General features: G+C 56.3%; 34 protein-coding genes (2 of these 34 cut by a window edge). 12 read left to right on the forward strand and 22 right to left on the reverse strand.

The genetic code is table 11. From position 1 onward, the window contains the following. A protein-coding gene (locus DDZ13_RS07590) for a sugar phosphate isomerase/epimerase family protein (protein ID WP_110130837.1) crosses the window boundary here: on the reverse strand, positions 1-327 show its 5' end (the start). The gene continues 519 nt to the left of window position 1, outside the view; the window shows 327 of its 846 coding nt (coding positions 1-327); its start codon is at positions 325-327; its stop codon lies off the left edge, out of view. Positions 328-1,269: 942 nt separating this feature from the next. Between DDZ13_RS07590 and DDZ13_RS07595 the strand changes: the two genes are divergently transcribed. The 3 genes from DDZ13_RS07595 (at position 1,270) to DDZ13_RS07605 (ending at position 9,633) form a co-directional block, all read left to right on the forward strand. After that, positions 1,270-4,239: a glycosyl hydrolase gene (locus DDZ13_RS07595; protein ID WP_110130838.1), complete on the forward strand. Its 2,970-nt coding sequence runs from the start codon at positions 1,270-1,272 to the stop codon at positions 4,237-4,239. 355 nt (positions 4,240-4,594) lie between these two features. Further along, positions 4,595-5,665 (forward strand): methyltransferase, encoded by a 1,071-nt coding sequence (locus DDZ13_RS07600; protein ID WP_110130839.1) that lies wholly within the window; start codon positions 4,595-4,597, stop codon positions 5,663-5,665. A gap of 5 nt (positions 5,666-5,670) precedes the next feature. Further along, positions 5,671-9,633 (forward strand): DUF6288 domain-containing protein, encoded by a 3,963-nt coding sequence (locus tag DDZ13_RS07605; RefSeq protein WP_146209294.1) that lies wholly within the window; start codon positions 5,671-5,673, stop codon positions 9,631-9,633. Between the two features lie 3 nt (positions 9,634-9,636). On the opposite strand, the gene DDZ13_RS07610 is transcribed toward DDZ13_RS07605, so the two are convergent. Both DDZ13_RS07610 and DDZ13_RS07615 read right to left on the reverse strand, forming a co-directional pair. After that, positions 9,637-10,446: a YdjY domain-containing protein gene (locus DDZ13_RS07610; RefSeq protein WP_146209295.1), complete on the reverse strand. Its 810-nt coding sequence runs from the start codon at positions 10,444-10,446 to the stop codon at positions 9,637-9,639. A 24-nt stretch (positions 10,447-10,470) separates the two neighbouring features. Further along, positions 10,471-10,839, reverse strand: coding sequence for a hypothetical protein (locus DDZ13_RS07615; RefSeq protein ID WP_110130842.1), 369 nt, complete (start codon positions 10,837-10,839; stop codon positions 10,471-10,473). Positions 10,840-11,273: 434 nt separating this feature from the next. On the opposite strand from DDZ13_RS07615, the gene DDZ13_RS07620 reads away from it, so the two are divergent. After that, positions 11,274-13,016: an alpha-L-rhamnosidase-related protein gene (locus tag DDZ13_RS07620; RefSeq protein ID WP_110130927.1), complete on the forward strand. Its 1,743-nt coding sequence runs from the start codon at positions 11,274-11,276 to the stop codon at positions 13,014-13,016. A gap of 376 nt (positions 13,017-13,392) precedes the next feature. On the opposite strand, the gene DDZ13_RS07625 is transcribed toward DDZ13_RS07620, so the two are convergent. The 3 genes from DDZ13_RS07625 to DDZ13_RS07635 all read right to left on the reverse strand — a co-directional run bounded on the left by DDZ13_RS07625 (position 13,393) and on the right by DDZ13_RS07635 (position 16,899). After that, on the reverse strand, positions 13,393-14,637 hold the full coding sequence (locus DDZ13_RS07625; protein WP_110130843.1) for a type II toxin-antitoxin system HipA family toxin: 1,245 nt from the start codon (positions 14,635-14,637) through the stop codon (positions 13,393-13,395). After that, complete coding sequence (locus DDZ13_RS07630; RefSeq protein WP_110130844.1) at positions 14,634-14,954, reverse strand: helix-turn-helix domain-containing protein; 321 nt, start codon at positions 14,952-14,954, stop codon at positions 14,634-14,636. Before DDZ13_RS07630 ends, DDZ13_RS07625 begins: the two co-directional genes overlap by 4 nt. Positions 14,955-15,324: 370 nt before the next feature. Next, entirely contained in the window at positions 15,325-16,899 is a 1,575-nt protein-coding gene (locus DDZ13_RS07635) for a sulfatase family protein (protein WP_110130845.1), read from the reverse strand. A gap of 599 nt (positions 16,900-17,498) precedes the next feature. Between DDZ13_RS07635 and DDZ13_RS07640 the strand changes: the two genes are divergently transcribed. Both DDZ13_RS07640 and DDZ13_RS07650 read left to right on the forward strand, forming a co-directional pair. After that, positions 17,499-18,179 (forward strand): PEP-CTERM sorting domain-containing protein, encoded by a 681-nt coding sequence (locus DDZ13_RS07640; RefSeq protein ID WP_110130846.1) that lies wholly within the window; start codon positions 17,499-17,501, stop codon positions 18,177-18,179. 556 nt (positions 18,180-18,735) lie between these two features. Continuing rightward, the gene (locus tag DDZ13_RS07650) at positions 18,736-20,580 is read left to right on the forward strand and encodes a heparinase II/III domain-containing protein (protein WP_110130848.1); all 1,845 of its coding nucleotides are present in this window, start codon (positions 18,736-18,738) and stop codon (positions 20,578-20,580) included. A 620-nt stretch (positions 20,581-21,200) separates the two neighbouring features. Here the strand turns inward: DDZ13_RS07650 and DDZ13_RS07655 are convergent. Both DDZ13_RS07655 and DDZ13_RS07660 read right to left on the reverse strand, forming a co-directional pair. Beyond that, the gene (locus DDZ13_RS07655) at positions 21,201-22,154 is read right to left on the reverse strand and encodes an SMP-30/gluconolactonase/LRE family protein (RefSeq protein ID WP_110130849.1); all 954 of its coding nucleotides are present in this window, start codon (positions 22,152-22,154) and stop codon (positions 21,201-21,203) included. 41 nt (positions 22,155-22,195) lie between these two features. After that, positions 22,196-27,043, reverse strand: a complete 4,848-nt coding sequence (locus tag DDZ13_RS07660) for an Ig-like domain-containing protein (protein ID WP_110130850.1) — start codon at positions 27,041-27,043, stop codon at positions 22,196-22,198. A 735-nt stretch (positions 27,044-27,778) separates the two neighbouring features. Between DDZ13_RS07660 and DDZ13_RS07665 the strand changes: the two genes are divergently transcribed. From DDZ13_RS07665 to DDZ13_RS07675, 3 genes are all read left to right on the forward strand, one after another. Further along, positions 27,779-29,221 carry a sulfatase gene (locus tag DDZ13_RS07665; RefSeq protein ID WP_110130851.1) on the forward strand — a complete coding sequence of 481 codons (1,443 nt, stop codon included), beginning with the start codon at positions 27,779-27,781 and terminating at the stop codon, positions 29,219-29,221. A gap of 30 nt (positions 29,222-29,251) precedes the next feature. Next, positions 29,252-29,488, forward strand: a complete 237-nt coding sequence (locus DDZ13_RS07670) for a hypothetical protein (RefSeq protein ID WP_110130852.1) — start codon at positions 29,252-29,254, stop codon at positions 29,486-29,488. 388 nt (positions 29,489-29,876) lie between these two features. After that, positions 29,877-30,560 carry a galactose-binding domain-containing protein gene (locus tag DDZ13_RS07675; protein ID WP_110130853.1) on the forward strand — a complete coding sequence of 228 codons (684 nt, stop codon included), beginning with the start codon at positions 29,877-29,879 and terminating at the stop codon, positions 30,558-30,560. On the opposite strand, the gene DDZ13_RS15925 is transcribed toward DDZ13_RS07675, so the two are convergent. From DDZ13_RS15925 to DDZ13_RS07705, 6 genes are all read right to left on the reverse strand, one after another. Further along, complete coding sequence (locus DDZ13_RS15925) at positions 30,557-30,871, reverse strand: type II toxin-antitoxin system HicB family antitoxin (protein ID WP_199221083.1); 315 nt, start codon at positions 30,869-30,871, stop codon at positions 30,557-30,559. The two genes, DDZ13_RS07675 and DDZ13_RS15925, sit on opposite strands and share 4 nt — an antisense overlap. Positions 30,872-30,967: 96 nt before the next feature. Continuing rightward, positions 30,968-32,266, reverse strand: coding sequence for a sulfatase family protein (locus DDZ13_RS07685; protein WP_110130854.1), 1,299 nt, complete (start codon positions 32,264-32,266; stop codon positions 30,968-30,970). A gap of 39 nt (positions 32,267-32,305) precedes the next feature. Beyond that, complete coding sequence (locus DDZ13_RS07690; protein ID WP_110130855.1) at positions 32,306-35,692, reverse strand: glycosyl hydrolase; 3,387 nt, start codon at positions 35,690-35,692, stop codon at positions 32,306-32,308. A 23-nt stretch (positions 35,693-35,715) separates the two neighbouring features. After that, the gene (locus DDZ13_RS07695) at positions 35,716-36,819 is read right to left on the reverse strand and encodes a hypothetical protein (RefSeq protein ID WP_146209296.1); all 1,104 of its coding nucleotides are present in this window, start codon (positions 36,817-36,819) and stop codon (positions 35,716-35,718) included. 40 nt (positions 36,820-36,859) lie between these two features. After that, positions 36,860-38,266: an L-fucose/L-arabinose isomerase family protein gene (locus DDZ13_RS07700; protein WP_110130857.1), complete on the reverse strand. Its 1,407-nt coding sequence runs from the start codon at positions 38,264-38,266 to the stop codon at positions 36,860-36,862. Between the two features lie 45 nt (positions 38,267-38,311). Further along, complete coding sequence (locus DDZ13_RS07705) at positions 38,312-39,481, reverse strand: L-rhamnose/proton symporter RhaT (RefSeq protein ID WP_110130858.1); 1,170 nt, start codon at positions 39,479-39,481, stop codon at positions 38,312-38,314. A gap of 184 nt (positions 39,482-39,665) precedes the next feature. Between DDZ13_RS07705 and DDZ13_RS07710 the strand changes: the two genes are divergently transcribed. Then, positions 39,666-40,526, forward strand: coding sequence for an AraC family transcriptional regulator (locus tag DDZ13_RS07710; protein ID WP_110130859.1), 861 nt, complete (start codon positions 39,666-39,668; stop codon positions 40,524-40,526). Positions 40,527-41,027: 501 nt separating this feature from the next. On the opposite strand, the gene DDZ13_RS07715 is transcribed toward DDZ13_RS07710, so the two are convergent. The 5 genes from DDZ13_RS07715 to DDZ13_RS07735 form a co-directional block, all read right to left on the reverse strand. Then, on the reverse strand, positions 41,028-41,819 hold the full coding sequence (locus DDZ13_RS07715) for a PEP-CTERM sorting domain-containing protein (protein WP_110130860.1): 792 nt from the start codon (positions 41,817-41,819) through the stop codon (positions 41,028-41,030). Positions 41,820-42,131: 312 nt separating this feature from the next. Further along, a complete protein-coding gene (locus DDZ13_RS07720; RefSeq protein WP_233246118.1) occupies positions 42,132-42,881 on the reverse strand; it encodes a hypothetical protein in 750 nt (249 codons plus the stop codon). Positions 42,882-43,092: 211 nt separating this feature from the next. Next, entirely contained in the window at positions 43,093-45,291 is a 2,199-nt protein-coding gene (locus DDZ13_RS07725) for a sialate O-acetylesterase (protein WP_110130862.1), read from the reverse strand. A gap of 49 nt (positions 45,292-45,340) precedes the next feature. Continuing rightward, entirely contained in the window at positions 45,341-49,126 is a 3,786-nt protein-coding gene (locus DDZ13_RS07730) for a DUF6288 domain-containing protein (RefSeq protein WP_110130863.1), read from the reverse strand. Positions 49,127-49,455: 329 nt separating this feature from the next. Then, positions 49,456-51,087, reverse strand: a complete 1,632-nt coding sequence (locus DDZ13_RS07735; protein ID WP_158279834.1) for a sialate O-acetylesterase — start codon at positions 51,085-51,087, stop codon at positions 49,456-49,458. 91 nt (positions 51,088-51,178) lie between these two features. Here DDZ13_RS07735 and DDZ13_RS15330 point away from each other — a divergent pair, with 91 nt between their 5' ends. Then, positions 51,179-51,385 (forward strand): hypothetical protein, encoded by a 207-nt coding sequence (locus DDZ13_RS15330; RefSeq protein ID WP_233246119.1) that lies wholly within the window; start codon positions 51,179-51,181, stop codon positions 51,383-51,385. 26 nt (positions 51,386-51,411) lie between these two features. On the opposite strand, the gene DDZ13_RS07740 is transcribed toward DDZ13_RS15330, so the two are convergent. Next, positions 51,412-52,314 carry a sugar phosphate isomerase/epimerase family protein gene (locus DDZ13_RS07740; protein ID WP_110130865.1) on the reverse strand — a complete coding sequence of 301 codons (903 nt, stop codon included), beginning with the start codon at positions 52,312-52,314 and terminating at the stop codon, positions 51,412-51,414. A gap of 538 nt (positions 52,315-52,852) precedes the next feature. Here DDZ13_RS07740 and DDZ13_RS07750 point away from each other — a divergent pair. Then, positions 52,853-53,902, forward strand: coding sequence for a substrate-binding domain-containing protein (locus tag DDZ13_RS07750; RefSeq protein WP_146209298.1), 1,050 nt, complete (start codon positions 52,853-52,855; stop codon positions 53,900-53,902). A gap of 495 nt (positions 53,903-54,397) precedes the next feature. Here DDZ13_RS07750 and DDZ13_RS07755 read toward each other — a convergent pair whose 3' ends face one another. After that, complete coding sequence (locus tag DDZ13_RS07755; protein ID WP_110130868.1) at positions 54,398-55,006, reverse strand: PEP-CTERM sorting domain-containing protein; 609 nt, start codon at positions 55,004-55,006, stop codon at positions 54,398-54,400. Positions 55,007-55,851: 845 nt separating this feature from the next. Further along, positions 55,852-57,671: the 3' end of an Ig-like domain-containing protein gene (locus tag DDZ13_RS07760; RefSeq protein ID WP_110130869.1), read on the reverse strand. 9,016 nt of this gene lie beyond the right edge of the window; 1,820 of the gene's 10,836 nt are visible here — the last part of the coding sequence; the start codon falls outside the window, past its right edge; the stop codon is at positions 55,852-55,854.

The raw sequence follows: 57,671 nt of genomic DNA on the forward strand, positions 1-57,671 counted from the left end.
TTGCTTGACGCCGAGATCACGAGCCAGCCGGATGGCTTTGATAATTTGCGCCGTCCCGTAGGTGTCGGGAGCCGTGGGATCGAGCAGGTTGGCATGGGCGCATACTGCCGTCAGTGTGAGCCCATGTTTTTCCACCATCCGGCGGACCTGGGAAGGGTGCGCATCGAGACTCGCCGCCGCAGTGAAGCCGAACTCGTTTCCCAGCAAAGCACCGTCGTGGCTGTCGGTCAGATCCGCATAGTCGAAGCCGCGATCACGGATGGCCTGAAACTGGGCGTCCAGTGGACTAAAGGGATTAACGAGGGCGAAGCAGCCGATTTTAATCATAATAACGAATTATATCTTTTTGAGGTTTTATTCGAGGCCTATATCGGACACTGAATTTGAGTAAGAAGTTCGCTGAATTGCTAGTGCACAAATTTGGACGACTCCCGGTCGGGCCGCGAAGTCACCCCTCTCAGCTTCCAAGCCGGAAAGAAGAGCTTTTGTATCCATTTCCATAAAAGCATGTCCATGTCTTTCTAAAACTCGACACGTATCTTTCCGGTCATGCCTGAACGCCCACCCCATACATTCAGAAAACCATCGAAACGGGATACCGAAAATCGAAATGACTTACCCAAATCCCTGCTGGCTGAGCGATTGGTCGTGAATGAACTTTCTTTCAGTGGCAAACGCCCAACCGCCAGTCCCCTGCAGATCCGCACACACCTGTACCCTTTGCTTGAACCTGTTTGAAAAGACACGGCGCTACGCGGCGCTTACTCTTGCCGCATATGGAAAGACTGATTTCTTTGATTATTCCAAGGAGTTAAGCGTAGTGCCACCGGAGGTGGACGATCCAACCCTGCTGTTTACGATTCAGCCCACCTTCTGTTTTTTGACATGCCAATTGTACGGGCATACTCCTTCAACTCATTCATAAGGAATGATTCAATATCCTGACGGCTGTTTGCTTTCAAAACGAAGATATCGTCATTTTTGAGAGGAAGCCTGCCGGGAGCTCTTGGATTCGTAAGCTATCAATTCCAAACGCCCACTAGGCGATAATGTCCAGCAAACTCCAAAACGTGATCCGAATGATACAACCTGGGTTATAGCAGGAAAGTTGATTTTGTTTCTCATTCTGGCTTGCTCTGTAATGTGACCGCTACCCCGCATAGCACAGCTCAGATCGAAAATCTGTGCATCCATCAAAACGACACAAAAACAAGTGACCACAACCGAAAGACCCACCTGCGTGGTTTCAACCCCTCTGGAAATAATCCTATGACCAAACCACTTTGCCTTATCTTCCGTTTTCTTGCCATAGCATTCATTTTGCTCGGTGCATCCTGTCGGCTGGCAGACAGGCATTCGGGGGCCCGTCACACCAGCAGCACGCTCAAGCAGGAGAACTTTGAAAATCCCCCTCTGGAGGCGCGGCCCTCGGCTCTCTGGACCTGGATGAACGCGCATGTGGATCGGGACCAACTCACGCATGAACTGGAAGAGATGAAAGACAAAGGGATGCGCGGCGCCATTATATGGGATATGGGCGCGCTCATTGATCCGGAAAAGCTCATCCCGGAGGGCCCCGCCTATCTGGGGCCGGAGTCCCTGGAGAACATCCACCACGCAATCAAGGAAGCCGGTCGCCTCGGGCTGGAGATGGGTATCTCCGGCGCCAGCAGTTGGAACTCGGGAGGGCCGTGGATTGAACCGGAGCTTGGTTGCCAGACACTCGCCTGGACGAGCACCGAGGTAAGCGGGCCGAAAGCGCTTAACCTGAAGCTACCGCTCCCGGAGGAGACGCGGAACCCGACCCGCAGACTTGCGGTGATTGCCATCCCAAGCGGTCAGGGCCCTATCGAGACCGACCAGGCCTACCGACTCGACGGGAATGTGGATGCGGACGGCATACTCGCCTGGGACATGCCGGAAGGAGATTGGGAAATCATCCATTTTGTCAGCACGCACACCGGGCAGGGCTTGATGTGTCCGAGCCCGAACTCCCATGGTCCGATGATTGACCATCTCAGCGCCGAGGCCACTCGCAAGCATATCGGGCATGTTCTGAAGACCATTACTGAAGACGGGGAAGACCTTGGCGCGCTCAAGACCCTTTTTCTCGATAGCTATGAGGTAAAAACGCCGATCGACTGGACACCTGTGTTTTCAACTGCTTTTCAAGAAGCCTACGCTTATGACCCGCTGCCCTGGCTGCCGGTGTTGGCCGGAAAAACCGTGGTCAACGAAGACCTGAGCCAGCGCTTCCGGCACGACTATGGTAAACTGGTCAGCGACCTCGCGATCGAGAACCACTACGCACTGGCGAATGACATCGCCAATGAGCACGGTTTGCAACTGCTGGCTGAAGCCGGCCATGGTGGCTATGCGCGCTTTGATACCCTGAAGGCACTCGGTGCGGTGGATATTCCGATGGGTGAATTCTGGAACCACCGCAAGAACTGGTGCACCAAGGAAGCGGCCAGTGCGGCCAATCTATATGGCAAGAAGTTCGTCAATGCCGAGTCGATGACCGGCTGGCAGCACTGGCAGGACGGCCCGCAGGCCTACAAGCGGCTCACGGATATCGCCTTCTGCGCAGGGCTCAACCAAATTACCTTCCATACCTTTGCCCACCAACCTCCGGGGTCCGGCCTGCCCGGTTATGCCTATCACGCTGGCGAGCATTTTAACGTCAACCTGACTTGGTGGCCCCAAGCTCGCCCGCTGCTCGACGCGCTTTCGCGCAGCTCGTATCTGCTGCAACAGGGCACCTTCGTAGCCGATGTCGTCGCCTACTACGGCGACGGCGCACCCAACCTGGTGCCCGCCCGTCGACTGACGCCGACCATCGAGCCAAGGTGGACGGATGACAAATGCCTGCACTGCGGCACGCCGAAACCGGTCGACCTCTCGACGCTCGGACAGTCACATGACTACGATTATTTAAACCAGGAAATCCTCATCGAGCAAATGGAAGTCCGGGATGGTAAACTCGTTTTACCCAGCGGGATGGAATACCGCTTACTGGTTTTACCGAAATCCCGTTCGATCTCGCTGGCCAGCCTTAAGAAAATCGAGCAACTCGTTCGCGAAGGCGCCACGGTAACAGGCGCCAAGCCACTGCGCTCCAACAGCATGGCACACTACCCGGACTGCGACCTGCAAGTGCGCACCCTTGCCGATAAGCTGTGGGGTGATTGTGATGGCAACCGGGTCAAGAGCCATCGCTACGGCAAAGGACAAATTTTCTGGAATGTTCCGCTCAACGAAGTGCTTGCCCGCATCGGTGTTGTCCCCGACTTCACCGTCGAAGGGATCGACAATTCCGGCCGGAAGATCGACTACATCCACCGCAGTACCGGGAAGCAGGAAATCTACTTCATCTGCAACACAAGCGATGATGCCCTCCGTTTCCAAGCGGGCTTCCGGGTGGGCGAAGGCTACGTGCCGAGCTTCTGGAATGCGGAAGACGGCCGAGTCTCTCCATGTTATGAATACAAACAGAAGGATGGCCGAACCTACCTGCCCCTCGACCTCGCACCGGCGGAATCTGTGTTCGTGGTCTTCACTCAGCAAAAAGCAAAGGAGCACTTTGTCACGATCGACCGGCCCCTTGGTGCTGAACTCAAAGTCCTCAATCTCTCGCATGAAAGCGCCACCGCTCATGTCTGGCAGGCCGGCAGTTATGCCTTCCGGACTTCGCATGGCCGCAACGGCCGTTGGGAAGTAGAAACGGATCCGCAAGTCCAAACCATCGATGGGCCATGGCAGCTACGCTTTCCCCTGAACCGCGGGGCACCCGATGCAGTGAAGCTACCACAGCTTGTCGACTGGACGCGGCATCCGGAGGCGGGAGTGAAATACTTCTCCGGCACAGCCACTTACGAGAAATCCTTCGACTTAGCGCAAACACCCGATGACGGGACCCCGCTCATCCTTGATCTTGGCAAGGTAAAAGAGGTCGCCGTCGTCCGGGTCAACGGCAAAGAAGCCGGAACTCTCTGGAAAGAACCCTACCGGATCGATATCGCCGAGTTGGTCCGCGGCGGGCAGAACAAGCTGGAGGTTAAAGTCACCAACGTGTGGAACAACCGCCTGGTCGGTGACACGAGGAGCGCCGGAAAAAAGAAGATCACGAAGACGAACATCAGCCGCCTCTTTGAGCCGGATTCCCCCCTCCTACCCTCTGGCCTGATGGGGCCGGTGACGCTCTCGGCGCCCGTCTTGGTCGATGCAGTATGGGAGTAGGGTCTTTCATTTTGTTTTCTCTAGAAAGCGATCACTACCCGGAATCAAAAAACTTCCAACTCATGCCGTTTCTTTTCAATCAGGTTGAGTCCCAAAGAAGCGCTTAAGCAAAGGGATTTGCAGGCTTCTACCGGATGCCGGCCGATCATGACACCGGCAGTGCCAAGGGAACGCGGCTTGACAGATAATTGTCGGTGATGGCGTTTTAACCCGCTTAGAACACTATTAACGATTCGCCACCACTTTTTGCAAAACAGGGATATGGGGTTGCCCTTGGTTCCCTTTGCCACCCGGCGTTGAACGAATGGGTTCAGGATAAAAATTAGAAACAAGATGCCACGGGGAAACACGAAGGATGCAGACCACTCTCATGAATGACAATACGGCCATCCAATTCCGCCACCTCAAGCGACTTACCCATGCTGAGTCGGCCACCGCCACGAGTGTGCAGGCCCTCATGGACATGGCAACCGGGTACTGGCAGGCGGCGGCTCTCTCGGCGGCTGTTGAAATCGGGGTCTTTTCCTGCATTTCGGGTTCAACCGCAACTGCGGTGACGATTGCCGAAAGCTGCCAAGCCGACCCGGCCTGCATGGCCGACTTGCTCGATGCCTTAACCGGCCTTGGGATTTTGGACAAGGAAGACGCGACCTACCGCCTGAACGCAAAGTTTGCCCCCTACTTGAACCCCGAAAGCCCGACCTGCATGTTGGGTGCGCTGCAGTACAACAGCAAACTCTACTCGCTCTGGGGCAAGCTGGCGAAATGCGTCAAAAGCGGGACACCAGCGGCCCCGCCAGAGGCCCACCTCGGGGGCAACCCGGAGGCGACACGAGAGTTCGTCATGGCGATGCATGCACGCGCGCTGGGCATCGCTCCCATGATTCTGCCGACGCTGCCCGTCGAACCCGACGCCAGGCTCCTCGATGTGGGAAGCGGACCGGGCACTTTCAGCCGTATGCTTGCCGAGCGTTCCCCGATGCTGAAAGTCACCCAATTTGACCTGCCGCACATCCTTTTCCACGCTGGCCAACTCACCGAGAGCAGCACCGCGCGGGAACAAATCGAATTTGTGGCGGGAGATTACCGGGAGACTTCCCTACCCGACGGTCATGACGCCATCCTTTACTGCGGCGCGCTTCATCAGGAAACGCCCGAAACGGCAAAAAAGTTGTTACGTAAATTCCGCGACGCGCTACCGAGCCGCGGCCGACTTATAATCGTCGATCTCATGACCGAACCGGGCCGGGCCACTCCTGTGTTCGGCGCCTTGTTTTCGTTAAATATGAAGCTCTTTAATCCGGGGGCGCAGGTTTACTCCACCGATCAGGTCGACACCCTGCTCACGGAAGCCGGTTTTGATTCGATCACTCACGAGGCTCTGGAACCGAGCCCCTACTATTGCACGACATGCATCAAATCATGAATACGATGAAAAAAATTCTCGCAGTAAGCGTCGTTTTACTGGCGATGGGTTCGGCGCTTTTCGCCGGCGAACTCCGGTTGAGCCGACACTACACGAGCGATATGGTGTTGCAGCGGGAGAAACCGGTGCTGATCCGCGGCTTTGCCGAAAAAGGAAGCGAGGTCACCATCACCTTTTCGGGACAAACCAAAGAGACCAAAACAAATGAAAAAGGTGAATGGTCCGTCACGCTCGACCCCATGTCCGCTTCGGCCGAAGGCCGTGAGCTCACGTGTCGGATACCAGCCACCGGAGAAAAGGTCGTGCTGGAGAATGTGGTTGTAGGGGACGTGTTCGTCTTTGCCCGGCAGAGAACCATCGATGTCAGCCTCGGACGTGATGAGGCCGGCAAGAAAGCGGCGTCAGATGTCGCTTCCGTAAGAGTGATCAAAATCAAGACTGTCCCGGCTTACGATTTGCAACCGGATCTGGCAAAAGAAGCCACCAGCGGATGGACCCCCCTCAGCAAGGAAGCTGCACTCAGCATGGATGCCGCCGCTTTCTACATGGCAAGGGATCTCGCCGGAACGGCGGACGTGCCCGTTGGGATCATCGACATCAATCTGGGCCGCCACTTCCCCATCGGCTGGATGAGCAGAGAAGCCCTGCTCGAGACCGGCAAAGTCTTCCCCGGTAAGGGGAACCGCGTCAACGGGATGATCGAAATGATGGACAACTACGCCAACCCTGACGAGCAGCAGAAGTACAAGGACTCACAGCGGCTTTATCCCCGCCCCCCTGCCAAAGAGGACGCACGTTTTCCGGCCGCAGGGTATAACGCCGTCCTGCACCCCCTGCGTGGGTTAGCGGTTCGAGCGCTGCTGCTGCAGCTTGGTAACAATTATACCTACTATCCTTACGCCGTGCTTGAACGGGAAGGCGAACACACCAATCGACGCTTTGCCGCTCAAGCCTTCGACGATTGCTACCTGGTCCGTAAATGGTGTCTTTATCTGGCCCCGACGACGACGCCCAGGCTGCCGAACGAGTGGCGTGACGTCTTCGGCGACGCCACCCTCCCCATTGGCTGGATCACCCCGCCGGGATCGGATCTGGATACATTGGGTCGCCACCATAGGGAGATGCGTGAACTCCAACGCCAAGCCGCAGAAAAGGAAGAAGGCGTTGATCTAATTTTGCCGGGGACGGAAAACATCGACCTCAGCGCCCAGCCGGCAGATGACGAGCTTCTCGGCTCACGCTGCCTGGCCTGGCTGGAGGGAGCTGTTTACAAGCCGGACGAGGCGGCTCCCACCGGACCGCTCTTTGAGCGGGTCGAGTTGAAGGGTTCCACCGCACAGGTCTTTTTCAAGAAGGGGACGGCCAAAGGCCTCAAGGCGGATGAAGATGCTTTGGATTACTTTGAAGTCGCCGCGGCCACTGTCAGCGAAAACCCCAATATAGCTACCAACGGCAATCTGATCTATACCCCGGCAAAGGCAACGATCGACGGAAAGACCATACGTCTCTCCTCGGATACGGTCCAAGAGATTGCCTATGTGCGCTACAACTGGAGGGAGAAACCCGACCAGGGCCTGACCGCCGCAAACGGCCTGCCGGCATTTCCTTTCAGTACCGATGGAACCCCCTTCCCCGAGCGCATCGATACCAGCGGTGAAGAGAAACTGCCACCCGAGTTTTTTATGTCCATCGCCGATTGGGATAACGAAGGCCCCGTTATCTATGACGGCAATCTGAGGACCAGCCTGGACGATGGAGACGCGATGGGCCCGACCGGTATTCTGGCAACCATTGCCTACCGGCAGAATCTCTTTGTCAACAACACCTATGCGGGCTCCCCGGCAGAAGGAAAGCTCTTCCACGGGGACTTCATCTATGGCGTAAACGGCAAGCCGTTTGGGAAAAACGTGAAGGCTGACCTGGCCGAAGCGATCGTCCTGGCAGAAACGGAGGAGGCCAACGGGATCCTCAGCCTGAATGTGTTGCGCGATGAAAAAAAGACGACCGTCGATATCCAGCTTGAGGTGCTCGGAAGCTATAGCGAAACGTCCCCTTACAATTGCCCCAAGACGAACCGTATTGTGGCCGAGGCCGAAGCCCGTCTCGCGAGGGCCGGTGGACCAAAGGGCGGGGGTGGAAGAATGGGACATCCCGTTTTCAGTAACGCCGAAGCCATGTTCCTGCTGGCCGCCGGCACACCGGAGTACCAGGGCCTGGTGCGACGCCATGTCTACAAACGGATTGCAACTACCGACCTCAGCAAACCAATAGACCCCAACGGCAGGGATTCTCAGGGCGGACCGTGGGATCTTTCAGCCGATATGCTTCTGATTGCGGAATACTATTTGGCAACTGGTGACAGGAATGTTCTTCCCTACCTCAAGCATAAGTGTGACAGCCTGACTTCCATTCAGATTCGTCATCCCGACGAGGAAGGCCCCTGGCCCGAAGTGCAAAACATCGGCCAGATGGGCGGATGGCGTCATAATTTTTATGGCAGAGCCACCTACGGCACGATGCCGGCGGTCGGTGTCCCTGCAGTGCTCGGCTACCATCTGGCCAAAGAAGCGGGGGTCGAATACAACCCCGTCGGCTACGAGCGAGCCGTCCACTGGTTCCACCACAACGGCGCCCAAATCGGAAGTATTGTCTATGGGTATTTCAAGGAACCCAGAACAAGCCGCAAGCCCATCGACCCGGACAAACTGGCAGCCGGGAAGCTTGATCCCGGCAACGGAGGCGTTGCCGGCGCCGCCATTCTGTATGACCTTCGCGGAAACGAGGAGATCGCCAAGATCAATTCCTATTTCGCAACCCATTCCTACAACAACACCTATTATGCACACGGCGGCCACTTCTGGGCCAACCTCTACACCCCGCTTGGCGCTAAAGTAGACGGCAGGGAATCCTTTCAGTTCTTCATGAAGGGCTATCGCGATTACGCAACCATCAAACGGATGCCCGACTACAGCCGTGAGCAGGGATATAGTCATTACTTGGCCGATGTCGCTCCAAGGGAGCGTCTACGCATTCTCGGCGCACACGAATCTGTCTTTAGTGCTAATCCGCCAGAGGCTTTGCAAGCTGCCCTGGAGGCCTACTACAAACGCGACTACGGTGCTTGCGAGAAGGCCGTGAGTGCACTCCTGGCAACGGGAAGACTGAAGGGGCTGGATCTGAAAAAGGCAGAGCAACTTCGGGACGCGGCCGTTCTGATCCAGGAGAGCATTGCCCTCGACCTGGCCAGGCTACACAGGCTGATCTCCGAGAAAAAACCCTACGAAGCCGGACTTGACCTGACCCAGCTCAAAGCGGTGATGCCGGAAAGCAGTGCTGAGCTGGCCGCCATCGAGGCGGCTTTGGCTCAACCGGAGATGGAGAAACTCGTCCGGGATGACAAAAGGCGGCTCAAGGCCTATCAGGAATCCCTGGCCCTCAAACTTTCTGCAGATAAGAAAGAAGAAGGCAGTCCGGGGTGGCTGGAGATTGTCAGTCAAAGCCAGGGGAGATATGCCATACGTTCCGAAAACCCCACGCCTTCAATCTGGCGCATGAAGGTTGTCGAGTCGGCCCAACAGGCTCCCGAGGGATGGACCGGGCCCGGCTTTGACGACAGCGACTGGAGCGAGGTAACCCTTCCCATCAATTGGCGGGAAAACCATACGATACTCCTTCGTACTCCCTTTGATATCGAAGACCCCGCCGCTGTAAAAGCGCTGCGCTTCAACCAATTCGCAAAGCACCTGAGTCACATGAAGGTGTTCATCAATGGCCGAGCCGTCGCCAAGATCAGCGCCGTCAGCGGCGGCAGGGAAGTCGGCATTCCCCTGAATGATCATGCCCTGAAACTTCTCAAGAAAGGCAGGAACACCCTTTCCGCAACCTACAAGAATCACCTGCGCTGGGGCGGACGGGGGCGCCCCGACGGTGGGGGGCTCAACATCACCCTTGAGATGCAGGAAAAGTAGAGCTCATTCTGCATCGAAGGGTGTGTATTTAGAGAAGACCAATTGAACCTTTGTGCCTAGCTCAGGGACATAATACTCATTGACGGCCATCCCCTGGTTTTTTCCGCGATAGGGATTAAGGGTTTTCTTGCCATATTGAATCACCGAGTTTTGGTTGGCCCAGATGCCGACGACCGTACCGACGGAGTCGGCCGTATAGTGACGTTCACCATTATCCAGCATACGCAGCTTTGAACCTGTGAAAACCCAGGCGCTGGATACGCCTTCAGGTACGTCTTCCCGAAACCCGCCCCTCTCGCCGTCGGCGCTTGCTTCACTGTTCCCGGTGTTTCTACGGAACATATTCGCGATGTTTTCCCGCACCACTGAATCACCGATCGCCCACTCCACATCAATCCGAAGCAAGGACTTTTCAGCCTTCCGGGCGCTTCTCCACCACGTTTCCTTTAACCCGCCTGTCATAGGAAACGGTTCCAGCCCGACCAGCAACAAGGCTGTATGTAGAATCTCCGCTTTAACCTCCGTCACGAAAATCGATTCATGCTCGAAGGTGCCTTTACGGCATACCACGTACTCAAGAATCCCCGAGTCGAGACAGACCGTGGCGTCCATCCGTATTTCCTGGGTCTCGCGGTCAATCACCAAACCGGGAAATTTGAGTTCGGTTTCCGTTACGCGCAGATCCCCCTGCGGGAATTGACCTTCCCCTTTCCCCGAAGCCGCTTCCTTTGCGGGAAGTGACGCTCCCGTCATCATGCAAACGAGAAAGGCGCGCGAGAGTGAACCCCGTAGATGGTTTGGTTTTGCTGTCATTGCGTTGTTTGGCGTCCTTTTATTTTATAGTTTCCCTAGGGCGACAGCACCCGGAAGGTATTGGCTGAATGGCGATGTGCCCGATCCGCTCATTGAGCGGGTATCGAGCCAAACCAAAGCTTTGACGAAAGGCCGCTTCATGAGGTGCCCTGACCCCGCTTCGTCATGCTCGGTCGCCTGCTCGCCGGTCAAATCCGCGCGCAGCCATGAGAGAGAATTAAAAGGGGTAAAATAAAACCTCGCCGAGCAATCCGCAGACGCGTTCCCGAGTTCGCCACGAAGTTTTACTTCATTGCCCTCCGCTCCTGCTATAGAGGAGGTTGCGCCGAATGCTAAAAGAAAGACCCGGACTGCATAAATGCGGCGTAAGGACGGTTTCAAGGAATGTCTCATGTATATTTTTTGAAAATCTAGTTTGGCCGGATGATTGTCATGGTAATTAGAACCATGCACTATCCTTTCGGTTCGTTTTGTCCCATTAAAAATTACGCATCCTCCTGCATCTTTTCTATCATGTCAAAAAAGGGATCACCTTGCAGCTGAAGTGTATAAACAGAGCGGCAAGAGCGCTGCTCCCGCAGGTTGAGCCAAGTAAAAAATACCTGGATGGCACGGCATAGAGGGCTAATTGCCATTTCCCACAATCCACATTATTCTTGTGGTCGTCTGTGCCTGGCAGGATAAGTAAAAAAACATCCTTTTCCCGGGATTTGCTCGATCACTTTTTGTAATCTTAGCGTCCAAGAGATTCTCTTTACGGAACACGTGAAACGCATGAAACACGACGCGGTGGAAGCTCCCGGTTATTGTATTCAATGAACAACAGCATGATTCGACTCCCCTATCGCAAGCTCTTGCCTTTGGCATTAATCATTCACTCCCTCGCATTTTGTTGGCTGCAGGCAAACTCGCTGCCGGGACAAAAGACAGGCTTATCCACCTACGCGATCCAACCGCAGAGGATTGTCTGGATGAGTCCGGAGGGCGTGGAACATCCCGACACCCTCCTGAAGGCCAACGCCGGGCAGAGCACGATCAAGCACATCCATCCTCCCTTTGTCTTGAGCCCCGGCGAGAACTCCGGATCGATCATTCTGGATTTCGGCACGCAGATCTCCGGCTATCTGGAGATCTTTACTCCGGGCTTCAAAAAAAGCGACGGCCCCCGAAAGCTGCGGGTGCGTTTCGGCGAATCGGTTGCCGAGACCTCGGCCGAACTCGGTGAACGCGGCGCGCAAAACGACCATGCCCTGCGCGATCAAATCCTGAAACTTCCCTGGTTCGGGAAAAGGATGATCGGCCCCTCGGGCTTCCGCTTTGTCCGGCTGGATGCGATCGAAGGCGGACCCTCCGTGCCCATGCTGGAAGTCAGGGCCATGCTACAAATCCGCGATGTTCCCTATCTGGGCTCATTCGAATGCCCGGACGAACGCTTGAATAAAATTTGGCAAACCGGCGCCTGGACGGTCCACCTCAACATGCAGGACTACCTCTGGGACGGGATTAAACGGGATCGTTTGGTTTGGCTGGGTGATATGCATCCGGAAGTCTCGGTCATTAGTGCCGTCTTCGGGCATAATGAGGTTGTCCCCAAGAGCCTCGACTTAATGAAGACCACCACCCGCCCCACCCAATGGATCAACAACATCAGTTCCTACTCCATGTGGTGGGTCATCATCCACCATGACTGGTATCAGTTGTATGGTGATCTGGATTACCTGAAGGAACAAAAGGACTACCTGCAAAAGCTGTTGCCCCATCTGGCCAAACATATCGACGAAAACGGAAGCGAGGCACTCAGGGATGGCATTCGTTTCCTCGACTGGCCGACCAAGGCGAACGAGAAGGCCGTACACGAGGGGCTTCAGGCGCTCATGGTCATGACCATGGACAAGGGGGCAAGACTGATGGATTTACTGGACGATCCGGCGACTGCAGAGCTCTGTCGTACCGCGGAAAGCAAGCTCCGCCAACACGTACCGGAGGTGAGCGGGCGCAAGTCACCAGCCGCGCTCAACCTACTGGCGGGTCTTCGTAAGGCCGATGCGGTGGCAGCGGAACTGATGGCCGGAGGACCGAAGGACCTTTCCACCTTTTATGGCTACTATGTACTTTGCGCCCTCGGTGAGGCGGGCGAAACCAATGCCGCTTTGGATATGATCAGCCAGTACTGGGGCGGGATGCTCGACCTTGGAGCGACCACCTTCTGGGAGGACTTTGATCTGGAATGGACCAAGAACGCCGCACGAATTGACGAACCGGTCCCGGAGGGCAAGGACGACATCCACGGTGATTACGGGGCCTATTGCTACAAGGGTTTTCGTCACAGCTTCTGTCACGGCTGGGCCGGTGGGCCGACTGCCTTCCTCAGTCATCACGTCCTGGGCATTCAACCGGCGGCACCGGGATTTGCGAAGGTCAGGATCCAGCCGAACCTGGGCCGTCTCGATTGGGCCGAAGGCAGCTACCCGACGCCGAAGGGCCTCATCAAAGTGCGCCACGAGAGACAAGCCGACGGCTCCATCAAAAGCACCATCCAAACCCCGCCGGGGGTGCAACAGGTGGACTAGACCCGTTCAAACAAGCTCCCCTGTAGCCGAAGCTTCTTTTTTCTATAATTAGTCATCACGCCCGCTTCGCTCACTTTGAACGTATGCGTGCAAATCCCAGAATGATCCACTCTTGGAGTCGATTTTAGGGACGAGCTGGAGCATTATGCCAGTGACCTGCCAGTGATGTGAGTGAAATCCGCCGCGTACGTCTCAACCAAGAGTCGTCCGAAGGGCTTTTAAAATAGCCCCTACCGGTCAAACTAGGGAGGCAGAGGTTAACCAATCGCTTGTAGAAAGTCGATTTGATCGTTCCACGCAATGCCACCGCAGGTGAACAATCAGCGCAAAGTGGTTAACAACTCCAGAGCCCTTTATTAGGTTACTTCCGGGGGACTCATCTCTTCTCAAAAGCCGTCCGCAGCTGCTCAATTTCACTCCGCTTCAAACCAAGCTTCGTGGCGTATGTTTCCCAGGCGCTGACCACTTCCGACACCTCAGTGATGATCGATTCCTGTCTTTTTGAGGAGAGCCGGAAGTACTGCCCGACGCGCCGAACGAGGTCCAATTCGCAGGCATTATTGTTCTCGTCAATGTTCAATGCATGTCCCCCACTCCAAGGCTGCGCGTTCAAATCGTAGGCCGGTGATAGGGTCCACCCCTGATCCGAGAGCAGGAAACCGTGATTGCGCAGGTGGTCGTCGGTGTTGTGGACACAGACATTGAAGACGATCCTTCGCCAGAGCTCTTCGAGATCTTCGTTCACATTGGATCCATAGCGCTCGATCAAGTCGACAAGGTCGAGGTAACTGGCTCCCGTTTTCGCACCGTCGCCATCCTGATAACCGAGTAGATTCATGGACGAAGCGAAGTGGATGCGTGCATCCAACTCCCGATCAAAACGACGGACCAGGAAGGTGGTGCCTGCTTTGGAAAATCGCTCGACCCGTGCTTCGGCAATTCGCAGGCCAGCATTTTTGGCCAGTTGATAGACCAATCCCTCCCAAGCACCCACGTCGTATTCATCCGACCGACTTGGGAACTTCGCGATCCAGAGCTGGCCATCGGGGTCAATCACGCTGCATTTTGGCCGCGCCCCGCCAAGAGAGGTTCCGGGGGCGATCAGCATGCGTAGCCACTCGACGTGCTCAGAATCATCGGAGTTGGAGGCCTCGAATCGTCGGGAGGCCTGTTCCAGTTCACGCAACCTTTGCAGTGGAGGCACGGAAAGTTCTGTATCCTCCGCCAAGAAGGAACCCCCTGAACCATCACAAAAGCGGAGTGCCCCCATGCGGCAGGTATCCGAAACCGCCAGGAGATAGTCCGAATCGAACAGGACTGGTGAGGCATCCTCCGAATTCAGGGCGGCACGCCGCCGAATGAGAAGCCGACCCCAACGGTCCGGCGCTGAGTCCAGAAAGAGCCCGAATGGATTCGCACCGTCGGCATACTGGCGTCCTTCGACAAATTGTAACCTCGGATCCAGGAGAAAGGGTTGCGGCTGCTTCAGCCAATCCCGATCGTACTCAAAAGAGAGCACCTCCTCACCTCGAACTGTCGACCGATGCAATTGGCCCATCAGGGTCGCACCACCCAAGCCCTTCCAGTCGGCATAGACAAAAATAGCGGAGGAGCGGCTCATGTTACGGCCTTACGTTTCGGGGCACGCTGCTTGGGAGTCAGTTCCATATCCTGCAACTTACGCCCCATTTCGTCGTCACGCGCCAGCAGCTCGAAGTCCTTCTCCAGTCCCAACACCCGCATGACCTGGAAATAGTTGCCCATGGCCACAGTCGGTTCACCGGACTCAATGCTGACCAGAGTTCGGCGACTGATTCCCGCCCGCTCGGCCACGCGCGAGGCACTCAGCTTACGGCGCAATCGAGCCAATCGAAGGTTTTCTCCAAGGCGCTCCATGAGACGTCGTTGAGCAGGTAACAAGCGGGGTGTTTTTTTCATAATGGGCAATATATATCTCATATCCGATTATATTGTCAAATATATTGCGCATTGATGAGCGAAGCCTAATACCAGATACAAGAAGGTTTGTCCTTATCCACTGATTAAACCCGTAGCCTCGACGGAGTCCTTACGGAGATGGCGCAGCAAACTCTGTTTCGGGGCCGATGGAGGTCGCCCCGGTTCCGAGAACCGGGGCCACGAGATCTAAATCTATTAGGACAAACCTTTCGCGAATCGGTATAATACCTTATTCAAAAAGGGCACGTCGGACTTAGGAAGTCTGACGCGCCCTAAATCGAAGCGGTATTACCGGAAGACAAACGGCAAGCTCTTCCAAGGGCGTTTCTCAAAATCGGGAAGCGGGTTCTCAGTCCTGCGGCACCTGATATTGCTCCTTCAACGCAGTGAGCTCTGACTTCAAACGTTTGATCTGCTCCGCATGCTCAGGCTCTTCGTAAATGCTGTTCATTTCCAACGGATCCTTTTTCAAGTCGAACAGCTCCCATTGCTCACGACCGGGCACACCGGGGCCATAGAAACGGATGAGTTTCCAGCGGCCATCGAAGACACCCTCGTGACGCCGAACACTGTGCGTGGCAGGATAGGCGTAGTAATGGTAATAAAGCGAATCACGCCAATCGTCCGGTCGCTCGCCGTTAATTAAGGGAAGCAGGCTCCGGCCCTGCATGGCCTCAGGAATCGGCGCGCCGGCCAGGTCGAGGAAGGTTTCAGCGAAGTCGATGTTCTGCACCAAATCGGAATTCACGGTGCCCGACTGGCTCACGCCCGGCCAGCTGACGAGGAGCGGCGTGCTGAAGGATTCATCATACATGAAGCGCTTATCAAACCAGCCGTGCTCGCCGAGGTAAAAGCCCTGGTCGGAGGAGTACATCACGATGGTATTTTTATCCAGCCCGTTGGCAGCCAGATAATCGAGCAGTGCACCGACACTTTCGTCCACACTGTGGGCGGTGCGCAGGTAGTCTTTGACATAGCGCTGGTAGGCCCAGCGAATCCATTGGCGGGAACCATGCTCAAGGTCGGCATCGAAGTAGGCTTGATTGCGCGGGTCGTAAGCGGCGTCCCAAATCGCGCGCTGCTCATCATTCATTCGGAAGTAAGCACCGCTTTCTCCCCCGGGATAAGGATTGTCGCGATATCTTTTGAAACCTTTTGCTTTATTCGCCTCCGAGCGGACCTTCAGGTCCGTATCCAGACGCATGGTTGATTTGAGTGTCATGTCCTGCTTTTTGGCAGCGATGCCCCGGTTTTCGTAATCATCGAAGAGGTTGTCCGGCTCGGGCAGCGTCACTTCGTCGTAAAGGCCCACATGCCGCGGCGCGGCCATCCAGGTGCGGTGGGTGGCTTTGTGATGAACCATAAGCATGAAGGGTTTGTCACGGTCGCGCTTGTGCTCAAGCCAGTCGATCGCCTTGTCCGTTATGATATCGGCGACGTAGCCCTCGACGATCTCCGAACCCGCTTCCGAGATGAATTCGGGTTGGTAATAGGAACCCTGTCCCGGCAAAACGTCCCAATAGTCAAAGCCCTGCATCTTACCTGAAAGGTGAATCTTGCCAATCATGGCGGTCTGGTAGTCATGCTTTTGCAGGATCTTCTGGAATTGCTGCTGGTTGTGATCGAATCCACCACGGTTACCGGTCTTGCCGTGAATATGGCTGTGTTTACCGGTCAGCAGAGTGGCCCGCGCCGGCGCGCAGATCGAGTTGCCCACATAGGCGCGGTCGAAGCGTATTCCCTGGTCGGCGATCCGATCGATATTCGGCGTCGGGTCCAGGTCGGCGAAGCGCCCGCCATAGGCGCCGATGGCCTGGCGGGTATGGTCGTCCGAGAAAATCCAGAGGATGTTGGGACGCTGAGGCTCGGCGGCAGCGTGCGTCAATGAAACGGCAAAAAAGAATGCAAAAAGACGGATGAACATAACGGAATTTATTTAATGCTTCGGATCAGTTGTCCAAAGGATTTTCAGTAAGAAGGCCGGACTTGAGTTTTGTGCCCGCCTTTCTTCCCGAATTGTTCTTTGAGTCTCTCGTTTGTTTGCCTTGCGCTGTCGTCGCCTTGCTCCCCGGAACCGCACGCAGGGGATCGATCATCCCGCTCAGAGGGACTGTTTACGGTTTACTTGTCACGGCGTAATCCAATCAAGACGGATCCAACCCGCCAATCCGGCCAATACCGAAGCAAGGCCGACACTCGAAGGCAATATCGTCAATTGCGTCTTCAAGGCGCTTTTTTCGTATTTCATAAGTCGTTGGAAAACAAAACAGATCCAAAGTTTGAAGGGTACACCTCCCGTAGCTGCAATGTGATAACGGCGCAACTCACATCTCGCAAAGACATGATTGATAATGCACTAGCCACTACAGCAAAAAATAATCGCGCTGCGATGACACGGTTTATTAACATATAGAATAATCGCGTAATCATTCTAATTCTTAAATTCTCATCTTCCGTCGGCCAGCGCCGCAAAAAAGCAAATTTTGACCAACAACCCTAAATAATAGAATAGGACATCAGCTAATGTTTAAGAAAAAATTACTGACCGCTACGCTCACTCCTCTCGCGATGATCGCGCTTTCAGCCAATGCGGCCGTTGTAATTCAGCCGACAGATGTAGACGCTAGCAGCCAGTTTAGTCCTTCTTTTGACTCGTCCCATGTCATAGACGGTTCTGGCTTAGGCGCTGATAGCTCGGACGTTGAAACCGGCGATCCGGTGCCTACAACCTGGCCCACTAACATAAATGACTCCAACACCCGTAGTGCTAGCTGGGTGTCTCGAGATGAAAACAACGGGTGGATCATGTTCGATCTCGGTCAGAGCTACGAATTGGACGGCATGCACATCTGGAACTACAACTCCCTCGAATCAAGGGGTATACAAGATGTGAACATCAAGTTCGCTACCACCCTTACTGGCACCTTCGGCAGCACTGATGAGACCGACACCGGATGGGGCACGACGACCGCCGAGACATTCACGCAAGCATCAAAGCTGAACACTTATACAGGGGAAACGTACTCCCTCGGCAGCACCGTTACGGCTCAATACGTCCTGTTTGATATTCAAACGAATTACGGCGATAGCTTAGTCGGTTTGGATGAAGTCCGCTTCACCGGCACCGCCGTTCCAGAGCCTTCGTCTTTTGCCCTGCTTGCTAGCTGCTTCGGCCTGACCTGGATCATGGTTCGTCGCCGCTAAGGTTTAGACTGATAAACTATAAATTTTTCCAAAAGCGCAAGGACTTCACACTTTGCGCTTTTTTGTGCCCGCAAACCAAGTACCGAACAGGAACTACGGCATCCGGTTAAGCGGAAATCGCAGGGCCTCCAACTTGTCTTCGACCATGAGCACTGATTGAATGACTGAGGCCGCGCAAGATGACAAAACGGGTCAAGAGGTCAAAACGAGTCACGTCATTATCTTTGTGGTCGTGGCGTCGGGAACCGAGGAGGGGGTCATTCCGTCCGCCACTAGTGTCTATTTTATTCTATATGGGCAATCGCATCCTGCTGTTTCCGGTTCACTTGTCACAGTGTAGCTTTAGCGAAGACGGATCCAGCCAGCCAATACCCTCAATACCGAAGCAAAGCCGATACTCGAAGGCAATATGGTCCGTCGCGTCTTCAAGGCACTTTTCTTATTCTCGTAAGCCATTGGCGATTATAACAGATCCTAAGTTTGAAGGGTACAGGCGCGAGACGTCTCGCCGAATCTTCGGATTGACTCTCACGGGCGCGCCAGTGTCCACTAAGATATGCGCAAAATAGCCCTTCTTTGGATCCTGCAAATCGCCCTTCTACTCGTGCCGCTTACTTCAGGAGCTTATCCCAGCGAACTGCTTGACGAATTAAAGGCGAGGCGGGATATGCCACACCCGCGCATTTTGCTCGCCGCAGAGGCCACGGACGACTGGCGGGAGTCGATCGCGGCGGATCCGATTAAGCAGAGCGTCGCGTCCTTCGTTGTCAAAAAGGCGGAGGTTTATCTCAACAAAGACTTAGTCGCCTACGAACTCACGGGGCGCCGCCTGCGCGGACCGTGTCGCGCGGTCATGAACCGGATCGCTTATCTGGGCCTGGCTTATAAGCTGACCGGCGATCCGCGTTTTGCCAAACGGGGCGTTCGTGAAATGTTGAACGTCGCGTCCTTCAAAGATTGGAATCCAAGTCGCTTCCTCGATACCGCCACCATGACGGCGGCACTGGGCTTCGGTTACGACTGGTTTTTCCACGAAATGGGCGAGGCCGAGCGGCGGAGCATCCGCGAAGCGATTATTAAGCAAGGGCTGCTGCCCTCTTTCCAACCGGGTAACAACCGGTGGGTCGGATCGAAGAACAACTGGAACCAAGTCTGCCAAGCGGGCCTCACGGTTGGCGCGCTAGCGATTTTCGAAGACGCCACTGAAATCGCCGCCATCATCATCGACCGCGGCATCAAAAACGTGCCCACCGCTCTCAAAGCCTACGCGCCCGACGGTGCCTATCCCGAAGGTCCGGGCTATTGGGAATACGGAACGAGTTACACCGTTTTACAGATTACCGCACTCGAGTCCGTGCTGGGGCAGGACTTCGGCCTCAGCGCTCATCCAGGATTCCTCGAATCCTCCGATTACTACCTACACACCCACCGACCGGACCGACAATTATTCAACTACTCGGACAACAGCCTGAACAAGCCGGTCAATCCCGCCAGCTTTTGGTTTGCCGCCAAGCGCAACAAACCGGCCCTGCTTTGGTCGGAACTGCCGAAGCTTCAAGCTCTGATTGCCTCAGAACCCGGAGAAGGAATAAAGGACCGCTTCTTCCCGCTCGTGCTGTTCTGGGCTGGTGAAATCGCGCCCGACGCCGAGCCCAAAGAGCTCAGTTGGCACGGTCGAGGCCACACTCCGGTCGCGCTTCATCGTAGCTCATGGGAGCCGGACGCCACTTACTTCGGCATCAAAGGCGGCTCACCCCGTGTCAACCACGCCCACATGGACGCGGGGACATTCGTCCTCGACATGGGCGGCGTGCAGTGGGTCGAAGATATCGGAGCGCAATCCTACAACTCGCTAGAAAGTCTCGGCCTGCATATTTGGAGCAACGATGCGGATAGCGACCGCTGGCGCGTCTTCAGATTCGGTCCGTGGTCGCACAACACGGTGATCGTCGATGGACAAGCCCAGGACGTCGATGGGCGGACCACGCTGACTCACTTCACGAACGATCCCTTCACGCAAGTCACCCTCGACCTGAGCGAAGCCTTCGGCGGTCGCCTCGCCTCCGCCATTCGGACAGCCAGCCTACCGGAGCCCGAACTCTTCGAGATCCGCGATCGACTCACAGCTGATACGAGCGACCGTGATGCGCGCTGGGCGTTTTTCACGCGTGCTGAACTCGACATCAAGAGCGGCAAGATCGCCCACCTCCGCCGCGATGGGAGAACGATGCGCGTCTCGCTGCTCGCTCCGGCAGACGCTTCTTTCAAAAATATCTCCACCGAAGCGCCAAACAACTGGGACGGGCCAAACCCGGGCAGCTCCATGCTCGGTCTGACCACAAGCATCCCGGCAAACGAAACCCGCGAGATCCAAGTCCGCTTCGAGTTGATCGATTACTAAGAGGAATTTGCTTTGGGGCGGCGCTATACCCCCACTCCGGCTTCTCCTCGACAAACTTCACACACAGTTCACGAACAACTTCCATTTCCTGCTGCCGGTCCGTTTGTATCCTGCGCTTTGCCGTGTATTTGAGTGCTATTAATTTCCGGTGCCATGCCATCAGCGTTGTTGGAGTGACCAGACTTGCATAGGTCTGTAACGTTGCCCAACCGAGTGCCTTCGCCTTCTTGGCCAAGCTTCTCCGCTGTATATTGCTTAAAAAAGCTTCTTCCCTGAAGCATTAAGCTGATGCTTTATAACCCGGTTCTCTTCTAACAGGTACTCGATCACAGACTGTTGCTTCCGATTCACTTGTCACAGTGTAGCTTTAGCGAAGACGGATCCATCCAGCCAATACGCTCAATACCGAAGCGAAGCCGACACTCGAAGGCAATATGGTCCACCGCGTCTTCAAGGCACTTTTCTTTCTTATTTCCGTAAGTCATTGGCAAGCAGAACAGCTCCAAAGTTTGAAGGGTACAGGCCGATGACTGCGAATGTCCAGCTCGGTAATCTCTGTGCGCGGGCGGGCAAAAAGCTCGAACTCAACGAGAATGGCCTTATCACCAATCACCCCTCCATCAACGAACTCGCCTGGCGCGAACCGCGTCAAGGCTGGGGGCCATTAGGTCAGAAGATTTAGTGAAGCTTAATGTGTAAACAGAGACCTTGTCCTGCTTGAACTGCGGGACGTAGAGAAGACCTTCTTCGCGCTTGATGCCGATGTCGGCCGGGGTCGGAATGTCGATCAGCTTGTGCACTGTCTTGCGGTCGGCCTCGATCAGATAGACCGCGTCGCCCATGAAGTCGGATACGATGAAGCTGCCGTCTTCCAGCACTTCGATCCCATCCAGGTTGACGAAGTGTTCCGCCAGGCCGAAGGCGATGGCTTCTTTCTCGCCCGTGGGGTCGAGCTCATAAATTTCGTGAAGGTCCCAGCTGACTCCATACATTTTGTCGTCATCAAAGGTGATGCCGTTGATGCTGGCAGGTGCACGGATCTCGCTCCTGCTGCCATCGGGATGGAGCGCGAAGACTTTGCCGGCCGCAGTGTCGGAAACCCACACCCGCTTGCCGTCGGTCGCGAGGTCGTTGGCTTTGACGAAGCCCTCGGCCACCAACTGGAGCCGATCATCGCCCACGCGCATCACCCGCGTGTTGTCGCTAAAGTAGAGCTCGCCATTGAGCACGCACATGCCCTTGGGCGAATGGATGATCTGATCCGGTCGGCTCGTGAACCAGCGCAGTTCACCGACCTGGTGGTTCGCCTTGATGGTGGAGATGAAACCGACCCCGTCGTCGTCCCAATAGTGTTCGGGCTCGCTTTCGACGTTGGCAACATAGGCCAGACCTTGACCCCCATCCCAGAGCACGCATTCCGGAACCTTAAAGCCATCGATGGTGACGAGGTGTTCGGCCTGCCAGGGGGCCCGGGCTAGCGGCCCCGACCACTTCGCGGACTGACAACCGGCCAGGGTGATTGCGACGCAGGAGGCAAGCAGGCACTGCTTGATGGGAAATCGACGGGCGTTCATAATAGTAATCTCTGTTCTTCGGTTTAAATGATCGAGTCCGCTCACTCGTCGAGTTCCACGCGGACCTGGCGGCCCGCCATGTCCGCGGTATCCGCGGTTAGTTCGCCGGTCACCCCAGGGTCGCTACTGGTGAGTGCGAGGGTGAAGGTCTTCAAACTGCCAGTGAGCGAATAGCTCAGGTCACCGGAGGCATTCGCCTGGCCGTCGTTGTAGTTCAACTCAGCCAGCAGGTCGAGCGGCCCGTTGGCATCGTTGCTGATAGTGGATTGATAGGCATAGGTCTTCTGGACATCGGCTCCCTGGGGCGGACTGCCACCGCCGGAGGATCCGAGAACCGCAAACTCGTTGAAGCCATACTGGTCGCTGGGATCGGGGTCGGTGGCACTGTTGATGGTAAGCCGCAGGTAGCGCGTGGTCGCCGGGTTGTCGAAGTCGAAGACCTGCCCCTCACCGGTGCCAGCGAGAACAGGCTGGTCATTGAGAGCAGTCGACCAGGAAAGGGAAGACAGGTCGGAAAGCGTGAAACCGGCCGGCACGCCGCTGGCCGTGGCCACATCGATCCCGGTGATGGTGCCGATGCTGCTGGATCCGCCGCTGCCGGAGGCATTGTTGCCCCAGATAGCCACCGCTCCCACCGTTTGCTCCTGACCCAGGTCGTAGTAAATTTCAAGCGGCGGACTGGCAGCGCCACCGATCCCCCCTTGGCTGCCCGGCTTGACATACCAGATTGCGGCACCGTTCCAGGAATCGGCAGGGTCGGTTTCAAGATCGATCCGGTTCGACGGGAAGCCCGATCCATCGATGGTGTTACTGCTAGCACCATTGACGCCCGCAGCGTCGGAGCCGTTCCGGTTGACTTCTGCAATCGCTGCCAGGGGGCTTATCGGGACGATTTCAGCGGTTTCAGTAGTGAATTTCCAAACGGTTTCGTCCGTGATGGCAGCGAAATTGTTGCCGGATTCATCCAGAATCGCAGTGGATTCGATTTCGACATAGTATTCCAGACCTCCGTGAAGGTCGGAGGACGGGGTTATCACCAGCTCCGCGTTGGTCACGGTAATTTGGGATGAGGTTGCGACGTCGAATGATTCGATGATGGCATCGTTGTCCACCCTGCGAATTCGAATAAATCCGGAACCCAGCACGATCGGCTTGTTAAATAGGGCGATCAGATTGATGTCATTTCCTATACCGGATGCCTGATAGGCAGGTGAACTGGCGATCAGAAAAGGCGAATTGGTGTCTGCCGTGCCCGGGCTAGTTCCGTCAATCTGCATTAAGTAAGCAATCAGCTCATCAAATTCGCCGCTACTCAGCGAACTGGTATCGTGCGCACTGTTGGATGCCGCGCCGATGAATACATCAGCCAGCGTAGCCGCAGAGCCGTTGTGTAAATAGGGGGCGGTCTTCCAGACATCCTTAAGCGTCGGCGTGTCGATCCCGTCCAGCGGACTGCCAAGTCGTTGCCCGGAACTGCCGATTAGTGTGCCAATATCATGACGCAGGCCTTGTGGGCTGTCGGTAAATTCGGGTCCGCCGTGGCAGGTCATGCAACTGAGCGCCTCGAAGTGTTGCTTTCCGGCGATAGCCTCCACGGTCATGGAGCCATCAGAATTCCGGTGCGGGCTGTCGGGAAATTCGGTCAGCGATTCAAGGTAGGCTACCAGTGCATCCAGATCGCCGCTGACTCCGGTCTTGAGATCACCCAGAGGCTGGGAGCGGGTTCCGGTATTGAAATCGGCGTCGTCCATCAATCCTTCAGCCGCGTTGAGATTGCGAATCTGCCCTTCGAAATCGTGGATCTCGTCGAAATTGCCGGACCAGTGGACTTTCCCGTGCCGCGAGGCACCACCTCGCCCCTTCAGAGCGATTGTATTGCGCAGACCTTCTCCGAATCCGGTGAAGTCCCAGACCCTGCCATCCTGACCGCCATCGTCATGACAGCTGGCACAACTCATGTAGGAATCGCGGGTGAGCCGGGCATCCTTGCCGTTGTAGAAGAGTTGTTTGCCATGCAGAACCCTGGGAGCCAGCACTTCCGTTCCAACGGTGGAAACGTTAGCGAGCTGAATTGCCTGTAAACTGGTGCTGTTAAGGATACCCGAGATATCGAAAAAGGCGACATCGCGCGACATGAAATTGTGCACAATCAACCGTTCGCCGGCAGCGTCGACCACGAGGCCATGGGGCGCGTCACCGACATCCTCGATTGAGGCGATCACCGCTCCGCTGTAGGCATCGATCACATCCACGGCGTTGCTCCCCTGGAGCAGCGCAAAGACATAGTCCCCCAAGGGAGTGTGTGACACCGCAACGGGCATGGCACGGTCATTCAAGTCGAGGCGGCTGGAGATGACCTCCGACGAGCTGGACAAATCCACCACCGAAATGATCGGACGGACGGTATTCTCGAACGTCAGCCCAAGCCCGTCCCGGAAGACACCGCGTTGGATGTTGTCCTTTTTCGAGGGAACCCAAAGCTTATGATTATCCGGGCCAACCGCGGCGGCGCCCAAATAGTTCGGCAGGCCACGACCCGCGTCTTCGTCGTCGGGGGTCGTGTCGATGGCCAGCTCGATGGTGCTGAGGATACTGAAGGTGCTGGTCGAAACTTCCGTAATCTCACCCGCATCATCGGGCGAAATAAAGCGAGAGACGAAGAGCCGCGCTCCGTCAGCGGATAGCGCGAGTCCGCGCGGATTCGGACCCGTGTCCAGCGCGCGGGCAATCGTTCCGGTGGCCGCCGTGATCTCGACGAGCTGTCCGGCCGCTTCGAGGCTGACGTAAACCTCGGAGCCCGTCGACGAACGAACGATGCCCGCAGGCTGCGAGCCATACGGCAGGGGGTGTGTGGCATGGACAGCACCGCTGTCGGGATCGAGCACGGAAATGCTCGCACTGCCCCGGTTCACCACCCAGATGTCGCCGCCGGGCAGTTGCGTCAGCGCAAAAGGCTGCTCTCCGACCGATACCTCGAAGCGTTTGCTTAGATTGGTGGCATCGATACAAGCGACGCTGTTGTTGTCACGGTTTACCGTCCAGATAAGGTCTCGCGTGGAATCCAGCAAGACTGTGGCGGAGATGCGCGGAGTGCCCACCACGGGCCGATGCACCGTGTGGGTGAATGTGTAGCTCGACTCGACAAGGGGTTCGCTCACCCGGCGGCCGGTGACGGTCACGTTGTAGTGCCCCGGCTCCGTGTAGGTGTGGGCAACAGTGGTGTCAGTGGAGAAGGCGGTCGCGGCGGACCCGTCGCCGAAATTCCACGAAACCTCGATGGGGTCGCCGGAACTGTGTGTCGCGGTGACCTCTGCCAGCCAAGTTGCATCGACTTCGCTCTGTGTGCCCTCCGACACGGAGAGTGCCACCACTTCAATTAACGAGCTGCCGGTCGAGAAAGTGGATGTGAAGACATTGCTGTTGAGGTTTCCGGCCCAGTCTCGAATCGTGCCGTCTGGAACAACGACCTCGTAGGAACTGTCGACCTCGAACGGGATATCCGGCGCGAAATTGACCACACCTGCGGTTTGAATCGTGTAAGTGCCCGACAGGGGGGTGCCGGTGCCCAGTTTTCGCACAATGAAACTGGAGGTATCGATATCATCCACCTCGACCATGTCGGTGAAAGTCAAGCCAACGCGGGTCGTGAGCGCCTGATTAAGTGACCCGTCCACCGGGACGACCATATTCACTTCGGGGCCTGTCGTGTCGGGGGCGGTTTGGTGCGGGTAGATAGGCGTCCCTTTGGCGTGATCGTCACCCACGATCACCAGATTGCCTGCCGCCGTAGCGAAGTCATAGTCTGCGTTGCTCACTCCGGGAAAGACCTTGCCGACGGTGGACGAGCCGGCCCCGGAAATATCCACCTTCAGGTAGCTGTTGCTCATACCGATGTGGAGAAAATTGTCCTGCACTACGCAGTAGCCGCCCTTGCCCGCGCCTGCAATATCGTCGGGAGTCGCAATGAAGGCAGGGCTTGCCGGATCGCTGATGTCCCACATATTCCCATTGGCACCGATGATACGGTTGCCGTTAATGATGGTGCTGTATTCAGAGTCGTAGGACGTGCTGGTAAAAAGCAGGACCGGATTCAGCGGGTCGCTGATGTCGAACGTCGTGAGACCGGCTCCGTTGTCGGTCTTGGAGATGACGAGCAGATTACCCAGAGGCTGCGCAAAGCCGACCGGGAAATTACCGAGTTGGGTCGGCGGAATCGGATTGGGCAATCCCGCTCCCCGGTTGGCCAAAACCGGATTGGAGGGATCCGAAGCATCCACGATGTAGAGCCCGAGTCCTGTGCCGGCGACATAGACATAATCTCCCTGCCAAGCCACCGCAAAGGCCGATCGGTTGTAGCCCGAGTTCTCCAGTCCCGGTAGAAGGAAACGGGAAATCTTCTGCGGGACTGGCGGGTCGGCGGCCGTGCCGTCGCCCATGTCGGAGAAGTCCCAGAACTCGACTCCCCCGGGCTTGTTGACCGCAAGGCACACGACGTCTCCCCTGATGGAGAAACTGTGGGGCTCACCGACTCCTCCGGCGAAATTTGCAGATGCCGTGTCACGGTAGGGAGAATTTCCGTCGGTGGTGAAGACGTCCGTGATGGCACGCGGATCCGAAATATCCAACAAAGCGAAGCCGCCTGAAGACCCGTTCCCGGCACCATCTGCGGAAAAGGGCACAAGCAGGTAGCCGTTGAGCATGTAAACCATGCCCGTGCCTTGCGGAACGCCCACCGAGCTGTTGATGGTCGATAGTGGAGTGGTCGTGCCGGTGAAAAGCTCCGACTCGGAGTACGTCAGGTTCCCGATGCCGGGTCCGACAGCCAAGGCAAATTTGGTCCATAGCGACAGGACAACACAAACAATTAACAGCTTTGGAGATGGGGTCATTCTTGGAAAATATTTCGGGCGAGGCAAGTCATGCGCACTCGATGACTAAGTAAGTCATCAAATAAGTTTTCCCATCACTTAACCTTGCGCAACTTGTAGCCGGGCGGCTTCGCGTTCGGTCGCTTCGAACGTTCCGCAAGGATCGACCGAAGCGGAAGCGCTCCGGCTACGTGAAAAAACATATTTGATCATCCACTACGTTCCGTCGTGCAAAATCTGAGTCAAGTTCACTCTTCCCCGTTATCGTACCGCTACATGTATCAAAAGAATCAGCTGATTCAAGGCAAGCGGCAGCGAGTCAGCGTTTACAGTCAGCAAAGTGGATAGGCCGCTCCGATGATGGTTTCGGTGATTTCGCTATCGTCAGGCATGTTGGGAAGGGAAGCTTTTGACCACTGATTACAGGTATGGGCACAGAAGTCTTGGGAGCGGCATTCTCTTTATCTGTGCTTTCTGTGTCCTCTGTGGTTCAAAATGAATGTTGCTGGATTCGGTTTTGTTGGGATAATCGAGCGAAAAGGTTTTTGAACACATCACGGATGGCCACAAATCTCACGCCTACCGATTCAGATGAGAACAAAAAGATGACATGGGAGGAGTTGTCAGGCGCGAGTAATCGCCAAACTGACGCTCCTATGATGAAAAAAACGAAGCATACACCCACCCCCACTAGCCGATCTGCCTGATACATGGGGCGCTAGCGCTCGCTCACTCCGAATCTCAACCAATCAAAATATGCTGTTCAGACTGTTCTCCATTGTTCTCTTTAGCGCATTCACCTGCACGGCCTTGGTTGCGGAACGGCCCAATGTGCTCTTCATCTCGGTTGACGACCTTAATGATTTTCCGGCTTTTTCCGGTCGGTATCCTGACGCCAAGACGCCACACATGGATCGACTTGCTGCGCAAGGGATGGTTTTCAGCCGGGCGCACTCTCAGTATCCTCTTTGCGGTCCCTCGCGCGCCAGTATTATGGCGGGCCTGCTCCCGTCCACTTTGGGATACGACACGCACATGAAGGACGAAGCAGTCGCGCGGCGGGCCGCAGATCTGGGCACGGAGTTGTTGCACACCTACTTTGCCAACCACGGCTACACGACTCTGGCTGTCGGCAAGATATTTCATCATCATGTGCCCAAGGGCAGCGTTGATAGGAGTGGGGGCCGGGGCGGGTTCAATGAACCGACCGGAAAACTTCGTCAAAACTGGCCTCAAAGAGGGACCAGCACGGATTGGGCAAGAGCTCCAGAGCGCGACGACCAACTGCCGGATCACGCCGCTGCGGAATGGGCGGTCAAGCAACTGCAGGCCGATCACGAAAAACCTTTTTTCCTGATGGTCGGATTTCTGCGGCCGCACGTGCCCTGGTACGTTCCCGAGAAGTGGTTTGATCTCTACGATAGAGACGAAATAGCTCTGCCACCCTATAAAAAGGACGACTTGGATGACATCCCGGAGATCGCCAAACGAATTTCAATTCTGGAGCAAATGCCGCGGACGGACTGGGCGATCGAAAACGATCAGTGGCGCGATATCGTCCACGCTTACCTGGCTTGCATCAGTTTCGCAGATCATCAGGTCGGCAAAGTTTTGGATGCGCTGGCGACAAGCCCTTATGCTGGCAACACCATCGTGGTGCTCTGGTCGGATCACGGCTACCACCTGGGCGAGAAAAACACCTTCCAAAAGATGTCTCTTTGGGAGCGAAGTTCCCACGTCCCTCTTGTCATTTCCGCCCCGGGAGTGGAAGCCGGAATACGATGCGATCGCGTTGTCAGCCTTTTAGATCTGTATCCTACCCTTGTGGAGATGGCCGGACTGCCAGCAAATGATAAAACCGAAGGCCGTAGCCTCGTGCCCCTCCTCGAGAGTCCATCCATACGCTGGCCCTATCCGGCGATTACGGGCTGGAAGGAGAATAGTTTTGCGATTCAGGGTGAGCGATACCGCTACTTGCGTTATGGAGACGGTAGCGAGGAGCTGTATGACCACTCGAGCGACTTGGACGAGCAGCATAACCTTGCCGGCAATCCCGACTACAAAGCGGTCAAAAAGCTAATGGCGCTTACCTTGAGAACCATCCTGAACGAGGGCACTGGCGAGCAAGACACTGCACGCAAAGCGGCCGAACTGCGGGAGCAGTGCGCGTCTCTTGGTGCCACTGCAATTTTTCCCTGACCTCCATTACTGTCTACCTGATCGCATTTTATGAAATACTCCTACTTGACGCTTGGATTTCTTGTTGGCTTGGTCGCCGCTTGTATCCTATTTCCACTTTTCAAACCAAGCGGCGAGGCGGCGGGTTCCGGTGTAATGCGTATGAAAATCGCGCACACGCTTCCGGTAAGCCATCCGGTGCATGCCGGGATCGAGCACTTCGCGGAGCGGGTGGCGGCTTATTCAAGTGGCCAGATTCAACTGGATATTTTTCCCAATGGGAGCTAAAAAATGACATTCCGGAATGACCCCTGCCATGTTTCACCGCGTAATACAATCAATACGAATCCAACCCGCCAATCCGGCCAACACCGAAGCAAGGCCGACACCCGAAGGCAATATCGTCAATTGCGTCTTCAAGGCGCTTTTTTCGTATTTCATAAGTCGTTGGAAAACAAAACAGATCCAAAGTTTGAAGGGTACACCTCCCGTAGCTGCAATGTGATAACGGCGCAACTCACATCTCGCAAAGACATGATTGATAATGCACTAGTCACTACAGCAAAAAATAATCGCGTAATGATTCTAATTCTTAAATTCTCACCCTCCGTCAGCCAGCGCCGCAAAAAGCAAATTTTGACCAACAACCCTAAATAATAGAATAGGACATCAGCTAATGTTTAAGAAAAAATTACTGACCGCTACGCTCACTCCTCTCGCGATGATCGCGCTTTCAGCCAGTGCGGCCGTTGTTGTTCAGCCGACAGATGTAGACGCTAGCAGCTTTTTTAGTGGTTCTTTTGACCCGTCCCATGTCATAGACGGCTCAGGCTTAGGCCCTGGTGGTTCGGACGTTGAAACCGGCGATCCGGTGCCTAGCACCTGGCCCACTAACATAAATGACTCCAACACCCGTAGTGCTAGCTGGGTGTCTGTAAATAATGACGACAACGGGTGGATCATGTTCGATCTCGGTCAGAGCTACGAATTGGACGGCATGCACATCTGGAACTACAACTCCCCCGAATCAAGGGGTATAGAAGATGTGAACATCAAGTTCGCTACCACCCTTACTGGCACCTTCGGCAGCACTGATGAGACCGACACCGGATGGGGCACGGCGACCGCCGAGACATTCACGCAAGCATCGAAGCTGAACACTTACACAGGGGAAACGTACTCCCTCGGCAGCACCGTTACGGCTCGATACGTCCTGTTTGATATTCAAACGAATTACGGCGATAGCTATGTCGGTTTGGATGAAGTCCGCTTCACCGGCACCGCCGTTCCAGAGCCCTCGTCTTTCGCCCTGCTTGCTAGCTGCTTCGGCCTGACCTGGATCATGGTTCGTCGCCGCTAAGGTTTAGACTGATAAACTATAAATTTTTCCAAAAGCGCAAGGATTTCACACTTTGCGCTTTTTTGTGCCCGCAAAACAAGTACCGAACAGGAACTACGGCATCCGGTTAAGCGGAAATCGCAGGGCCTCCAGCTTGCCTCCGACCATGAGCACTGATTGAATGACTGAGGCCGCGCAATACTCATTGCCTGAGGTACAGACTCCCCATCCTCAAGCAACCCTTCGATATAGCACTCGATCGCTTCACGTGCATTTGCAAGTGCCTCTTCATAAGAATCGCCCGCAATGAAGCAGCCGGGTAAATCGGGAATGACACACCGTAGTTACTATCCTTATCTTTATGAATGATTAAGTAAAGGGGCCGCCAATTGATAGCGCAGGTGCACTCGCGGCAACCCGGCCAGGCGCTAGGGCTTCGGATTCCAATGCTCAAGCTGCAGCTTTTTTAGTTGCTCCACCACCTTCGGGTGCTGGTCGGCTAGATTGACCTTTTCGTAAGGATCTTTTTTCAGGTCGTAGAGTTCGATGCCTTGCGGTGCGGTGGCAAAGGCACGCTTCGCAGTGGCCGGACCGGGCAGGATTAGCTTCCACCAGTCGTGGATCACCACATTGGCGAAAAGGCTTTCGGCCGGATTCGACAGATCGGCGATGTCGTGGGTGTAGGCTTCGACGAATACCGTCTCACGGTTTTTCATCGCGCTGCGGTCCATGAGATTCAGGCCGGGCAGTTCTTTGGGAACCGGGACTCCGGTGATGTCGAGAATTGTTCGGGTGATGTCCGTCACATGCGCGAGGGTGCTGCCATCCATTTCAGCTTTCACCTTGCCGGGCCAGCGGATGAGGATCGGGGTGCGGGTGCCATCCTCATAAGGACTCATTTTCGCCCTCTGGCCTTTGTAGCCTTTCTCGGCGTTCCATCCGTTGTCGGCAAGATAGAGGATGACCGTGTTTTCCTTGTGCTGGTTTGCCACCAGATAGTCCTCAAGTTCACCGGTGGATTCGTCGAGCCATTCCACACAGGCCCGGTATTTCTCGGCGGCCGGTGTCGGGCCCTTGCCGCGGTATTTCTTGAGCAGGCGTTCCGGCGGATTGTGGGGGTCGTGCGGAAGAAGGGGCGCGTGCCAGATGAAAAAGGGTTTGTTCTTTTGCTCCGCCATTTCGATGAAATCAAAAATGGGCTGCATGGTCTCGCGCCCGATCTTGAGTCCTTCGTCACCGTGGCGGGTTCCTTTCTTCGTCATGCCATGCGTAAAACCCATGTCCTTGTAGGTCCCGTTCCAGATTTTTCCGGTTTGGAAGGTGAGGTAGCCGGCCTCGCTGAGTGCCTCCGGAAGGATTAATGGATTGTCAAGTATGCGTCGCTGCAGCTCTGTCCGATACTGATTCCCATATCTTCCTCCGATCTCTTGCCATCCGGCCAGATCGTTGCCGGTGATACCGTGCTCGTGAGGCAGCCTGCCTGTCAGCAACGAGGCCAGGGTCGGCGAGCAGACCGGCATGGTATAGCCGCGGGTGTAGGTCAGGCTCTCATTCGCCAGTTTATCGAGCACAGGCGTGTTGACCTGCTCGGAACCCATGAAACCGTAATCATCAAAGGCGTGATCATCGGAGATAATGAGAATGACGTTGGGCCGCTCCCAGGCGGAGAGGCCGCATTGAGCACCAGTGAGAAATACCAGGAGAATGATTATCAGTTTTTGCGTCATGGAGAATGGAATGGCTGTTCGCTTGGATTCTTTTTTACATCACTCGGTGTTCACCCGAAGCAACTTAACCGGCCCGATCAGGCCTGAGGCCTGGAGGGGGCTGTTTTTGCGGAATTTCTGAAAGTTGGAACGGGTGTAGCGCTGGTCTTCCGGAAGGTGTTGATCGCCGATCATGCGGTTGGGCCAGTTGTTGGCGACCTGCACGGTGAGCTGGTTCGTTCCGGTTTTGAGGGCCGGGGCGAGATCGATGCGGGCGGGGGTGGACCAGACCACGCCGAGGTCACGGCCGTTCAGGAGGACGCGGGCCACTTCCCTGACCTCGCCGAGGTCGAGCAGGATTTGACGGTCGGGGCCGGAGGGCAGGCGTTCGTCGAAATCAAAGCTGGTCTTGTAATCGGCGATGCCAGAGTAGAACTTGACCTTTTCGTTGGGATGCCTGGTCCAGCAGGTCAGGGCATCGAAAGTGACGGGCGATTGCGGCCCCCACGGGGACTGGAAGCTGACCTCCCAGGGTTTGCTGAGAGTCAGCAGTTCGCTGACCTCGGGGATGTTGACGGAGCGTGGGGTGTGGGTGCCTTCCGGCTTGCGGAACACCACGAGCACGGAAGCTTCCGGCGGCAGTGCGAGTTCGAGCTCGGTGCGCTCCCCTGCCCTTTTGTAAGCGGGGTTGGGTGTGATGCGGGCGCTGACCGGATCCCAGAGTTCCGGCTGGCGGCCCTTCTGCCGAAAGCTGGCAGTGATCCGGCGCGGCACGTTCAGGCGGTTGACCACGTAGTAGAGATCGGCGTCGGTGGTGGTGCGGTGGAAATAATCGACGGTCAGGAAGTGGTCCTTTGAGGTCTGAACCTCCCTTTCCTCCCAGGTAAAGTCGGGCTCGATCTGTTTTTGCTCGAGGATTTCTCGGGTCGGGAGGGTGCTGATTTGACCACTGCCCCAGAGGTGCTCCACCAGTTCGGCGAAGCGTTGGTCGGCTGCGGCATCGCCGATCAGGCCGTAGCGTTTCTCCGGGCGGGGGCCGCAGACGGTGGCGCCCGCCTCGACCAGCTCGGCAATCTTTTCGAGCGCCGGCAGGTCATAGGTGTCGTGGGCGGGCAGCGCCAGGACGCGGTAGCGGACGCCGTGCGGGAGGGCCAGGGCACCGTCGGGTGCGACCGCCAGTCGATGCAGGAGCGAGAGCTTGTCGATCACATCGTAGTCGTAGCCCGGCAGGACGCCAGCCGGGTCGTCGCGCTTCAAGCGGACAAAACCCGGGATATTCTCGCCTTTGAAGTAGAGCACGTCGGAGACCGACAGGCCCTGTTGCATCATGAACTGGACACGGTTCATGTAGTCGATGAAGCCGTTGATCATGGGCCACCAGGTGACTCGGTTATTGCCGTGGGTGCCGGCGAAGTAAGCCTGGCCGGGCAGGCCCATTTCCTCGGGTGAGGAATCGTAGGTGTGCCAGACGGTGAGGTTGTGCCCCTCGCAGACGGCGCGGTCGAAGTCGTGCTTGAGCATGCGGGGCGAGCGCTCCCAGTGGGGGCCGATGGTGGTGAAGGCCTCCGCCATGGAGAGGCGCCGACCATAGATGTGAGCCACGCTGGAAGTCTGCTTGACGAAGAAACGCTGGCTGTCTTTGACGCGGTGCCTGTTGTTGCGGTTCCAAAACTCACCCATTGGGATATCGCTGACGCCGAGGTTGCGCATGGCATCGAAGGGCCCGGCGTGCGGGCCGCCGGACTCCGGGTGGATACCGAGGCCGTGTTGATGGGCGCGTCGACTGAACTGAACGTATTTGTTTTCGTGAATCAGATCGGCCAGAGTCGCGCGGAAATCGTTGAGGAAGCGTGTGGAGGCCTCCGGGCTCTCGACGATATGTCCGGCGAGGACCGGCAGCCAGGGCGTGATGTCATAGCCGCGGCGCTCGGCGAATGCTTCCGGGAGTTTTGGCGTCCAGTTGATCGGTCCCAGCTCCCAGCTGTCATCATGCAGGAAGTTCAGGGTCTTGCCCAGGTGAGGCTTCACTTCCGCAAGTAGCGGCTCCACGACCTCATCCCAGTAAAAATCGAAGGCGCCCGCATCGAGGTAGTCGATGCAGCGGCCGACCCACTCCCCGCTGCTGGTGCTGACGTGCGAACCGGAGTAAGTGTAGCCGAGGCGTATGATTTGCCAGGTGCCCTCCGGGGCGGACCAAGTCAGCTGGCCGTCCCCGCTGAGGTGCTCGCTGAGATCGACGACCTCGGCGGGGGCGCAGGCGGCACTGCCACCGCCCGGTTCAAGCAGGTGCCAAGCAGGGGCGGCGGTGAAACCTCCCGGATACTCGTAATAGGCTTTCTTTTTGAACTGCGAGAGTTGGGTCGACGAGGTTTTCGTGCCTCCTCCCGAAAAGACTGGCTGATCGCCTTGGAAAAGGGCCAGCTCCGCCACCTGCACATTGCGCGGTGCGTCCGGGTGCCTGGGATCATCTGCGCCGGTAAAGACCACACGCAGCGCTTTGGCATCGACGGCGTCGAAGGTGATCTCCGAGGTCTTTTGCTGAAATGCCAGGTTCTCGCGGACCGGCTTCCATCCCTGGCCGGTGGAGATTTCAATGCGGCCCTGCTTCGGGCCGTAGCCCGGGCGTGCGGTGATTTGGACGCGGTCCACCGGGGTAGCTTCCTCGAAACGCAGTTCCAGCCACTGCGGGGCCTGGGGGCTCGGGCCGCCGCCGGGAGTTATTCCCTGACTCACCCAGAAGGTGTTCAGATCACCATCCGCAACCCGTGCTGCCTGGTGGGACGGGTTCTGGGTGCTGCTGGCCGCCAGGCTTGCTTTGGTCTCGGTGGCATCGTGCACCTTGAGTGGCACGGCCACCACCGCCACATCCCGGTAGTAGCCCTCTTTAGCTTCGGGTTGCGGCAACTTGACGGCGATATCGCGGCCTCCCTGCAGGGTGGTTTCGGCGTAAGTGAGCTTCTTCGAGGCATGCTCCAGAGGGACGAGTGGCCCGCCGAGATTCCAACCGCTCTGGATATTGAGACCCAATTCGAGATCGAGTCGGGCCGCTTGCTCGACCGCGTGTTTGAAAAGCTTGGTCCACTCGGGTGAGGCAAACAGGGGGCCTGCCGGCACCGGTTTGCCCCCGCGCTGGGTGTCGCCCCCGGCATCAAAGAGCAAGGCACCGCCGTAGCCTTTATCCTTCAGGGCCTCCAAATCGTCGGTGATGGCTTTCTTCGTGACATTGCCATTGAGCCACCACCAGTAGACGCGCGTCCGGGCGATCCGGGGCGGGTTTCGCCAGCCTTCCTCCAGCGACATCATGGGCTCGAGCGAGGCCGAAAGATAGGCCCGAACGGGTTCGATGAAATGCGTTGTGCGCTCCTGCCCGGCTTGCGCGCAGCCAGCCGTGAGAACGGCGGCGGTGAAGATGCTCCAGAAGGCTGAATGCGGGGATCGTGTTGTCATAGTATTTATATTATATCGTTTGACTAAAGCCCTAATGGGTAAGGTTTTTTTCGTATCTCGGGGGCATCCTTGCCTTCGACGTATTTCGGCAACTTTGCTGGAGCGGTTTGAAAAACTGGTAGGCGCGGATTCTTGCCGTCGGATTGTTTGCTGTAATTTTCTCCGTCGACCTCAACCAAAAGGTAACAGGAAAAGAGACCACCATATTCACCCAACAAGATCTCGATGGGATAAGAAGTCCCGCGTCTGACATCGATCCACTTCCCGGCGACCATCGGTCGATTCCTGGGGTCAGGCGTCCTGCCAATGGGATCACGCTGCAAACTTGAAAATGCAGCCAGCGGCCTCTCCAAACTGGCATCGAGAACGACCTTCCTGTCGAACCGAACCACGAGGATATTATCACCCTGCCCTGCAAAACGGATCCTTCCCGAAATCGAGGAAACGACTTCGCCCTCGTAATGGGCGATCCAGTAAATGGGTTTAATTTCATCCTTCACCCCAAAAGCCTCCGGAGCAGCTTCCGCCTGAACCAGAGGGATAAAGAATTGCCGGGAATATAATTCCGTATCGGCCCGATAAAATTCCTCCAATAGTGATTCATTCCAACCGCGAGCAAACTCGTTCAAAATTTCGAAATACTTGCGCGTGGAAAAATCCACGGGGGCCCCGTTCTTATCCATCTTTGTATCATAGAGACGACCTACCAAAGCACCACTTATTGCCCTTTGACTTCCGAATAAACCGAGATCCAAGGCCATTTCCCTAACTCCAGAAAGCCCACCACCAAAGCCACCTCCTCCACGGCCGTAGACGGAAACGCTGTCCACGTTGACATCTATATCCAACTCAGGGATATCCAGATCGGAAGGATTATTGACTACGATCGCAGGTGGACGCGGGGGTGGTGTCGATTGATTACGCTGCTGAATATTAACAGTGTATTCCGGTTCTTTTTGTGGGGGTGGCGCAATGGCTGCCGCTTCGAAAACCGTTTCCTCACGCATTGCTTCAGTAACGAACTTAATCGTACCGAAAATTAAAACAGCAACCACATGCAATGCGAGGCTGACAAAGAATACGGTAGCCAAGGCTCTGCGCGATTTTCTTCCAAAGAATTGTTTCATGGCGTTTTTCTGATGAGCGTCAGACTTATCACGGCCGCATTCAGCAAATTCGATTACAGGGCAGGCCCAACAGCCGGGCCAGTTTCTCGATCTTGGGGGCGATGTGCCCGACCCCGATGGCGCAGTGGTGCGAGGGGCCTCCCTGGGACCATTGGTTCAGGAAATCAGTCGCGGAGATGGGGAATTTGTAGCGGCTGTTGGTGTTGCCGATCTGGATGACCGGGCCGGGCACCGACTCGCCTTCGGCGACTTGCAGGATGACGGCACCTTCGCGGTGCTGGACCACGGAAAGCAGCGTGACCGGGCCGTGCTTGACCGTCATCTGGATAGAGAGACCCTTGCCCGGCTTGCCGTGATAGACGGGCACCGGAACCAGACCGACGCGCCCCTCGGCAATGGCAAAGTGGGCCGGGCCATCGTGCCCGAGATAGACGACGTCATCCACAAAATCCGTCAGATAAAACTCAGAGAAGGAACCACCGGCTCCGAAGAGATCCATGATCTTCATCGCCTGCACGTTCTTCACCTCATACTCGCCCGCGATGGGGACGTTCCGACCGGTCAGGAGCGTGTTCCCGGCGATGAGCGAGGTCACGATATTTTCGAATTCGCCCGTGCCCTCATAGTAGTAGGCCATCGAGCCGAGCTTGTGGGTCTCGACCAGGCGGTCCATGGCCACGGAGGTGCGGGCGGCCCGGTCGAGCTCGCTTTGTTCGCACTCGCCGGACACATCGAAGCGCTCCCGAAACTCCTCGATCTTGGCGGCGGCCTCCGCATCAGTCACCGCCTGACGCAGCTGGTTCAGCTCGTCCATTTCCACGATCTCAAAGTGGTTGCCGAAGGCGGCCGACTGCTGCGTCAGATCGGAGTAGACGTCGAGCATGCCGCAGTAGTAGTGCCCGAGCAGACCGACCCGGTTCTGACGCATCCCAGCCGCCACTTTTGCCGCGTCCACCCAGTCCTGAATCTCGCTCCAGGCCGACTCCTGCTCCAGGTAGCCGGTGACGACCTGGTAATCAATACCCGCGCGGTTGAAGACACTGGCCAGCTCCGGCACGCAGCAGGCCTGGCAATGCTCCAGCCAGATTCCGGTCATTTCCCCGCGGTCTCCCCTGGCATTGAAGGCCTCGTAGTCGAGCTGGGCGACCGGCTGCAGGTTGAGCATGACCACCGGCACCCTGGCCTTTTGCACCACTGGCAAGACAGTGGAAGAAAGCGCGTAGGTGGAGATGAAAAGAAAGATCACTTCCACGTCTTCCTCTTTGAACAGTGTGGCCGCAACTACGGCCTTTTCCGCTTGGTCGACCATGCCGGCATCCACCATTTCCAGCCCCATGTCCGCGACCCGATCACGGATCCGGGCATGATAGCCGTTGAGCTTGCCGAGCAAGCCGTCGAATTGCGGCCAGTAGGTATCGAGCCCGATTGAAAATATGCCTGCTTTCATGGTGGTGCGTCTTTCAAGTCTGTTAAATAATCAATGCGTCTGGAATCAGTGCCCGGTGGCCTGGGCTCCGAGTAAGTTGCCCCACCCGATGATGAGGGTGCTGAGAACAAGGGTGAGCAAGCCCGCTGCGATCCAGTAGTGAGTCGCCTTTCGAGTGCCGGCCCACTCCCGCAGCAGAATACCCCAGACAGTGCTGAAAATGATGATGGCGGCCATGTGCAGCGTCCAACTGGAGAACTCATAGGCTCCCATCTGGGTCGTGCCCATGCCGTAGAAGAAGAACTGCAGATACCAAGTCACTCCGGCGATGGCACACCAGAGGTAGTTGAACAACGGGGCGCCGGGCGCCGCGCTGCCGGTTTCCGGAACGGCACCCGCCTCGGCCGCGGCCGCCGCCGAGGCATCGGGCACGGCGTCGGCCAGCGGTTCCGGCTCGCTGCGCCCCTGCCCGCCCCAGTAGAGCGATAAGCTGCCGCGCTTGATCATCAGGCTGCCGCACCAGAGCAAGTTGAAACAAAAGCCCCCCAGCAGGACGGCAATCAGCACCGGGAGATTTTGCCAGAGTGGTCCGATGCCCGCCTCGACGGAGAGCGCCGCGATCGGCTTGCCCGCAGCAAAACCGAAGGCCATGCAAGCGCTCATCACACCAGCCACCAGAGCGACCAGCATGCCTTTGCCGAAATGAAATTCGGCCACCGAGGCCTGCTTCTTTTCGTCGCTCAATTCCCGCTCCTTGCGCAGACCGGCGCGACCGCTCATGGCAATGCCCGCCATGCAGACCGCGACCCCGCCGAGAATGACCTGCCCCGAACCGGAGGTGGCAATCTCGACAATGCTTCCATCGAAGATCGGTGGAATCAGCGTACCGAAAGCGGCGCACATCCCCAAGGCCACCGCATAGCCCAGGGCGATGCCGAGATAGCGCATGGTCAGCCCGAAGGTCAGCCCGCCGATGCCCCAGAGAAAACCGAAGAACCAGGTCCAGAACAAGGACTTGAGCGGTGCCTCGGAGAGCACCTGCCAGCTTCGCGGAGCGAGGAAGAGCGCCGCGACCGCTGGCGCAATCAACCAACTGAACAAACCGCCCATCAGCCAGGCATTTTCCCAGGGCCAGGTCCTCACTTTTCGAAAGGGCAGATAAAAACTTGCGGCGGCGAGTCCGCCGATAGCGTGGAGTAATACGCCCAGAAAAGGCGAGGCTGTCGAGCTGTCCATAATGATGAGGTGACCGCTATAATTTAACAAATCTATATGTTTCAGATCGGGATAGATTTGTAGGTTGAGGCCAATCTAGACCCGTCCTCAAAGCCAATGCAACCCGTCTTAGTAATTGAAATCTATCAAAAATATGCAAAATTCTATCACTAAGCTTTAGCTCCGTTCAATCGACTCCATCCTCATGAACAGACAGAACTACTTCGAATATTTCCCGGCAGGGCCCCATGAAAAGCTGTGGGGCCTGCACGTTTCAGCGGCGGGTTATACCCGGGTCGCACCCGGCGAGCCCTACCCCTCGCGGGAGCACCCCAACACGCGCTACTTCACCTGGGAGAGTGGGCGGGTCTTGGCTGCGCTGCAGCTCATCTTTATCTCCTCCGGTCAGGGGACCTTCGCGGAGACGGAGGCCGAGGCCGAGACGACCGTTTCTGAGGGAGATGTCTTTATCGTGCGGCCGGGCATCTGGCATCGCTACAAACCTGCATCGCAGACCGGTTGGACGGAAAACTGGTTCGAACTGCGGGGCACTTCGGTTGACCGCTGGCTGGCTGGCGGCCTTTTGCAAAAATCGATCTACAGAGTGAGCCCAATCGAGACCTACCGGCAGCGCTTCGACGATTTCCATGAGACGGCCGTCCAGCGCCCGGCCGGCTACCGGCCCACCCTGGCCGGATTGGCCATGGCCTTGCTCGGGCAACTGTCCATCCAGAATCGTTCCTCCACCGAAATCAACAATTCCATTGCCAGGATGGTTGATGCGGCCCGTGAGCAACTACTCAAGGGCGTCCCGGTGGAGACCGTCGCCGCCGGACAGGGAATGAGCTACCCCTGCTTCTATCGCCACTTCAAAAAAGCGACCGGGCTGGCTCCGAAAGAATACGTCAACAAAACGCGGCACGCCCAAGCCGAAACCCTGCTTTCCGGTAGCGGCATGAGCGTCAAGGAGATTGCCATACAGCTGGGCTACAGCTCGCCCAGCCATTTCTCCGCAGACTTCAAAAAACGCGGTGGTCGATCCCCGAAAAAGTGGCTGAAAGATTAGATCATTCTTCACCTACAAAAGCCAACATCTGTAGCTTCGTCCTGAAAAGTCCATCTACCTCAGAAAATTGTCGATCTTCTAACCAAGCAGGTCACTTAGGCAAAAAAAGGGGATCATGCCGGAATGCCCCCTTTTTTTATCCCGTTTGTTTGCCTTGCGCCGTCGTCGCTTTGCTCCCCGGAACCGCATGCAGGGGATCGATCATCCCGCTCAGCGGGACTGCTTACGGTTTACTTGTCACGGCGTAATCCAAAGAAGACGGATCCAACCTGCCAATCCGGCCAATACCGAAGCGAAGCCGACACCCGAAGGCAATATTGTCAATTGCGTCTTCAAGGCACTTTTCTTATTCTCGTGAGTCATTAGCAAGCAGAACAGATCCAAAAGTTTGAAGGGTACATGGCCCGTATTCGGCAGAGACATCCATCGTCATCACACGAAAACGCCGACCGGAGGAACCGGTCGGCGTTTTGGAAATTGGAGTCGGCGCGGGATCCGCGATCAGGCGCGACGGCGGCGCAATAGCAGCAGTGCGCCGCCGAGACCGACGAGCAGGGCTGCGGAGGGTTCCGGAACTGCGGTAAGAGCCAGACCAGTAAAGTAGGCTCCACTGTCGCTCGACCAGTTGATCGTCTCGTAATCCGCGGCGTCGGCAAAATCCATCTTGAATGCAAACTGGACTTGGCGAACATCATCGCCATTTCCATCCTGAACGGGGTTTTGGACAAACTCGTCCATCACCAAATCACTGAGAATACCATCCGTATCCACCATTGTTGCATTCAGAGATATATCTCCTAAGAAATCACCGGTAAATACCCAGACCGTGCCGGACGTAAGACTTGTAATGTCTATGGAGCCGGACCACTTCGGAGTGCTTGACGAATCATTGTATCCGCCTGTGGCAATCGCAGGATCTACACTTGGATCCAGACTTGACGTCCATAGATCGAAACCGCCTCGTGTCCCAAACCCTGGGTCAGCACTGAGAGCACCAATATTTGATGCAGTTCCTTTGTAGCTAGCGGCCGAGAGATCATAATCGACCACCGTGCCGGTCAGGTCCACAACGGTGGCTCCTGTGAAGTCCTTAATATAGGCATCGGAATTGAAGACGGAAACGTCGTATCCAACATACGACCCGTTCGCGTCGAGGGCTCCGCCCGAAGCGCGGCCGGCGAGGACGAAGCTGTCCGTGACAGAGAGGGAAGCGGCATCAACGAAGGATAGACTACTAAGCGCAGCGGTGGCACCTAAGGCGGCGAGTAATGGGTACCTAGTTAATATTTTCATATACGTTATTTTTATATTGAGTTGGTTTGGGATGGGTTGGGTTTAAATTAAAACTAACGTAATGTTTACTTCCACCAAACGTCCCGTCCATGATAAAAAAACAAAGCCACTCGTATCTTTTAGGTCATCTTCCCTTTCCCACCACCGACTCAAAGGTCGGGCCGACGCGATTTTTTTCATAATTTCATAAGCCGTTGGTAAGTCATATAGATGCTAGATTTGAACCTTTCAGGCCTCGATTCTGCCAGAGCCAAGGAACAAAAAAGCCGGGACGAAACTGCCCCGGCTCGCAAAAGATACCTGCATTCAAACTTAGCCACGACGGCGGACCATCACACAAGCCAGACCGAAGCAACTAGCGAGCAGCCCGAAGGCGGACAACTCGGGAACTGCAACCAGTCCTACATTGTCGATGCTGAATTCCACATCGCTGTCCGATTCACCGGTGAAAACCACGGCGTAGTAATCGTATCCGCTGACTCCCAAGTCGACCTCGATACTGACCGAGTCGAAAGTATTGTCGGCGGCAATTCCCAAATCGGTGGCCGCTGCGGTGACCCCATCATTGACGAGGATGATTTCATTTCCGCCCAGCAGAGAGCTTGCGCCGTTGATGAAGACGAGATTGAGGTAGGCGTCATTGCTATTGGCCAGATCGACCTGCGGCGAAGTTTGGCCGTCATTCCACCCGAGCAGGTACACCGCCAGATCATCATTCCCTGCAACTGGAGTCGCCGATATTTTGATGTCGAACTGGAAGTTGAAGAGCCCAGTGTTGGTTTGGTTGTCGAAAACCGACTGGGCCAGTGCGCGTGCTCTCTCTCTATCCGTACCATCGACCGTGTCTGCGCCGAGGTTCGCAGCACCATCAGCAATGACCCAGTTTTCATACTCGACTTCTACGTCGTTGAGCCACTCTCCGGTGCTAGTCTGAAGGGTCTGGGTTCCGTTGCCGTCGTCATCAAAGGAACCGTCGAATCCCGGGTCCACGAAAACCACCGAAGCATGGGCTGACAGTGCGCAAGCAAGAAAAACGGATGTGATAACGGAGAGGAGCTTCATTGAACGATCTTTGAATTTGAATGAAAGAATCATATTATAATGGGGATGTTTACTGATAGAAATTCGCTTTTCGCGGCGTAGCCGCCGGGGTAAGGTAGTTATATATGATTTTATGAGGATAGGGCGGCGATTTAATAAAAATATACGTTAGTATTTACTTCCTTAAAAGTTCCGTCAAAAAAAAATAAAAAAGCCACTCGTATCTTTTTGCTCATCTTCCCTTCCCCACCACCGACTCAAAGGTCGGCCCGACGCGGATTTCGTCGAACTGGCCCTCGCCGCTGAGCACCAGACGGCTGAGCTTGCTCTGGTCGATGTTTTCGGGCGGCTTGAAGTTGCGTCCTCCCTTGTCGGGCAGCACCAGGTCGGGGCCGACGAAGTAGGGCTCGAGGGTGTCGTTCTCGCCGTCCTTGCCCCAGGTGATTTTGATCACGACCAGCGTGGGGTTGTCCTGACGGATACTGGTAATCCGCACCCCTCTCGCCTTGCCGTCGAGAACCATGACCGTCTCATACTCGCGCCTACCAGCGCGCATGCCGACTCCTTGCTGCATGTCTTCGCTGCGCAGGGTCACCGCTCCACCACCCCCCGAGCGATGCTCTTGCCCGGCAATGTCGCTGACAACGAAGACATAGCTCATCCACATCGTGGCGCCGTCTTCGAGCAGGCCGGCCTCCTTAAGGCTTCCGTCGAGCTCGATGTAGGCGCCTCCGCTCCAGCGGTGCGTGGCACAGCGGTTGCCGGTCACGGGCAGCTCCCCGTAAGCGATGCTTTTGGGCAGGGTGGCGGGTGCCCGATCCGATTTTTCCTCTGAACCGATGAAGACGTAGCTGCCCTTGGTGCCGATGGCGCCACTCTTGCCGGTGAGCAAGGGAGCCTCTCCGACCTCTGCAGGGTAGTCGAAGGGTTCGTAGATCAATGCTCCCTTGGGATCGATCGGTCCGCGGTTCACCACCACGGTCGCCGGCGTCGCGTCGCCGGGAGTCGGCTTGACCGCATAGGTCACCTTACCCCGGGCAGGCGCCTCCGTATCCTCAAAGCTGCGTGCATCCGCGGGAATATCGTCCGCAATGAGCTTGTTATCCCGCGCAACGAGAAAGCCATCGTAAGGACCGCGCGCCTCCCAACTGAGCATCACCCCGTCCATGCTGCGGTAGGCTAACAAGTCGGTGGGTGAGGTGTCGCAGGAGGCACTGAGTTCCTGCTTTCCGGAAGGCAGGCTGAGCACCACCTTGTATTCGTTGGCACCCGGCAGGGCTGCGGTGTCGAGGTAGGTGGTTTGGGTCGGGGAAAGATCGGCGCCGAGGCTCTTGCCGTTGCGCAGGATGTCAATGCCCCTGGGCTTCTCGCTGCCGAGTTGCCAGAGCAGTTGGACGCCCTCTTCGGTGCCATGAGCCACCAGGTGGGAGGGCAGCTTGGGCTCGTCGAGCTTTTGCATTTCGGAGGCCATCGCCCGGCCGATATTGAAGTAGCTGCGGGCGTTGCTGTTCCAGTGGTAGTCGACCTTTTCGGTGGGCTTGCCATCCTTGCCGAACTTGAACTGCATCTTGTCGGGACCGTAGGGCTTGTCGGTGTCGACCACGGCCACATTACCGGCGAAGTCGGGATACTTTCCTGTGTCCGCCATCGCGCGCTGGCCGTCCTTGATCGGACTCTCGCCACCGATGTTGCCGCTGGTGGCGATCACGAAGGGCAGCTTGGGAATGCCGAGGCCGTGTTCCTCGCTGCGGATGTCCCGGATAAAGGCTTCCATGTTGGCCTCGTAGCTTTCCGGGACCCCATCACCGTATTGGTCGTTCCATCCCTGGTGCCAGCCGAAGCCGGCGATTTCGACCCCCTGCCCTTCGTAGTCGGGAAAGAAGCTGTCGATGTTTTCAATGACCTGGCGGACCACCTTGAGCAGCTGCTGGTAGTAGTAGCCCTTGTCTTTCGGCGTGAGCGGCTCGGGATACTTGCCCACACTGGGAGGGCTGAAGTCGTAGTTGAGGCTCTTGCCGCCCCAGGCCACCTTGATCAGCAGGACCTGCTCCCCGGTGGCATCGCCGATCACATGACCGAAGCCAAGTTCGGGACCGATCTGGCTGCCCGAGCCACCATAACCCGGCTTCAAGGGACCGTGGCGGAGATCTCCCCAAGGATGGGAATCGTAGTGAATCCAGACGTCATCACGCTCCACCCACTCGCCATCGTCATTGACCAATGACTGAAATTCCTTTTCCGGGGCGTTGTTGACCAGGGAGCGGAGCGAGTTGCCTCCATCCCCTTCGACACTAGCCTTGCCCTGCATGTTGGACTGCCCGGCGAGGATGTAGATTTTGACGGGTTCCCTGGCTTGAAGTGGCGCCGCCATCAACAGCGAGGCCGCCAACAGAGTCAGGCAATGAAGTGATTGGGTGAAGTGTTTTTTCATGATTACGTTCAGTTTCGAGAGATTGAATGAGGCCGGCGAGGATGAGTTCTTAGTCGAGCGGCACGGTGCCGACCATCACGCTGGACAGCGTGGGCCCGATGCGAATTTCATCGGCCGTCTCGGCCGTCACACCATCCACAAAGAGGTACAGCGTATCGAGCGCACTCTGATCAAAGGCTTCTTCCACCACGCAAACCGGGGTTTCCAGCAACATCGGACCATAGATCGGCGCATCATACACACGGTGGATTTCCATCTTGTCGGGATCCGCCCCGCTCTTGCCCCAGGTGAAATGGCCGACAATCATGTGGGGCGCGGTTTTACTAAAACGGAGGTCCTGGGAGCGCGACCAGGGGTTGCGGTTCTCCCCTGTCCTTTCGCCATTGAATGTGGCAAAGATGGTTCGTTTGCGGGCGTCGCCACTGAAACCAATGCTGGTATCGGCTCCACTCAGTGCGAAACTCACCTCGGGCCTCACCATCATCAGGCTGAACCAGAGCTCGCCACCATCATCGAGCAGCTTGTGCTTGGCCAGCACTTGGGGATCCAGCTTGCGGGTCGCACTCCGGTGCCGGTGCCCCACCATGTGACCTCCAGAAGCGGGCAGGCTGGAGTATTGAATCGAGGGAGTCTGGGTGACCTTGTGCGCACTGACCGAAACCTTATAGTGGTCGGAGCCACCCTCCTTGCCCACGATCCACGGGCCGACAAAGCCGAAGGAGCCACCTCCCTCTTTCCCGTCAAGCACACCCGCCGGGTAATTGAAAGGCTCGTAGACCGCAACACCGACATCCTCATCGGACACCTTGAAGCCCAGCTTGCCAGTTGCCGATTTGCCCTGGCCGTCCATAACAATGTATTCGAGATGGTCGAAGCCGTTGAAGCCGAAGTTGGCCGTATAGACCAGAGGCGCATCAATGGCGATGCGGTTCTCAATGTCGCGACCATTGACATCGGTCAGCCGGCCGTGTTCGGGCTGCTTCTTGATGACATAGCCGAGCGCATCACCATCCGGATCCGATCCGGTCAGCGTGAACGTCATCGGCTCCCCGGGCCGCACCTCGCAGTGTCGCTCCACGGCCTGTGGTGGCTGATTGGCGGGCATCTTTCCGGCGGCGTTGTAGAGGTCGACGTGGATGACTTCGCGCACCACGGACAAGCCCAGGGAATCGGTCATCTCGACCTCAAAGGCGTATTTGCCGGGCTTCTTGCCGGTGAAGGTGATCGTCATCGCCTTGGCTCCGGCTGAGGCGTTCGGCGTGAAAGTGACTTCACCCGCCCCATAGAGTTTTCGCCAGGTATAGATGGTTTTTTCCTCATCGCGCACACCATAATTGGTGGCGTCCACCACGATGCGTGTCTTGTCGTCCGGCAGTTTCAGCGCTTCATGCTCCACCTTGACGTCATTGATCACCATCAACTTGTCGACTTCCTCGGGCGCTTCTCCATTCTGGATCACATCGACCAGCTCCCTGACGTCAACGGTATCGATCAGCAACAACTCACCTACCTTATTCATGAGATCGTAGGTCGACCCCATGCCCATCGCAGCTTTTCCGAACTTCTGCGGGACCTTCTTTTTGATCGCCGCGGTGGCATCATGGGTCATGCCCAGAAGCAAGGCTTCCTGGAAGAGATGCTTGGACAGGGCTTGCTGAGCCGCGGGCGGGGCACCCCGGCCGAACATGGAATCCGCCGGGGGTGGCGTCTCGATGTTGTCCACGACGAGATCGGCAACCGCTAATGTCTCTTGCTTGTCGAGCTTATTCAGCATCTGGGCCGATTCCGCGCGCGCCATCCCGGACGGAGTCCTGAGCATGGAGCGAACGGCGGGGATGAGCTTGCTGCGATCCACTCCTTCAAGTCCCGTATCATTGATGATGTCAGCGATAAGTATGGACATCAATGCATGCGACCACTGCAGCGGATCTTCCTCATCGACCGGGAAAGTGGGTCGCTCAATCGCGACAATCGCTTCCATAACGGCATCCAGATGTTCTCTGGCCTCGCTACGATCGAGTGCGCCCAGCACCTTGACGGCGGCAAAGCGGATATATGCCGTGTCGTGCTGTAGAAGCGAGACCATGCCCCTGGCAACCTCCTCGTTCTTCATGGACTTCACCGGACCCTTGGCTTTTTGCTTCACCCTCATCAGCACGGCACAGGAACCGACCCGCGCCAGGATCGGCGCCGACTCATCCAGTACGATGGCCAGCAGCTGATCGATCAGCGCGGCGGCCTCGGATGGATCCGACTTCGCTAGGATCCGCCCGGACAGTTCATTCGCAATCTTATGCCTCATCATGCCCTGAAAGCCTGGGATGGCCGCAATCAACTGAGCATCCGTAGCTTGGGCCGGATCCAATTTTTTGGCCATCAGCAGCTCGCGGAACTCCTCCCGGCTCAACTCAAGCTCCGGATCCCTGTCCCGCCCGGTGATCACGAGCTGCTTGAGGGGCAGCGCATAGGCGAGCATGGCGGTGGCCCAATAGCTGAAATCCTCGTAAGGATTGCTACGTGCGTCGTAGATGCGGCTGTGGTCCCAGCTACGCTTCAAATCGAGGTGCCAGCGGATTTCACGAAATTGCAGGTTGGCCGCCGCGGGGCCAACGACATCGGCACCCAGGGGATGGAACATCTGTCCGAAGAATGGACCTCCATGAGCATAACCGCGCTTCCCGTCGGTTGAGAGCGCAGCCTTTCTGGCAAAGAACTTGGCCTTATCCGCCTGGTCCTTTTCCAGGGAGAGGGCCAGTGCGGGCATCGCGCACTTGCCGTTATAGTCACCAAGACCGTCAATGATACCGTAGGAGTGCTCGCCATAAGGCGGGGTCCCCTTGAAGGCATGATGACCGAAGTAGATTTCCTGGACCCTGTGGGATTTCTCCACAATCTCGCTTTTCACCCCTGCCTCGCGCGCCAGAGACAGTCCGAGATAGCCCAGGGCCGAACTGCAGTTGATCGGCCCATAGCCACCGATCCTCCCGTTACCGCCTGAGGGAAGCTGCTCGCAGAAGTCATGGCCTGTGGTGCCAAACCAGCTCACCCCCCTGGCGTGCCTTTCGGCCAGTTCGACCAGCTTGGGAAAGATGCTCTTGTCCTTGGTCGCCATGTAGTATTCGGCAAGGGAGATCAACTTCGCACCGGAATGCCAGGCGCCATCATCACCGATCTTGATTTCGTGAGCCCATTTTCTGGCGAGTGCCTGATGCTTGTCGTTGTCGGGGTTGGTCGGATCGTTGGCCGCCAGCAGGCAAAGGATGCCAAAACCGACCGAGTCGACTTTTTCCTGCCGGGCCAATGCCGCAATGCCCTTGCGGAGCACGTTCCGGCTTTTGGGGCAATTGTAGGGTGCGGTGGCCGAGTAGCGGCCCAGGTATTCCAGTTGGATGGGCACGGTCCTGGTCTCGCCCTTACGCCAGATCAGCAGATTGAGGATGGCCGGGTTGCGGGCCTCCGCCTCGTTGATCGCATTGGCCATGGGAATCCACACATATTGGCCCAGGGGAAGAAGCGGCACCTCTTTCGCTCCGGTCCCATCTGCGCCCAGAATCACGTCGCCCACTTCCAGCACCCCATCGGCCGGGGAACCTTCCTCGACCTTTTTCACCAGAATCTGACGCACAAACTTGCCTTCCTGTGTGCGCTGCCGCGCGCGCCAAGCGGCGCAATGTAGCCCGACGGGGCCGATCTGGCGCTCATTCTTGCGGGTCAGTTCTCCCCCTTGAGTCAGATCGGGAATGGGCTGCTTCGGACCGTCCTCAGCCCGGGTAGGAAGCAACAGGCTGAACAGGGTGAGTAGAAAAAGGAAACGGGTGATGAATAAGGATTTCACGAGTGATGGATTTCATGGCGATGGGTCGCAACCTTTGGAATGCGACTCCTTGCCGTCTTTTTAGATCGGGTATAATTAAACAGTGTTCCAGATTATCTTCACCCACCATCCCGTATCTTTTCTATCATGTTAGGCGGATTGTACGATACCAACGCTCACCTATTACTGGCAAAACAGGTCGGGACGGCAGCCCTCTGCGCTCCGCGATACTTGCCTAACGTGCCGGACGCATGAGGGCATGACGCCCTACTCTTTTATCAAGTCTTCAATCGATATGAGCCGATCGAGTCAGTCATTGGTATTCGCTGCGACGCTCCTCCCTGCCCCGATCAGTTTTTGTCCTGTATCGCCTTAGCCTCTTGGTGAATCGACGGCGTGCTACCCTGCAGCAGGTTCACGAGCTTGCGCGCCATGGCATCGCCTGTCAGGTAGGCGAACTTCGCCGCACCATGATAATGCGTGGGGTCCTTGCTGGTGGCGCGACCAATGATCCGTTCGGCCTCCCTGTATGCTTCACTCTCTTTGCCGTATGCAGCGGCAACCGATTGCTTCATACCGAGCTCAACGGGAAAGTATTTCAAGGTATTGACCAGATCGACACGCCCCTTCAATTCCGGGTGCTCTGCGGCATGGAGCATGCCGCTGTTGACCTCGCCATTGAAGCTATTGAACGCCCAGGCCTGGTGGCCCAGCAGGCCGCAGATCACCGGCAATTCGGGTGCCTTCACTGCCTGGCGAAAGTCCTTGATGAAGTGGACCAGTTGCTTGCCATAGTCCTCGTTGCCCGCATCGTTCCAGCCTTGAAACCAGACCAGGCCGGCCAGTTCATAACCCACTTCCGGATTATAATCAGGATGGTATTTGCCGGGGTCAGCCAGCACCTCGCGGATGTGACCCAGCGCCCAGCGCAGGCGATCGCCCATGGGCTTGTCGTCGGTCGCCAGTGAGGGCGGACGCCAGTCAGTATGCAAGCTGGTGCCTCCCCAAGCGCATTTGACCAGCAGCACCGGACCATCGACCAGATCCTCGAAACTGATACCGAAGGGATATTCGGGACCAACACGGGACGGGCCTTTACCGTAGCCAATGGTCAACGGGCCGTGAGTCACAGAGCTGTACTGCACCCCTGCATCCTTCACTTTCTTTCCGGCCACCTCGCCGAAAGCCGTGATGTAGGTCCGCTTGGCAATCGGCAGGTTGATGGCATCCTCCAGCAACTTGGCATGCTCCAGGCGGTTCTCCGCCTTCGGCCGGGGACTCCCGGCAAGTTGTTTTTCCAGGGCGAGATAATCCTCCGCTGTTGCTCCGTTGAGAAACAAATCGCGCACGCGCTTGAGATCGCCCGCGATCCCCTCATCGCGCTTGGCGATCAACTGCAGTGCCTTCTCCGGGTGAAGCTTGTTCTCCGGTGACTCGATGTGTTCGGCCATGCGCTTGTAGAGACCCGCTTCCTCCGCCTTTTGATGGAGGAAGATGGTCATGAACTGTCTCGTACCCATGCCTTTGAATTGTTCTTGAAGCTGGGGAGGCGGACCCCATTCGTTTGTGTTCCAATCGTTGTTCTCGAGCGTCTTCCCTTCTTTTTCAGCCCTGCGGCTGAAATTATCATAATACCTCGAGCGCCAGAGCCGTCGCAGTTCACTGCGCTCCTCAATCAGGGCCTTGCCCCTGGCGTTGTACGCCTCTGAGCCCGTGGCAAAACGGATTCCCGACCAGTAGAACTCCTTCCAGTTGAAATAGCGACTCTTCGCAGTCGCCGTCCTGGCGGGCGGAACATACACTGGCTGGGTCAGGTACCAGCCCGTCCCGGGATGGAAGTGGCCCACCATGTTCGACTGCCCCATCAGGAAGACGATCTTCAGTTTTTCCCCCTGACCTGGTGCTTCATTCGCCGAGAGCATTGGGGCCGTCACAAGCAGAGCCAGACAGGCGGGTGAGAGTTTTCGGAATCGTTGAATCACATTTTTTAGCATACTATTATATCATTATTTGTGGAGCCGCCCCGAACAAACCGGAAGGAAGCAAGGTCAATCCGGATTAGGAAAAAAGACGTTGATATTGCCTCACACGGATTCGGATTTTGGGTTTCATTTGCGCCAGCCTTCAGTCGCCCACTTTCACTGGGACTATCAGCCCGTCGTCCGCCGCATCATGCGCTGGGTCAATAACATGGCTCGTGGGATCGGCGACCGGCGCAGCAGCTTTACCAAGGCTGAATTTATAGATGGAGTCACCATTGGTCCGCCGCCTGAAGGATAAAATACTATGATCGGACTTCTTACAGCCTAAGCCGACTGCTCGCGGATCGTGGCGAAGGCCTTGCCCACTTGGTCGATTTCGGTCCACCTGCCCTCGATCTCGATAGGTCCCTGATAGCCGCCCTGGCGAAGTGCCTTGAAATAGGGGCGGAAGTCCTGCCCCTCAATCCCCGGAACGGTGCGCCCCCTGGACTCGGCGATTTCCACCATCTCGACAAGATGTGCATACTTCTGAAAATACTTGGGTGGATCCTGCATACTGGAACTGTGGTAAATATCGGCCAAGGCACGTATGTGCGGATGGTTGACCTCGGTCACAATCTCGCCGACTTCATGGAAGCGGCTAAGATAATTGCATTCCCGCTCCTGCAGGTTCTCGACCGCGACGATCATGCCCTCGTCCCCGGCGATGTCCCCCATCCGTTGAAGCAGAGCGATGAACTGCTCGTCGGCCTGAGCCTTGCTCCAGCCTTCGGGAATCCTGCGTGAGGCACTGCTCCCAAAAATGATGCGCTGGACCCCTGCCCGCTTGGCCCGCTGAAAGGCGGTTTTGGAAAATTTGAGTATATTCTCCATCTTCGCCTCCGGACCAACGGAACGCAGTTCCGGCCCCTTGAGGAAGTTGTTGCAGCTGAGCGCGGGGATGGGTGATTTTTCCAGCTGCCTCAGTTCTTTTTCAAACGCTTCGACCGGCTCTTTGGGCTTGAGGAAACGATCCACACGCAACAAGAGAAACTCGGCACCCTGTTCAGCCACCGCCGCAGCCTTGGCCAAGGGGGCGTTGATCCCGAATTTTGTAAAGAGCGGACCTTTGCTTGCCTTGTTGCCTGCGAGGCTTTGGCAACCGAAGAATGGCAGGCCGAGACCGGCCACCAAGCCGGATTGGATAAATTTTCGTCGTTCGAGAGGATTGTTTGTGGGCTCTTTCATTTTTCAGTTGGGTCGCGGCATCTATTTCGGGCGCGATGGGTTTGTGTGACTTATGAATCAATTGTGGAATCCAGTCATATCCATATGGGGCGGCAAAGGAATTTGCGTTCTACTCACAATAAATTGCTTTTATCAGCTCCTCCCGGACGAGCCGACGCATCGGATTGCAGCTAGAGACACCATCGATACGACCATCGATACAGATTGCCCAATAAAGCCCATGGGTGACTGGATATCCGGGATCGCGTGCCATAATTTACATTTGGTTTCGGGCTTAAAGAAAACGGTAATGTCGCTGTACCTCGGTAGCGTGTCTAGAATTATAAAGATCAACATCTCGTATCTTATGAATCATGTTTCCGAGACGAAAAAATTATACCACTTCGAAGAAGCGCTCATTCGGGATAAAAACTTTGACCGCATGCCTGGCCAAGAGGAGTTCCATCTTGCTGCATGGCAATTTTTTGAATTTCTTGCTCCCGGGTAAGCATTCAAAAAAAACATAAAGCTAAGAGCAGTTCTATCCTACATCATAAACGTGAAGACTTACACGATACCCGAACAGGTGGCCAACCACTTGCGTAACGAAATGGCCAGAGGGCGTTGGCTCAATGAAATGCCGGGCAGAGATGCTTTAGCGAAAAAACTTGGCGTGAGCCCCCGCAGCGTACAGAGCGCCCTCGATATTCTGGAAAAAGAAGGGTCGCTTGTGCCTCAGGGGCAAGGGCGCAGTTGCCTGATCAATCTGAAAAAAAACCGCAAGCGCACCCAAGCCATTCGCATTGCGGTCTTGTACTATTCGAGTCTGGATTTGTCCCTTGAGTATGAACTGCGGCACGAGCTGGAACGATTGGGATATACGGTGACCTTTCCCTCCAAAGGGCTCCATGAACTGGGGATGAAAACGACCCGTATCAAAAAGATAGTCCGGAACGTCGATGCGGATATGTGGATCGTCTACGCTGCTTCAAAAGAAGTACTGCAGTGGTTCCTGGACAATAAAATCAAGGTTTTCGCGATCGCCGGTCGACATGTCGGACTTCCGATAGCTGCAACCGGTCCGGATAAGGCAACTGCTTACAAGCAAACGACTCGGATGCTCATCCAAAAGGGACATCATCGCATCGTCCTTGCCTGTGCACGGCATTTGCGGATTCCAGATCCGTCGAAGCCAACCGCCAGATTCCTTGAAGCACTTCGTGAGGCCGGTATCCCCGGAGGAGAATTCAATCTGCCTGATTGGGATGAAACTCCTGAGGGATTTCAGCGATTGCTGCATTCTCTCTTCAGTGCCACTCCGCCAACAGCGCTCATTCTGGATCAGCCAGTACTATTCCACTCGACCTATTATTTTCTCGGCCAGCGCAATATTAAAGTCCCTCAAGACGTCTCACTCGTTTGTACCGATCCGGATCCGAATTTCACATGGTACAGGCCGAGTGTTGCTCATCTGGACTGGAAGCTTGGGCCCGTTGTCAGGCGTATTGTAAAATGGGTCGATCACGTGACCTCGGGTATCGATGATCGCCGCCAGAGTTATTCCAAAGTCAGATATGTGCCCGGTGAGACAGTACGCGCCCTCAAATAGCGACTGATATTGTTTTGGGCGGAAGTATGTATCTTTTCTTCGAGAAGGGCGCATACGGATAAGACTTCTCAGCCGGTTGCCTTCCAAACTGTCTTCGCACCCGTGCTTTGGTTGAGCGGAAGTTGAATGCTAGCCCGAATGGCACTCGATTAAGCAACGCCGAGAATGGTTTAAACGTTTTATAGGTAACGTTGGAGTCCTGCCTTTAGCCGTTTCAAAGCAAGAGAGAGTCCGCCTAAACGCGGAACTCCAAACCGAACAATTTAACCCATTCCCATTTGGGCTAGAGCATTCTGCGTTTAGGTAGACGTGCTGGCTGGGAGGTCACTGAAGCCAACACACACGACTCTCAGGCAATCCGGGCGCTGGTAGATCCGGCCGATGGAGTGCTTTATGCAGACAGCGCCTACAACAGTTGGCTCATGCTCGATTGTGAGAACTAATAAAAAAAGCCGCTGCGATTGCAGCGGCTTTAAAATGAATAGATCGACTGCCTTAGCGACGACGACGGATGAGCGCCAGACCGGCGAGGCCGATCAGGGCGAAGGTGGAGGCTTCCGGGACGGCTTGAATTTGAAGTGCACTTAAGCCAAGACGAACGTCATCATTGAAGTCCGGGTCGGTAGATTTTCCGCCTACGCCTGTAAAAGAGATCGTTCCTGCTCCATCGGCTACCACATCCTCAAACACAATGTAATTCACACCTTCCTCGAAAGTTGTCCCATTGCGAGTATTGTAACTGCTCAGTAACTGGGTGGTGGCAGATGCTGTGGTGTTGTTCGCCGTCCAGTAACCACCAAGGCGCTCACGCGCTGTGCCATTATCCCGATAAGCCATGATCCAGATGTCGTAAAGGCCGTCTGCAGCCAAGCCACTGATATCGACGTTACGTGTTTCGCCCCGGCCGAAGTCGGTCAGGCTCCCCCTGAAGACACCTAAATCAGAGCTACTACCACCCCGACCCTCTGAGAAATCGGTAAGAACTTGAACCGTCGTACTGGCGCCTGTCGAATCCACCACAGTTCCGGAGGTGTCTTCGTCTGCGTATTGGTTCCAACTGGTGTTGGCACCCCCTGGAGGGCCGAAAAGTTCGGCCTCACTCACGGGGCTTTGAGTGCCACCTGTAAATTGTAAATAATTGATATTAATCAACTGCCCATATGCAACTGGGCTAAAGGCTAAACACGTGAGTAAGGTAGCTAATTTTAGTTTCATGGTTTTTTTTCGTTCGTGTTAAATTTCGGGTATAAATGCAACTAACTGGGTATTATTAAAAAACCTTATTCGCTCATCCATAAAAAAAACAAAAAGTTGGCCGTATCTTTTGGGTCAGGTGGGGTTGCCCGACATTAACCTTCATTTGGCGGTGGCTTGCAGTGCAGAAATATGCTCCGCGCAGCTCAGACCAAGGAGTTTAACACTGGGCATCGAAGTGCCAGCGATCCATGGCTTTGAGGCCCTCCGAGGAGGCAAAGCCGGCATGGGCCACCGCCTCAGGCAGTTTGGCCAGTTGGTCGGTAAATGATCGGCAGTTTATGGATGCCGCCCGCCACAAAAGCCAGGTCGGGGCTCTCTAGCGACCTGTCCTGCATAGCCTGAAAAGCAAAGCATGGGAGCGGTTGTGAAAGAATAAATGAAACGTGTGAAACAGAAATTACCTGCCGAATTCGATGCCACCGACACTCTGGAAGCTATATCCATGCAGAGACCTCAACTCCGTTTACTCCTAGTAGCTCACTACTTGAGACGCCTCGGTATTGTTTCCCCTGCCCGACCACCGACTCAAAGGTGGGGCCGACGCGGATCTCGTCGCAACCTCGAAAGGGGGCAAGCCTCCCTACTGACTGTCGATGCTCCTTTTCAACATGGTATATTATACAAGTCGCAGCATCCGGGGTCACTCGGATGAATCACGCTTTTTGAGTCCTTAACTTAGCGCCATTCGTGTATTATTCCGACAGGATGTACATCTGATCGACGGACAGTGTATCCAGTGTTCGATTGCCTGCGGTGGTGTCGGTATCGAGCACCCGGACATGAATGATTCCGCTGGTGCCACCCGGGAGGGTAAAGCTCTGCGCCGTGTTGTCATCCGCTGTCTTGGTCACCGTCAGCATATCGGTATAGACGCCGTCCACGCCTGTGCTTGAGTAAGCGAAGGTGAAGTTATCCCCTTCCCCGTTGGCGCTGTGATGCGCCTCCACGTTGAAGCTTACCGTCGTGCCTCCGGCCACATCGAACTCCCACTTGTGTTCGAGAAAGCTGTAGCGGTCGGTCGGCTTACCGTTGGATTCCTCCTCGGTGATGGTCTCGTAGTTGTTGTCCGAACTGAAGGTATCCGTGATCGTGCCGCTGACAGTGCCGTCGATCAGGGTCTCCGCGTAAGCGTAATCCTCCACGACCAGTCCGAACACTTCGATATTCAGATTCGCTGGGGTCGTATTGGTACCGTCGCTGGCACTGACCATGAAGCTGTTACTGCCCACATCCGCACTGCCCGGCGTACCGCTTAAGGTTCCGTCAGAAGCCACTGCGAGCCAGGCCGGACCGTCCACCTTGGCGTAGGTGATCGTCTCGCCTTCCACATCGCTGGCACTTCCGGCGATCGTATCGCTGTAGGCTGCGTCCTCGGTCGCCTCGCCCGTGCTGAACGGATCGCTGGCAAAGACCGGCGCGTCATTGATCGGATTGATCGTGATCGAGACCGTCGCGGTGTTCGAGTCCACCGTGCCGTCATTGGCCTTGAAGGTAAAGCTGTCCGTACCGTTGTAGTTGCTGTTCGGCGTATAGGTCAGGCTCGGAGCCGTACCGCTCAGGATACCATTCGAAGGTGCGGCGACCACGCTGTAAGTCAACGTATCACCGATATCCACATCGCTGGCCGTCAGAGTGACCGCAGCAGCAATATCCTCATCTGTGCTGACCGACTGGTCGTCCGCAACCGGCGTATCGTTGACCGCGTTCACCGTGATCGAGACCGTCGCGGTGTTCGAGTCGACCGTGCCGTCGTTCGCCGTGAAGGTGAAGCTGTCCGTGCCGTTATAGTCCGCATTTGGCGTGTAGGTCAGGTCCGGAGCCGTGCCGCTCAAGCTGCCATTGGTCGGACCAGTGACAACCGTGTATGTCAACGTGTCGCCGACATCCACGTCGGTGGCGGTCAGCGTAACGACCACCGAACTGTCTTCGTCCACGGTTGCCGAGTCGTCATTGGCCACCGATGCATCATTGGTATTGATCACTGTGATGTTCAGCGTGGCTTCAACCGCTGGAGCCGTGCCGTCGCTCACACTCACCGTGAAGCTATTTGCTCCAACGTCATCATTGGTCGGCGTACCATTGAGCGTTCCGTCGCTGGCCACGCTCAACCAGGTCGCCGGACTGACCAGGGCGTAAGTCAAGGTATCTCCGTCCGCGTCCGTTGCGCTGCCCGCGATCGTGTCGCTGTAGGCCGCATCCTCGGTCGCATCGCCCGCGCTGAACGGATCGCTGGTGAAGACCGGCGTATCGTTGACCGCGTTCACCGTAATCGATACCGTCGCGGTATTCGAGTCGACCGTGCCATCGTTGGCCACGAAGGTGAAGCTGTCGCTGCCGTTATAGTTGGCGTTCGGAGTGTAGGTCAGATCCGGGGCGGTGCCGCTGAGGGTACCGTTGGTCGGGGCCCCGGTAACCATATAGGTCAGCGCATCACCTTCGACATCGCTGGCCGTCAGCGTGACTGCAACCGCAGTGTCTTCGTTGGTTGTACCCGATTGATCGTGGGCGACCG

Origin of the sequence: Coraliomargarita sinensis (genome assembly GCF_003185655.1) — a bacterium.
Classification (GTDB): Bacteria; Verrucomicrobiota; Verrucomicrobiia; order Opitutales; family Coraliomargaritaceae; genus Coraliomargarita_B; species Coraliomargarita_B sinensis.

Bases quoted from the DNA above. Each gene is read 5' to 3' on its own strand.
- DDZ13_RS07700 (WP_110130857.1), bottom strand. From the start codon at position 38,266: ATGAAAGCAGGCATATTTTCAATCGGGCTCGATACCTACTGGCCGCAA.
- DDZ13_RS07630 (WP_110130844.1), bottom strand. From the start codon at position 14,954: ATGAAAAAAACACCCCGCTTGTTACCTGCTCAACGACGTCTCATGGAG.
- DDZ13_RS07655 (WP_110130849.1), bottom strand. From the start codon at position 22,154: ATGAACGCCCGTCGATTTCCCATCAAGCAGTGCCTGCTTGCCTCCTGC.
- DDZ13_RS07710 (WP_110130859.1), top strand. From the start codon at position 39,666: ATGAACAGACAGAACTACTTCGAATATTTCCCGGCAGGGCCCCATGAA.
- DDZ13_RS07625 (WP_110130843.1), bottom strand. From the start codon at position 14,637: ATGAGCCGCTCCTCCGCTATTTTTGTCTATGCCGACTGGAAGGGCTTG.
- DDZ13_RS07635 (WP_110130845.1), bottom strand. From the start codon at position 16,899: ATGTTCATCCGTCTTTTTGCATTCTTTTTTGCCGTTTCATTGACGCAC.
- DDZ13_RS07600 (WP_110130839.1), top strand. From the start codon at position 4,595: ATGCAGACCACTCTCATGAATGACAATACGGCCATCCAATTCCGCCAC.
- DDZ13_RS07690 (WP_110130855.1), bottom strand. From the start codon at position 35,692: ATGACAACACGATCCCCGCATTCAGCCTTCTGGAGCATCTTCACCGCC.
- DDZ13_RS07595 (WP_110130838.1), top strand. From the start codon at position 1,270: ATGACCAAACCACTTTGCCTTATCTTCCGTTTTCTTGCCATAGCATTC.
- DDZ13_RS07610 (WP_146209295.1), bottom strand. From the start codon at position 10,446: ATGACAGCAAAACCAAACCATCTACGGGGTTCACTCTCGCGCGCCTTT.
- DDZ13_RS07725 (WP_110130862.1), bottom strand. From the start codon at position 45,291: ATGAAAAAACACTTCACCCAATCACTTCATTGCCTGACTCTGTTGGCG.
- DDZ13_RS07615 (WP_110130842.1), bottom strand. From the start codon at position 10,839: ATGAGACATTCCTTGAAACCGTCCTTACGCCGCATTTATGCAGTCCGG.
- DDZ13_RS07675 (WP_110130853.1), top strand. From the start codon at position 29,877: ATGTTTAAGAAAAAATTACTGACCGCTACGCTCACTCCTCTCGCGATG.
- DDZ13_RS07720 (WP_233246118.1), bottom strand. From the start codon at position 42,881: ATGAAGCTCCTCTCCGTTATCACATCCGTTTTTCTTGCTTGCGCACTG.
- DDZ13_RS07650 (WP_110130848.1), top strand. From the start codon at position 18,736: ATGCGCAAAATAGCCCTTCTTTGGATCCTGCAAATCGCCCTTCTACTC.
- DDZ13_RS07640 (WP_110130846.1), top strand. From the start codon at position 17,499: ATGTTTAAGAAAAAATTACTGACCGCTACGCTCACTCCTCTCGCGATG.
- DDZ13_RS07715 (WP_110130860.1), bottom strand. From the start codon at position 41,819: ATGAAAATATTAACTAGGTACCCATTACTCGCCGCCTTAGGTGCCACC.
- DDZ13_RS07705 (WP_110130858.1), bottom strand. From the start codon at position 39,481: ATGGACAGCTCGACAGCCTCGCCTTTTCTGGGCGTATTACTCCACGCT.
- DDZ13_RS07740 (WP_110130865.1), bottom strand. From the start codon at position 52,314: ATGAAAGAGCCCACAAACAATCCTCTCGAACGACGAAAATTTATCCAA.
- DDZ13_RS07665 (WP_110130851.1), top strand. From the start codon at position 27,779: ATGCTGTTCAGACTGTTCTCCATTGTTCTCTTTAGCGCATTCACCTGC.
- DDZ13_RS07660 (WP_110130850.1), bottom strand. From the start codon at position 27,043: ATGACCCCATCTCCAAAGCTGTTAATTGTTTGTGTTGTCCTGTCGCTA.
- DDZ13_RS07695 (WP_146209296.1), bottom strand. From the start codon at position 36,819: ATGAAACAATTCTTTGGAAGAAAATCGCGCAGAGCCTTGGCTACCGTA.
- DDZ13_RS07670 (WP_110130852.1), top strand. From the start codon at position 29,252: ATGAAATACTCCTACTTGACGCTTGGATTTCTTGTTGGCTTGGTCGCC.
- DDZ13_RS07685 (WP_110130854.1), bottom strand. From the start codon at position 32,266: ATGACGCAAAAACTGATAATCATTCTCCTGGTATTTCTCACTGGTGCT.
- DDZ13_RS07605 (WP_146209294.1), top strand. From the start codon at position 5,671: ATGAAAAAAATTCTCGCAGTAAGCGTCGTTTTACTGGCGATGGGTTCG.
- DDZ13_RS07620 (WP_110130927.1), top strand. From the start codon at position 11,274: ATGATTCGACTCCCCTATCGCAAGCTCTTGCCTTTGGCATTAATCATT.